The sequence below is a fragment of the Serratia sp. PF-27 genome (genome assembly GCF_030053255.1).
Lineage (GTDB): Bacteria > Pseudomonadota > Gammaproteobacteria > Enterobacterales > Enterobacteriaceae > Serratia > Serratia bockelmannii.
This window is the reverse complement of sequence record NZ_JASGBT010000021.1, coordinates 225,975-281,515: the sequence shown is the minus strand read 5'-3', so window position 1 is coordinate 281,515 and position 55,541 is coordinate 225,975. Positions and strand designations below refer to the sequence as shown.

Below are 55,541 nucleotides of genomic sequence, written 5' to 3'. Positions count from 1 at the left end.
TGAAATGGGATCCGAAAGCGCTGGTCAGCACGCTGCAAACCTATCTGGACGAAACCCGTCCCTACATGGGCAAGGCGCCGATCGTCATCTGGCCGGAATCCGCCATTCCGGATTATGAAGCCAATCAGAACGGCTTCCTGACGATGATGGACGACCTGATGCGGGCGAAGAACAGCAGCCTGATCACCGGCATCGTCGACGTGCGTGCCACGCCGCAGGGCCAGCAAATCTACAACAGTGCCATCGTGCTCGGTGAACCGACGCCGTACAGTTACCCGGCCAACGATCGCTACAACAAGCACCACCTGGTACCGTTCGGCGAGTTCGTGCCGCTCGAGACGCTGCTGCGGCCCCTGGCGCCGTTCTTCGACCTGCCGATGTCCTCCTTCAGCCGCGGCGATTACGTACAACCGCAGCTCAGCGTACGCGGCTACAACCTGACGGCGGCCATCTGCTACGAAATCGTGTTGGGCCAGCAGGTGCGCGATAACTTCCGCCCGGACACCAACTTCCTGCTGACCATCTCCAACGATGCCTGGTTCGGCCACTCCATCGGCCCGTGGCAGCACTTCCAGATGGCACGCATGCGGGCGCTGGAGCTCGGCCGACCGCTGCTGCGCAGCACCAATAACGGCGTCACCGCCGCGGTGGACGCGAATGGCGAGGTGATCGCCGAGATCCCGCAGTTCACCCGTCAGGTACTCGAAGTGAAAGTCACGCCGACCACCGGCCTCACGCCTTATGCGCGCTTCGGCGCCACGCCGCTGTGGGTGATGACCCTGTTGCTGGGCGGCTGGGCGCTGATGTTGGGCCTGCGCCGCAAATAGCCCTCTTCGTCGGGGCGCACCCGCTGCGCCCCGCTTTCCCGTCAAATCTTCCCTCAGTCAGAAAACGCCGTTAAATCAACGCGGCTGGCACACTCCTTGCTTTTATCTATGGCGACATCGCGCGCCGGTTTACTTTTGCTGACGTTTTGTCGCACCTGCGCACATTTTGGGTGCATTGAACGCACCGCACGGGTGCGCCGGCGTTTTGTTGCATTGATTTGGTGCGCGCGGCGTCTCAAAAAATGAAACATTTTAGTTTCAAGGTGTTCACAATCGGTTATTTTTTAACAGCGTTCAGTTCATAAGACTATCTTTATAACTTGAGCAATAAACAGTCGATTTAACCTGACGCTCTTTAGTCAGAGCCACAACAACAGTAAAGGAGTTGGACCATGCAAATGCGTAAATTGGCGTTATCGTTACTGCTGCTCGGTGCGGCAGGTAGCGTGGCGCACGCGGAAGACCTGACCGGTACGCTGAAGAAAATCAAAGACAATGGCGTGATCGTTGTCGGCCACCGCGAATCGTCAGTGCCGTTCTCCTACTACGACAACCAACAAAAAGTTGTGGGCTACTCTCAGGACTACTCCAACCAAATCGTTGAAGCCGTTAAGAAAAAGCTGAATGCACCGAATCTGCAGGTGAAAATGCTGCCGATTACCTCGCAGAACCGCATCCCGCTGCTGCAAAACGGCACCTATGATTTCGAGTGCGGCTCCACCACCAATAACCTCGAGCGCCAGAAACAGGCCGCCTTCTCCGACACCATTTTCGTGGTCGGCACCCGCTTGCTGGTGAAAAAAGGCTCCGACATCAAAGACTTTAAAGACCTGGCCGGCAAACCGGTGGTGGTCACCTCCGGCACCACCTCCGAAGTGCTGCTGAACAAGCTGAACGACAGCGGCAAGATGAACATGCGCATCATCAGCGCCAAAGACCACGGCGACTCCTTCCGCACTCTGGAAAGCGGCCGCGCGGTGGCCTTCATGATGGACGACGCCCTGCTGGCGGGCGAGCGCGCCAAGGCCAAGAAGCCGGATCAGTGGGAAATCATCGGCACACCGCAGTCGAAAGAAGCCTACGGCTGCATGCTGCGTAAAGACGATCCTGCGTTCAAGAAACTGGTCGATGACACCATCGCCCAGGCGCAAACCTCCGGCGAAGCGGCCAAGTGGTTTGATAAATGGTTCAAGCAGCCGATTCCACCGAAAAACCTCAACATGAACTTCGAACTGTCGGACGACATGAAGCAGCTGTTCAAAGAACCTAACGACAAGGCATTGAACTAAATAGAATGACAGCCGGGGCGGCCGCCAGGCCAAACCGGCCCAGTTGATGACTGGGACAGACAGGTATGAGGGGGGCCGTTCCCCTCCCTCATTTTCCCCAAGGCGCATCACCGACATCCGCACACAATAAGCCAGCCAGACTGGCCGCGCGGCGATCGGCGCTCATCAAGTCATCAATCTTCGGCGCTCTGCGCCCGTTTACCGGAGTTTGTTATGTCAATAGATTGGAACTGGGGTATCTTCCTGCAGCAGGCCCCGTTTGGGAACACCACTTACCTCGGCTGGATCTGGTCCGGCTTTCAGGTCACGGTGGCCCTCTCCGTCTGTGCATGGATTATCGCTTTCTTCGTCGGTTCGCTGTTCGGTATCTTGCGTACCGTACCCAACCGCTTTCTTTCCGCCCTCGGCACCTGTTACGTCGAACTGTTCCGCAACGTGCCGCTGATCGTGCAATTCTTTACCTGGTATCTGGTGATCCCCGAGCTGCTGCCGGCCAATATCGGCACCTGGTTTAAAAGCGAGCTGGATCCCAACGTGCAGTTCTTCGTCTCTTCCATGCTTTGCCTGGGGTTGTTTACCGCCGCCCGCGTTTGCGAACAGGTGCGCGCCGCCATCCAGTCCCTGCCGCGCGGCCAGAAAGCGGCCGGGCTGGCGATGGGCCTGACGCTGCCGCAAACCTACCGCTACGTGTTGCTGCCGAACGCCTACCGGGTGATCGTGCCGCCCATGACCTCGGAGATGCTCAACCTGGTCAAAAACTCCGCCATCGCCTCTACCATCGGGCTGGTGGACATGGCCGCGCAGGCCGGCAAGCTGTTGGATTACTCCGCACACGCCTATGAATCCTTTACCGCCATCACGCTGGCTTATATCGGCATCAACGCCGTTATCATGCTGTTTATGCGTCTGGTCGAAAAGAAAGTGCAGTTGCCTGGCAACCTGGGGAGTAAATAATGTACGAATTTGACTGGGCGTCGATCGTCCCAAGCTTCCCGTTTCTGCTGCAGGGCATGGTAATCACGCTGAAGATCACCGTGACCGCCATCGTGGTCGGCATTCTGTGGGGTACCGTGCTGGCGGTGATGCGCCTGTCGCCGTTCAAACCGATCAGCTGGTTCGCCACCCTGTACGTCAACCTGTTCCGCTCGGTGCCGCTGGTGATGGTGCTGCTGTGGTTCTACCTGGTGGTTCCAAGCTTATTACAACAGGTTCTAGGCTTATCGCCGAAAACCGATATTCGCCTGATCTCGGCTATGGTAGCCTTTTCCCTGTTTGAAGCGGCCTATTACTCGGAAATCATCCGCGCCGGCATCATCAGCATCTCGCGCGGCCAATCCTCCGCCGCGCTGGCGCTGGGCATGACCCATTGGCAATCCATGCGGCTGGTGATCCTGCCGCAGGCGTTCCGTGCCATGGTGCCGCTGCTGCTGACTCAGGGTATCGTCCTGTTCCAGGATACCTCGCTGGTTTACGTACTGAGCCTGGCCGACTTCTTCCGCACCGCGTCGACCATCGGCGAACGCGACGGCACCCAGGTTGAAATGATCCTGTTCGCCGGCTTTGTCTATTTTGTTATCAGTCTCGCCGCCTCGGCGCTGGTAAGCTATTTGAAGAAAAGGACTGTTTGATGATATCCCTGAAAAATGTTTCTAAGTGGTACGGTCACTTTCAGGTGTTGACCGATTGCACCACCGAAGTGAAAAAAGGCGAAGTGGTCGTCGTCTGCGGTCCTTCAGGTTCCGGCAAGTCCACCCTGATCAAAACCGTCAACGGCCTCGAGCCGATCCAGCAGGGCGATATCCTGGTGAACGGCACGCCGGTCAACGACAAGAAAACCAACCTGGCGCAGCTGCGTGCCAAGGTTGGCATGGTGTTCCAACACTTTGAGCTGTTCCCGCACCTGTCTATCATCGACAACCTGACGCTGGCGCAGGTGAAAGTGCTCAAGCGCGACAAGTCCGCTTCACGCGAGAAGGGCCTGAAGCTGCTGGAGCGCGTCGGCCTCTCCGCCCATGCCAACAAGTTCCCCGGTCAGCTGTCCGGCGGCCAGCAGCAGCGCGTCGCCATCGCCCGCGCGCTGTGCATGGATCCTATCGCCATGCTGTTCGATGAGCCGACCTCGGCGCTCGATCCGGAAATGATCAACGAAGTGCTGGACGTGATGGTCGAACTGGCGAACGAAGGCATGACCATGATGGTGGTAACCCACGAAATGGGCTTCGCCCGCAAGGTGGCGAATCGAGTGATCTTTATGGACGAAGGCAAAATCGTCGAAGACCGCAACAAAGACGATTTCTTCAACAACCCCGAGTCCGATCGCGCCAAGGATTTTCTGGCCAAGATCCTGCACTAAACGCTCTGCCTATGCGCCCCGCCAGGGGCGCATCTTTTCCCCCGGCACTAAAAGCGCTTGTTTCTCCCCGGTTTTGATCCGATGCTCGCTGGATAACAAACAGAGGAGAAAGAACATGCCCCGCCCTATTATCATCGATTGCGATCCCGGCCTCGACGACGCCATCGCGCTGGCTATGGCGCTGCGTTCGTCAGAACTGGACATCAAAGCCATCACCACCTCCGCCGGCAACCAGACGCCGGAGAAAACCCTGCATAACGCGCTGGGCCTGTTGACCCTGATGCAGCGCGAGGACATCCCGGTCGCCGCCGGCGCCAGCGGCCCGCTGATGCGCGAACTGGTGATCGCCGACTATGTCCACGGCAAAACCGGCATGGGCAACACCCACCTGCCGACGCCGACAATCAAACCCGATCCCCGCGGCGCCGTCGAGCTGATCGCCGACTTGCTGCGCGCCAGCCCGCAGCCGATAACCCTGGTGGTGACCGGCCCGATGACCAATATCGCCCTGCTGCTGGCCCAGCATGCCGAGCTGAAAAGCCATATCGAACGCATCGTATTCATGGGCGGCGGTATGAACGCCGGCAATACTACGCCTGTCGCGGAGTTCAACATCTTCGTCGATCCCGAAGCCGCCGAAATGGTGCTGAAATCCGGGGTGCCGCTGACCATGGCCGGGCTGAACGTCACCCATCAAGCGCTGGTGTTGCCGCAGGATATCGAGCGCATTCGCCAGATAGACAATCCGGTCGCGCAGGCGGTCGCGGAGATGCTCGATTTTTACCTGCCGCTGTACCTCAGCCATCCGCGCGGCCTGCCCGGCGCTGCGATGCACGATCCCTGCACCATCGCCTGGCTGCTGGCGCCGCAGCTGTTCACCGGCGTAGAACGCTGGGTCGGTGTGGAGACCAAAGGGGAATACACCGTCGGCATGACGGTGGTGGACTATTTCCAGCAAACCGGCAACGCGGCCAACGTGGAAGTGCTGACCAGCATCAACCGCGAGGGTTTTATCGATCTGCTGGCCGAGCGCCTGGCGCGTTATTGATCCCATCGGGGCGCGCTCGCGCCCCTCCTTCAACTTTTTTGATTTAACTCAGCGAATTTTTGCGCTATCACTGTTGATGGCTTGCCTCTACCATGCGTTTACACCGACTGACATCGTCACCGATTAAACTTCGCCTGGAGATAAGCCAATGAGCCGCGTACTGGTCCTGAAATCAAGTATTCTGGGTGAATATTCCCAGTCTGGAAAATTAGTCGATTTTTTTGTTGAACAATGGCGTGAAGCTCACCCAGAAGACACGTTCACCGTGCGCGACTTGGCTAACCCAACGCTGCCGGAGCTGGATGGCGAAGTGATGGCTGGCTTTACCGCCGGCGACAACCCGCTGACGCCGCATCAGCAGAGCACCCTGGCGCTTTCCGATGAGCTGATTGCCGAGCTGAAGTCGCACGACACGCTGATCATCAGCGCCCCGATGTACAACTTCAACATCCCGACGCAGCTGAAAATCTACTTCGATCTGATCGCCCGCGCCGGTCAGACGTTCCGCTACACCTCCGCCGGTGCCGAAGGGCTGGTGACAGGCAAGAAAGCGATCGTCATCTCCAGCCGCGGCGGCATCCACGCCGACACGCCGACGGATCTGATCACGCCGTACGTGAAGCTGTTCCTGGGCTTTATCGGCATCACCGACGTTGAATTCGTGCTGGCGGAGGGCTTCGCCTACGGCCCGGAAGCGGCGGAGAAAGCCGCCCAGGACAGCCGCATCGCGGTCGCGCAGAAAATCCCGGCCGGCGTCGCCGTACCGGCCAGCGCACCGGCGCAGGCGCAAGCCGCCCCGGCAGCCGTCAGCGGCGGTTTCCTGAGCAACTTGCTAAAGAAACTGTTCCGTTAAACGCCGGCCTTAGTGTTCCCCGCCCTGGCGGGGAACGTTATCAAGGCTCAAACGGCCGACGCTGGAACTGGTCGTGACCGCATTTCGGGCAAAGTGGCAGCACCTCCGGCGTGTAGAACGCCAGATGGTAGTGACACTGCTCGCACACCAGATTGCCCAACCCCACCACTTCACCGCTGTGGTAAACGCCGTGGTGGCTGACATCCTTGAACACCTCGCGCCACTCCAGCTGGGTTTTATCGGTGATATCCGCCAGTTCCTGCCACAGGCTCTCTTTGATCACCCGCATAAACACGCTGTCGGTAAACTCGTCCCGGCTTTCCTGATAGCTGCGAGCGAACTCTTCCAGATCGCGCCGCACCGCCTGCGTCACCTGCCGCACCTCGTCGCGGGTCAGATCTTCGGCCTCGTTCAACCGCCGCTCCGCGCTGGCCACCAGTTCGTCGATATCGCGTTCACCGTTTTTCAGGCGTTCGGTCAGTGATGCCACCAATTCGCGGTAATACTGAGCAACCTTGTTCATAGACTCTCCTCGATAAACGCTGCGCCGGGCTTGGCTGTAGGGATACCCCTAAGCTACTTGTTCTTATTTTAGCCGTAAATGACTGATGTCACTTGGCAAGACGCGGGATCCGCAGGTTGTGAGCCGCGTCATGGCGGCGTTTTTTTTAAATGCGCCGAGTCAGGCGCTTGGAGTTGTTGCCGAGAGGTCTTATCAGCTATGCTATGCGGATCTACGAATACTAAATGTTCATTGCGTTGCCTCTGACCGGGGCAACGGTTTACACCTACAGGACCACCGGCCGCCATGCAAGAGCAATACCGTCCAGAAGACATAGAATCGAACGTACAGCTTCACTGGCAAGAGAAGCAGACTTTCAAAGTTACCGAAGACGACAGCAAGGAAAAGTACTACTGCCTATCCATGCTGCCTTACCCGTCCGGCCGACTGCACATGGGCCACGTTCGTAACTACACTATCGGCGACGTGATCTCGCGCTATCAGCGCATGCTGGGTAAAAACGTACTGCAGCCGATCGGCTGGGATGCGTTCGGCCTGCCGGCGGAAGGTGCGGCGGTGAAAAACAACACCGCACCGGCCCCGTGGACCTACGACAACATCGAATACATGAAGAACCAGCTGAAACTGCTGGGCTTCGGATACGACTGGGATCGCGAAATCACTACCTGCCAGCCGGAATACTACCGCTGGGAACAGTGGTTCTTCACCAAGCTGTATGAAAAAGGCCTGGTCTACAAGAAGACCTCGGCGGTGAACTGGTGTCCGCACGATCTGACCGTGCTGGCCAACGAACAGGTTATCGACGGCTGCTGCTGGCGCTGCGACACCAAGGTCGAGCGTAAAGAGATCCCGCAGTGGTTCATCAAAATCACCGCTTACGCCGATCAGTTGCTGAACGATCTGGACACGCTGGAAAGCTGGCCGGAGCAGGTGAAAACCATGCAGCGCAACTGGATTGGCCGCTCCGAAGGCGTGGAAATCACCTTCGACGTGGCGGACAGCGAAGAGAAGCTGACGGTTTACACCACCCGTCCCGACACCTTCATGGGCGCCACCTACGTGGCGGTCGCCGCGGGCCACCCGCTGGCGCAACAGGGCGCGCGCAACAATCCGGCGCTGACCGACTTCATCGACGAATGCCGCAACACCAAAGTGGCCGAAGCCGAAATGGCGACGATGGAGAAGAAAGGCATGCCAACCGGCCTGTTCGTTGTCCACCCGCTGAGCGGCGAGAAGCTGCCGGTGTGGGTCGCCAACTTCGTGCTGATGGAATACGGCACCGGCGCCGTGATGGCGGTACCGGCGCACGACCAGCGCGACTGGGAATTCGCCACCAAATACGATTTGCCGATCAAACCGGTGATCCTGAACCTCGACGGCAGCCAACCTGACGTGAGCGCCGAAGCGATGACCGACAAAGGCGCGCTGTTCAACTCCGGCGAGTTTGACGGTCTGGACAACGAAGCCGGCTTTAACGCCATCGCCGACAAACTGGTCGCCAAGGGCGTGGGCCAGCGCAAGGTCAACTACCGTCTGCGCGACTGGGGCGTCTCCCGTCAGCGTTACTGGGGCGCGCCAATCCCGATGGTGACGCTGGAAGACGGCACCGTGATGCCGACGCCGGAAGATCAGCTGCCGGTGATCTTGCCGGAAGACGTGGTCATGGACGGCATCACCAGCCCGATCAAGGCCGACCCTGAGTGGGCGAAGACCACCGTTGACGGCCAGCCGGCGCTGCGTGAAACCGACACCTTCGACACCTTTATGGAGTCTTCCTGGTACTACGCGCGCTATACCTGCCCGCAGTACGACCAGGGCATGCTGGATCCGGCCGCCGCCAACTACTGGCTGCCGGTCGATCAATATATCGGCGGTATCGAACACGCCATCATGCACCTGATGTACTTCCGCTTCTTCCACAAGCTGATGCGCGATGCGGGCCTGGTGGATTCCGACGAGCCGGCCAAGCGCCTGCTGTGTCAGGGCATGGTGCTGGCCGACGCCTTCTACTACACCGGCAACAGCGGCGAGCGCGTCTGGGTATCTCCGGTTGACGCCACGGTCGAGCGCGACGACAAGGGCCGCATCATCAAGGCCACCGATCCGCAAGGCCGTGAACTGGTCTATGCTGGCATGAGCAAAATGTCGAAGTCGAAGAACAACGGCATCGACCCGCAGGAAATGGTGGAAAAATACGGCGCGGACACCGTGCGTCTGTTCATGATGTTCGCTTCACCGGCAGAAATGACGCTGGAGTGGCAGGAATCCGGCGTAGAAGGGGCTAACCGCTTCCTGAAACGCGTATGGAAACTGGCCTACGATCACGTGGCAAAAGGCGCGGTACAGCCGCTGGACGTGGCGGCGCTGAACGAAGATCAGAAAGCGCTGCGCCGCGATCTGCACAAAACCATCGCCAAGGTGACCGACGATATCGGCCGCCGTCAGACCTTCAACACCGCGATCGCCGCCGTGATGGAGCTGATGAACAAGCTGGCCCGCGCGCCGCAGGAGAGCGAGCAGGATCGCGCGCTGCTGCAGGAAGCGCTGCTGGCCGTGGTTCGCATGCTGTATCCGTTCACCCCGCACGTGTGCTTCACCCTGTGGCAGTCGCTGGGCGGCGAAGGCGACGTGGACACCGCGCCATGGCCGGTTGCCGACGAACAGGCGATGGTCGAGGACTCCAAGCTGGTGGTGGTGCAGGTGAACGGCAAGGTTCGCGCTAAAATCACCGTATCTGCCGATGCGACCGAAGAGCAAGTGCGCGCGCGCGCTGCCGAAGAGCATCTGGTGGCTAAATATCTGGACGGCGTCACGATTCGCAAAGTGATCTACGTTCCGGGCAAACTGCTTAACCTGGTTGTGGGTTAACACAAGGAGGAGTTGTGCGACAACGTATTCTGACGCTGTTGCTGGGGTTGGCGGTGCTGGTCACCGCCGGCTGCGGTTTTCACCTGCGTGGCACCACGCAGGTGCCTAATGAAATGAAAACGCTGATCCTGGACAGCGCCGACCCTTATGGTCCGTTGACGCGCGCGGTGCGTGAGCAGCTGCGTCTGAACGCCGTGACCATCGTCAGCGATCCGAAGCGTAAAGACGTGCCTTCCCTGCGCATCCTCGGCGCGACGGAAAGCCAGGATACCGCCTCGATCTTCCAGGACGGTAAAACCGCCGAGTACCAGCTGGTGCTGACCGTGCAGGCGCAGGTGCTGCTCCCGGGCCACGACCTGTATCCGCTGTCGGTGAAAGTGTTCCGTTCGTTCTTCGACAACCCGCTGACCGCGCTGGCCAAAGACTCCGAGCAGGAGATCATTCGCCAGGAAATGCGTGAGCAGGCGGCGCAACAGCTGGTGCGCAAACTGCTGACCGTGCACGCGGCGGAAGAAGAAAACCGGCAGAAAGCCGCTGCCGTCGGCGAACGAGCGGCAAGCCAAACCGCACAATGATCCGCATTTATCCGGAACAACTTGCCGCGCAGCTCCGAGAGGGGCTGCGCGCTTGTTATTTATTGAGCGGCAATGAACCGCTACTGCTGCAGGAAAGCCAGGATCTGCTCCGGCAGGCTGCGCAACAGCAGCAGTTCAGCGAGCACTACAGCATTTCCCTCGACGCCCATACCGGCTGGGACGCCATCTTCGGCATCTGCCAGGCGATGAGCCTGTTCGCCAGCCGCCAGACGCTGCTGCTGATCTTCCCGGAAAACGGCCCGACGGCGCCGATCGGCGAACAGCTGACCAAGCTTGCCACGCTGCTGCACGAGGATATTCTGCTGATCCTGCGCGGCCCGCGCCTCACCAAAGCGCAGGAAAACAGCGCCTGGTTCAAGGCGCTCAGCCCACACGGCGCCCTCGTCAGTTGCCAGACGCCGGAACAGGCACAGCTGCCGCGCTGGGTCGCCACGCGCGCCAAGGCGATGAAGCTGGAATTGGACGACGCGGCCAATCAGCTGTTGTGCTACTGCTACGAAGGCAACCTGCTGGCGCTGTCGCAGGCGCTGGAGCGGCTGTCGCTGCTGCACCCGGACGGCAAACTCACGCTGCCGCGCGTCGAACAGGCGGTGAACGACGCCGCCCACTTCACGCAGTTCCACTGGCTGGATGCCCTGCTGGCCGGCAAAAGCAAGCGCGCCTGGCATATCTTGCAGCAGCTGCAGCAAGAGGACGTGGAGCCGGTGATCCTGCTGCGCACCTTACAGCGCGAACTGCTGCTGTTGCTGACGCTGCAGCGCCGCATGGCGTCCGCGCCGCTGCGCACGCTGTTCGATCAGCACAAGGTTTGGCAGAACCGCCGCCCGCTGGTGACCCAGGCGCTGCAACGCCTGTCCGGTCCCCAGCTGCAGCAAGCGGTACAGCTGCTGACGCAAATCGAGCTGACCCTCAAGCAGGACTATGGCCAGTCGGTCTGGCCGGAACTGGAAACCCTGTCGATGCTGCTGTGCGGCAAACCCCTGGCCACGAGTTTTACCGATGCCCACTAATCCGGAACACCCCACCGTTTTGCACGCGCTGTTCGGCGGCACCTTTGATCCGATCCACTATGGCCACCTGCGGCCGGTGGAGGCGTTGGCCGCCGAAGTGGGCCTGAATCGCGTCACGCTGCTGCCTAACCACGTGCCGCCGCACCGCCCGCAGCCGGAGGCCAATGCGCAGCAACGCCTGAAGATGGTCGAGCTGGCGATCGCCGGCAACCCGCTGTTTGCGGTCGACGATCGCGAACTGCACCGCACCACCCCCTCCTACACCATCGAGACGTTGGAAACGATTCGTAAAGAGCGTGGCGCCGCCCAGCCACTGGCGTTTATTATTGGCCAGGACTCGCTGCTGACATTGCATAAATGGCATCGCTGGCAGGCGCTGTTGGACGTCTGCCACCTGCTGGTGCTGGCGCGCCCGGGCTATAACGATCGCATGGACACACCGGAACTGCAGCAGTGGCTGGAACGTCATCGCACCGCCGATCCGGCGCTGCTCAGCCGCCGCCCGCACGGCCATATCTATCTGGCCGATACGCCGGAGCTGGAAATTTCCGCCACCGAGATCCGCCAGCGCCGCCATCAGGGCCTCAACTGCGACGACCTGCTGCCGCGCCCGGTGCAGCGCTATATCGAGTTGCAGGGTTTATATCGCTAGCGAAAGGTGCGTGATATACTGCGCCGCTATTTTTCAGGTATCCGCTGAAAACCCCGGAAACCTTAGCTGGCCGGGCAGTCACCAGTTAGCTGGCTTTCAGCGGCAGCCTGCCGAAACCATTATCCGGTTACGCCGCAGCGTGCGCATGTTGCCCGCTGCAGTCGACTGAACAGAACACACCCGAGGGGGAACCTTTGCAAGGTAAAGCGCTCCAAGATTTCGTCATCGATAAAATCGATGACCTGAAAGGCCAAGACATTATCGCTCTGGACGTACAGGGCAAATCCAGCATCACCGATTGCATGATCATCTGCACCGGCACGTCGACTCGCCACGTGATGTCGATCGCCAACCACGTGGTACAGGAATCCCGCGCCGTGGGCATGGAGCTGTTTGGCATGAAAGGCCAGGAAGCCTCCGACTGGATCGTGGTCGATCTGGGCGAAGTGATCGTGCACGTGATGCAGGAAGAGAGCCGTCGCCTGTACGAGCTGGAAAAACTCTGGAGCTAAGCGGTGAAACTGCAATTGGTGGCGGTCGGCACCAAAATGCCAGACTGGGTGCAAACCGGCTTTATGGATTACCTGCACCGCTTTCCCAAAGATATGCCGTTTGAGCTGACCGAGATCCCGGCGGGCAAACGCGGCAAAAACGCCGACATCAAACGCATTCTGGACAAGGAAGGCGAACAGATGCTGGCGGCGGTGGGCAAAGGCAACCGCATCGTTACGCTGGATATCCCAGGCACGCCGTGGGAAACGCCGCAGCTGGCGCAGCAGCTTGAGCGCTGGAAGCAGGATGGCCGCAACGTCAGCTTGCTGATCGGCGGCCCGGAAGGGCTGGCGCCCGCCTGCAAAGCCGCTGCCGAGCAGAGCTGGTCGCTTTCTCCGTTGACGCTGCCGCATCCTTTGGTGCGCGTCCTGGTGGCCGAAAGCCTCTACCGCGCCTGGAGTATTACAACAAATCATCCTTACCACCGGGAATAGCCGGTGGTGACCGTGACAGAGTGAAATAAAGCAGCGGGATGAAAATAGAACGTAACCCTTTTCGCGACTATACGGCTGAATCCGCCCTGTTTGTACGCCGCGCCCTGGTGGCGTTCCTGGTCATCCTGGTGCTGTCCGGCATCCTGATCGCCAACCTGTATAATCTGCAAGTGGTCCGCGTCGAGGATTACCGCACCCGCTCCAACGAAAACCGCATCAAGCTGGTGCCCATCGCGCCCAGCCGCGGCATTATCTACGATCGCAACGGCACCCCGCTGGCACTCAACCGCACCATTTATCAGCTGGAGCTGATGCCGGAGAAGGTTGACGATCTCAAAGCCACGCTGCAGGCGCTGCGCACGGTGGTCGATCTGACCGACGACGACATCACCAATTTCGAAAAAGAGCGCAAGCGTTCACGTCGTTTCGTCTCCATTCCGGTGAAAACCGCGCTAACCGAGGTGCAGGTCGCCCGCTTTGCGGTCAATCAGTTCCGCTTCCCCGGCGTGGAAGTAAAAGGCTACCAGCGCCGCTACTACCCCTACGGTTCCGCCCTCACCCACGTCACCGGCTATGTGTCGAAGATCAACGACCGCGACGTCGAACGCCTGGATAAAGACGGCAAGCTGGCCAACTACGCCGCCACCCACGATATCGGCAAGCTGGGTATCGAACGCTATTACGAAGACACGCTGCACGGCAAAACCGGCTATGAAGAGGTCGAGGTCAACAACCGTGGCCGGGTGATCCGCCAATTGCACGAACAGCCGCCTTCCGCCGGTCAGGACGTTTACCTGACGCTCGATCTTGATTTGCAGCGCTATATCGAGCAGCTGCTGGTCGGCAGCCGCGCCGCGGTGGTGGTGAGCGATCCACGCACCGGCGCCATCCTGGCGATGGTGTCCAACCCGAGTTACGATCCAAACCTGTTCGTCGACGGCATTTCCAGCAAGGACTACCAGGGGCTGTTGAACGATCCGAATCGCCCGCTGATCAACCGCGCCACGCAAGGGGTCTATCCGCCTGCATCAACGGTGAAGCCTTACATCGCGGTGTCGGCGCTGAGCGCCGGAGTGATCACCAAAAACACCGTGGTGTTCGATCCCGGTTGGTGGCAACTGCCCGGCTCGGAAAAACGCTTCCGCGACTGGAAAAAATGGGGCCACGGCCGCCTGAACGTCACCAAGGCGCTGGAAGAGTCCGCAGATACCTATTTCTATCAGGTCGCCTATGACATGGGGATCGATCGGCTGTCGACCTGGCTGACCAAATTCGGTTACGGCCAGTACACCGGCATCGATCTGTCCGAAGAACGATCCGGCCTAATGCCGACGCGCGAGTGGAAGCTGAAACGCTATAAAAAGCCGTGGTATCAGGGCGACACCATTCCGGTGGGTATCGGCCAGGGTTACTGGACCGCCACGCCGATCCAGATGGCCAAAGCGCTGAACACCCTGATCAACGACGGCACCGTCAAAACGCCGCACCTGCTGCAGAGTACCCGCGTCAACGGCGCGCTGGTGCCGTTCAAACAGGAAGAGAGCACGCAGATCGGCGATATTCACTCCGGCTTCTGGGAAATCGCCAAAGACGGCATGTATGGTGTGGCCAACCGTCCGAACGGGACGGCGCGCAAATACTTTGCGGACGCACCTTATAAAGCCGCGGCGAAATCGGGTACCGCACAGGTATTCGGCTATGAAACCTACAACGCCCACAAACTGGCGGAGCACCTGCGCGATCACAAACTGATGACCGCCTTCGCACCGTTCAACAATCCGACGGTGTCGGTCGCCATCATTCTGGAAAACGGCGGCTCCGGTCCGGCGGTGGGAACCATCACCCGCCAGATCCTCGACCACATTCTGCTGGGCGACAACAATACGCAATTGCCAAGCGAGGCCCCGCTGCCGCCTGGCGTAGAAGGTGACTAAGGTAGAACATGACTGAAAGCCAACAAAAAGGCTCGATCTGGACCAAAATCCACATCGACCCGACGTTCCTGCTGCTGATCCTGGCCCTGTTGGTCTACAGCGCCTTCGTGATGTGGAGCGCCAGCGGCCAGGACATCGGCATGATGGAGCGCAAGATCGGGCAGATCGTCATGGGGCTGATCGTGATGGCCGTCATGGCGCAAATCCCGCCGCGCGTGTACGAAAGCTGGGCGCCCTATCTGTATATTTTCTGCGTAATTTTGCTGATCCTGGTGGACGCCTTCGGCCAGATAAGTAAAGGCGCGCAGCGCTGGCTGGATCTCGGCGTAGTGCGCTTCCAGCCGTCGGAAATCGCCAAGATCGCCGTGCCACTGATGGTGGCGCGCTTTATGAACCGCGATGTCTGCCCGCCTTCGCTGAAAAACACCGCCATCGCGCTGGTGCTGATCTTCCTGCCAACGCTGCTGGTGGCCGCGCAGCCAGATCTGGGCACCTCGATCCTGATCGCCGCCTCCGGCCTGTTCGTGCTGTTCCTGTCGGGCATGAGCTGGAAATTGATCGCCGTCGCCGCCGTCGCACTGGCGGCCTTTATCCCGGTGCTGTGGTTCTTCCTGATGCACGGCTATCAGCGCGACCGCGTCATGATGCTGCTCGATCCGGAGAGCGACCCACTCGGCGCCGGCTATCACATCATTCAATCCAAGATAGCCATCGGCTCCGGCGGCCTGTCCGGCAAGGGCTGGCTGCACGGCACCCAGTCGCAGCTGGAGTTTCTGCCGGAGCGCCATACCGACTTTATCTTCGCCGTCCTGGCCGAAGAGCTGGGGCTGATCGGGGTATTGGTGCTGCTGGCGCTCTACCTGCTGGTGATCATTCGCGGGCTGATGATCGCCGCCAAGGCGCAAACCACCTTCGGCCGCGTCATGGTCGGCGGCTTGATGCTGATTTTGTTCGTTTATGTCTTTGTTAACATCGGTATGGTCAGTGGCATTTTGCCGGTAGTTGGCGTACCTTTGCCTCTGGTCAGTTACGGGGGTTCGGCGCTGATAGTATTGATGGCCGGTTTCGGCATCATCATGTCGATCCACACGCATCGGAAAATGCTGTCTAAAAGTTTATAAGAGGTGAGTAATGCGTAAGGAATGGCTTTGGATCGGCGTCGCGGCGGTGTTGCTCTCCGCCTGTACCGCCCCGACCACGGAACAGCAGGCACCACAGCAGCCGTACAACGGCCCGGTGGTGGAAATCGGCGGCGTCGAGCCTCAATATGAACCCTATAACCCTAATAACATGCAGGATTATAAGGTTAATGGCGATACTTACCGCATCGTAAAAGATCCGCAGAACTTCTCGCAGACCGGCCTGGCGGCCTGGTATGGCGAAGAAGCCAACGGCAACACCACGGCGCTGGGCGAGCAGTTCGACCCCAACGGTCTGACTGCGGCGCACCCGACCTTACCGATCCCAAGCTATGTGCGCGTCACCAACCTGGCCAACGGCCGTCAGCTGGTGGTGCGCGTCAACGATCGCGGGCCATACACCAAGGGCCGCATCATCGATCTGTCGAAAGCCGCCGCCGATCGCCTCAACCTGTCCAACAACACCAAGGTCAAAGTCGATTTCATCAATGTGGCGCCGGACGGCACGCTGAGCGGCCCAGGCACCATCGGTACCATCGTGGCGAAGCAGAGCTACGCCCTGCCGTCGCGCCCGGATCTCGGCGCCAGCGGCATGGGCACCCCCATCCAACAGGACGTGCCGGTCGCCAGCGGCGCGGCGGTGCGCCCGATCGATAACAGCACCCTGCGCACCGACGACGACAACACCCCAGCAACCGGCGGCAACGCCGGTAGCGGCCGCAGCGGTTTCCTCGGCGCGCCAAGCGCATTGCCGGCCGGCGTGCTGGAAGGTTCGGAGCCTGAAGCCGCCGCCGTGGCTGCACCGGTCGCGGCCAGCGCCGCAGCTGCCGGCATGGCTGCCGCTTCGTCCTCCGGCGGTTACGTGGTGCAGGTCGGTGCGCTGAGCAGCGCCGAGCGTGCCCAGAGCTGGCAGCAAAGCCTGAGCCAACAGTTTGGCGTCCCGGGCAAAGTGGCGGCCAACGGCAACGTTTATCGCGTCCAGCTCGGCCCGTTCAGCAGCCGTCAGCAGGCGGCCCAGCTGCAGCAACGCCTGGCGAGCGAAGCGCAACAACAGTCTTTCGTTACTGCTGCACCCTGAGCATTAAGCCCGGTGGGCATTCACGGCCGATAAGCGGTTATTTAGCTGAAACATTTTCTTGCAGCTAAAAGGGCACTAACCGCAATTAGTCAGATGAATGGGTAATGCCTGCCGGGATCGCATCTGCTATAGTGTGGCTCGTTTTTTAACTTTACTTTCACGGATGTTGTAGTCCCGATCATGAAACAAGTAACTTCTTTTCGCTTAATCAAAAGCATCGCCCTCGGCACCGTTATCGCAATGAGCGCAGCCTCCGTTGCGCACGCCGATGACGTTAACATCAAAACCATGATCCCAGGTGTCCCGCAGATCGATGCGGAAGCGTACATCCTGATTGATTACAACTCCGGCAAGGTGCTGGCCGAGATGAACGCCGATGCGCGTCGCGATCCGGCCAGCCTGACCAAAATGATGACCAGCTACGTCATCGGCCAGGCGCTGAAAGCGGGTAAAATCGGCCAGGACGATCTGGTGACCGTCGGCCAGGACGCCTGGGCGACCGGCAACCCGGTGTTCAAAGGCTCCTCGCTGATGTTCCTGAAGCCGGGCGATCGCGTGCCGGTCTCCAAACTGACCCGCGGCATCAACCTGCAGTCCGGTAACGACGCCTGCGTGGCGATGGCCGACTACGTCGCCGGCAGCCAGGACGCGTTCGTTAACCTGATGAACACCTACGTCAGCAAGCTGGGCCTGCAGAACACTCACTTCCAGACGGTACACGGCCTGGATGCCCAGGGCCAGTACAGTTCGGCGCGCGACATGGCGCTGATCGGCCAGGCGCTGATCCGCGACGTGCCGGAAGAGTACGCGATCTACAAAGAAAAAGAGTTCACCTTCAACAATATCCGCCAGATGAACCGCAACGGTCTGCTGTGGGATAACAGCCTGAACGTCGACGGCATCAAAACCGGCCATACCGACGCGGCGGGTTACAACCTGGTGGCTTCGGCGACCGAAGGCCAAATGCGCCTGATCTCCGCCGTGATGGGCGGCCGCACCTACAAAGGCCGTGAAGCCGAAAGCAAGAAACTGCTGACCTGGGGCTTCCGCTTCTTCGAAACCGTGGCGCCGCTGAAAGTCGGTAAAGAGTTCGCCTCCGAGCCTGTCTGGTTCGGCGATGCCGACCGCGTTGAGCTCGGCGTGGACAAAGACGTCTACCTGACCATTCCGCGCGGCCGCATGAAAGATCTGAAGGCCAGCTACGTGCTGAACACGCCGGAAATTCACGCGCCGCTGGCGAAAAACCAGGTGGTGGGCAGCATCAACTTCCAGCTGGACGGCAAAACCATCGATCAGCGCCCGCTGGTGGTGATGAACGAAGTGAAAGAAGGCGGTTTCTTCAGCCGCATCGTGGACTACATCAAACTGATGTTCCACCACTGGTTCGGTTAACGGTTGAAACGGGCGAAATTGCCCCCATATACTGAATAACATTAACTCCCGCCCCGGCGGGAGTTATAATTTATAGATTAGCTAGCACTCTGGAGCGCACGCACATGCAAAAAACTAAACTGAACGAACTGCTCGAATTCCCTTGCTCGTTTACCTACAAGGTGATGGGCCTGGCGCAGCCTGAGCTGGTTGACCAGGTAGTTGAAGTGGTGCAGCGCCATGCACCGGGCGATTACAACCCGCAGGTTAAGCCGAGCAGCAAAGGCAACTACCACTCCGTTTCCATCACCATCAACGCCACTCATATCGAGCAGGTCGAAACCCTGTACGAAGAGTTGGGCAACATTGAAATTGTTCGCATGGTGCTGTAATTCCAGCATAAAACCCTGCTTATCAACCCGGGATGGCGCAGCGTCTTCCCGGGTTGCGCATTTTTGGTCAGCGAAAGGCTGGCCGCAAGCCGGAGCGCCCGGTATAATGGCTTTACCACTTCTGTAACCTGACGATGACTCTTTTGCAACCAGACAAGATCATTTTGCGTCAGCTGGGGTTGCAGCCCTACGCGCCTGTATCCCAAGCCATGCATAACTTCACCGACAGTCGTACCGAGACTACGCCGGACGAACTGTGGCTGGTACAGCATCACCCGGTGTTCACCCAAGGCCAGGCCGGCAAAGCCGAGCATGTGCTGATGCCCGGTGATATCCCGGTGGTCCAGAGCGATCGCGGCGGCCAGGTGACCTACCACGGCCCGGGTCAGCAGGTGATGTACGTGATGGTCGATCTGAAACGCAACAAGGTCGGCGTGCGTCAATTGGTCACGGCGATAGAAGATACGGTTATCAACACCCTCGCCCACTTTCGCCTCGCATCGCGCGCCCGTCCGGATGCGCCTGGCGTGTATGTGGGGGAGCAGAAAATCTGTTCGTTGGGTTTGCGGATCCGCAAAGGCAGCTCATTCCACGGCCTGGCCCTGAATGTGGCGATGGATCTCAGCCCCTTCCAACGCATCAACCCTTGCGGTTACGCCGGCATGCAGATGACGCAGGTCAGCGCGCTGGCGCCCGGCGTTGGCATTGAAGACATACACCCAATCCTGGTACAGGAATTTGTTCATTTACTCGGCTACCAGACGGTCGAGCTTCGTAACTGGAACCTGCACGATTATGAGTAAACCAATTCAGATGGAACGCGGCGTCAAATACCGCGATGCTGACAAAATGGCGCTGATCCCGGTCAAAACGGTGGTCACCGAACGGCAGGAGCTGTTGCGTAAACCCGAGTGGATGAAGATCAAACTGCCTGCCGACTCAACGCGCATTCAGGGCATCAAAGCCGCGATGCGTAAAAACGGCCTGCACTCCGTCTGTGAGGAAGCCTCGTGCCCTAACCTGTCCGAGTGTTTCAACCACGGTACCGCCACCTTTATGATCCTCGGCGCTATCTGCACCCGCCGCTGCCCGTTCTGCGACGTGGCCCACGGCCGCCCGATCGCGCCGGACGCCAACGAGCCGGAAAAGCTGGCGCAAACCATCGCCGACATGGCGCTGCGTTACGTGGTGATCACCTCGGTTGACCGCGACGACCTGCGCGACGGCGGTGCTCAGCACTTTGCCGACTGCATCTCGGCCATCCGCGCCAAGAGTCCGAACATCAAAATTGAAACGCTGGTGCCGGACTTCCGCGGCCGTATGGATCGCGCGCTGGAGATCCTCACCGCCACGCCGCCGGACGTGTTTAACCACAACCTGGAAAACGTGCCACGCGTCTACCGCCAGGTGCGCCCGGGCGCCAACTATGAGTGGTCGCTGAAGCTGCTGGAGCGCTTTAAAGAAGCTCACCCGGATATCCCGACCAAATCCGGCCTGATGGTCGGCCTGGGCGAAACCAACGCGGAAATCGTTGAAGTGATGCGCGATCTGCGTCGCCACGGCGTGACCATGCTGACGCTGGGCCAGTACCTGCAGCCGAGCCGTCACCACCTGCCGGTGCAGCGCTACGTCAGCCCGGCCGAGTTTGACGAGATGAAAGAAGAAGCGATGGCGATGGGCTTCACCCACGCCGCCTGCGGCCCGTTCGTGCGTTCGTCTTACCACGCCGATCTGCAGGCCAAAGGGATGGAAGTGAAATAACGCGTAATAGTTTGTTACGCTAAAGACGGCGGAGACGCCAAAAAACGGATGTCCGCAAGGCATCCGTTTTTTATTGCGCGCAGTCAGACGGAATTAAACGTCTTTCTTTTCGACGCTCTGCTGAGCGGACTGGCTCTCGGCGGTGCTGTTGCCGGCGGCCGGCGGCGTGCTGTCGTCGCCCACCGCTTTTTTAAAGCCTTTCAGCGCCGCGCCAAGATCGGCGCCGAGCGTGCGCAGTTTGCTGGTGCCGAACAGTAAAATCACCAACACCGCAATCACCAGAAGTTTGGTAATGCTGATACCTTCCATACTCACCTTCTTATCATAGAGCGCTGTGTGAACAGCGAGAAAAACTGACCTTGCCTGCGAATATTTAGCGACTTTCCCCCAGTTCGCACAACCGCAACATGTAACAGAGTGAGATCCGTCGCAGGAATGCCACGCGGCCTCACGGCGTGAATCCCAGACTATTCTTAGTTTATCATCCGCATGATACGCTGCCGTGATACTTATCAGGGAGATGCCGGATGTATATTGCTCCACCCATTTTCGATGCCCGAAAATCCGGCCTCAGCTTCGCCAAACGCACCTATCTGCCCCGCGTCGCCGGTCTGGGGCTCGGCTTTATCTGCGTCTGCGCCGCGCTCTACCCGCTGGCTCCGCCCACGGCGGTCTGGCTCTTGCTGGCCTTTCACGGCTTTGTCTGGCCGCATCTCGCCTACCATCGGGCCTGCCGCGCCAAAGATCCGTTCAAAGCCGAGATCCGCAACCTGCTGATCGACTCCGCCTTCGGCGGCTTCTGGGCGGCGATGATGGCATTCAACGCGCTGCCGGCGATCGTCATCCTGTCGATGATGAGCATGAACAACATCGCTTCGGCCGGTAAGGCACTGTTTGTCAAAGGCTTGGCGATTCAGTTGGCCACGGCGATGCTCACCGGCGCGCTGCTCGGCTTCCCGTTCCACCCGCACAGCACGCCGCTGCAAATCTATCTGTGCCTGCCGATGATCTACCTTTATCCGACGTTGCTGGGGCTGGTGACCTACCGCACCGCCAAGCGGCTGGCGGAAAAGAAACAGGAGCTGCAGCGCATCAGCACCCGCGATGGACTAACCGGCCTGTATAATCGCCGCCACTGGGAGCACCTGCTGCATCGCCAGTTCGACAGCTGCCGCCGCTACCAGGACAACGCCACGCTGATCCTGATGGATATCGATCGCTTCAAAACCATCAACGACACCTTCGGCCACGCGCTGGGGGATGAAGCCCTGGCGGCATTGGCGGAAGAGCTGTTGATCGGCTTGCGCAACGTGGATATCGTCGGGCGTTACGGCGGCGACGAATTTGGCGCGGTGCTGCCGAACACCAGTGCCGAACAGGCGGAAATCGTTCTGCGCCGTATCCAGCAGCGGCTGGACGCGGTCATTTTCAAGGAGGCGCCGCAGCTGCGGCTGCAGATCAGCGCCGGCATCGCCAACTACCACCCCGCGCTAGGCGGTTATCTGGACTGGCTCAAAGCCGCCGACGGCGCGCTCTACCGGGCGAAGCATAATGGCCGCAACCGGCTGGAAACGGCGACGCCGACGAGTGACTAGCTTACTGACTTAATAACTTGGCAAAATACTTTGGCGCTTCGACAAAACCTTCGCGCCGATAAAACGCATGGGCCCGCTCGCGGCGGCTGTGGCAATGAACTTCCAACCGATCGCAGTCGCGACGGTGCGCCAGCGCCTCGCCCTCCGCCAACAGCAACCGCCCTACGCCCGCGCCGCGCGCCCGATCGTCGACGCAAAAATAGCTGATGCGGGCAATATCGCCGGCCAACGCCAGCTGAGGCAGAAAATGCAGCGACAACACGCCCAGCACTTGCTCCTCCTCAATCGCCACCAGCAGCGCCTCATCCGGATGCGCCAACAATTGCTGCATTCGCTGCGTCAGAAACGCCTCGGTGCCGGGATAATCCAGCGCCGTCATTAATTCGGCGATAGCGTGCCGGTCGCTCAGACGCGCCGTTCTGATTTCCATCCGTTTTACCTCGCAGAGTGTCGATACTACAAAATAGGCGGCGTTAGGTGTAACATCCATCGGGTACGGCAAAAAAGGCCGTGCGGCACGCTGGAGATGACATTCCTCCCTAACCGCCTTCACAGGCTGATGATGTCTACGTAACCTCTCGGAGAGAGGCGCGTAGCGTTACGTCTGTCCCTTTCCGAGTCCCGTGAATTTCTCTGATTGAAAGGTAGTTGCCCCATGTTGAGTTCTTTACTGGCCGTATTTATCGGCGGCGGCGTCGGCAGCGTTTTACGCTGGGCGGTAAGCATGAAAATGAATCCGCTGAACGCCCACATCCCGCTCGGTACGCTGATGGTCAATCTGATCGGCGGTTTTATCATCGGTCTGGCGATGGCGATTTTCACCCGCATGACGCATCTGGATCCCACCTGGAAATTACTGATCACCACCGGATTCTGCGGCGGCCTGACTACCTTCTCCACCTTTTCGCTGGAGGTGGTGTACCTGATGCAGGATGGCCGCTTCGGTTGGGCACTGGCCAACATGCTGCTCAACCTGGCCGGTTCGCTGGCGATGACGCTGCTGGCCTTTATGCTGGTGATGTGGGTCAACGGACGCTAAGCCCTTAATGTTTCCTTAATCTTGCATGCGCATAATCTCATCCAGTACTCCTGACTGGATGAGAAACCGCTATGTTTAGCCTGCCGAAAACCGCCGCCGAAGCGATTGCCGTTGCGCTGTGCGTGCTGATCGTCGCCGCCTTTATCAAATCCTACCTGTTCGCATAAGCGCCTTTTTCCCCGCAGCACGCATTCATCTTGCGCCTTTCCGGCCGATTACACTACAATTGAGAATGAACGTTCACACCCAAAATGTGAACCCGGCTCACGCGTAGCAAAGGATCGGGCAGATGCTCTCCCCCAACGACAGTAAACAGGCTAAGGTGCAGGCCCGCCGCGATCAGATCGTCGAAGCGGCGAAAATCAGCTTCCGCCGCCACGGCTTCCACGCCGCCAGCATGGCGGAAATCGCCCAGGGCTCACAGCTCAGCGTCGGCCAAATCTATCGCTATTTCGCCAATAAAGACGCGATTATCGAGGAGATCGTCAACCGCATCATCGCCAGCAAGATGCAGCGGCTGGAAAACCTTGGCGATCACATCAACCTGATCGCCGGCACGTTGGCGGCGCGCACGCTGTTTCAGCAGCCGGGCGAGAGCGAAACCGATCACATGCTGATGCTGGAAGTGACCGCCGAGGCCACGCGCAACCCGGTGGTGGCCAAACTGCTCAGCGATGCGGAAGCGCGGCTGTTTCGCCACGTGTGCCACAATCTGCAGCGGCTGTATCCCCATTTCAGCGCGGAAGAGATCGCCGCGCGGGTGGAATTTATCGCCGTCATGAGCGAAGGCACCGGTTACCGTATCCTTACCACGCAAAAAGCCGATGCGTCCCTGCTGCGCGATCTGTATCAGCAGGCCATTTCTCACCTGTTCAGGAAACTCTAATCTCCCATGACCAAACACTTAGCCAGACAGCGTCTGGTGTACGCCGTCGTGCTTGGCCTGCTGGCCGCGCTGGGGCCGCTGTGCACCGATCTCTACCTGCCCGCCCTGCCGGAAATGGCGGGTGAGCTGAATACCTCCACCGCCGCCGCGCAGCTCAGCCTGACCACCGGGCTGCTCGGTCTGGGCGTCGGCCAGCTGATTTTCGGCCCTTACAGCGACAAATTGGGCCGTATGCGCCCGCTGCTGCTGTCGCTGATCCTGCTGCTGGGCGCTTCGCTGTGGTGTGCGCTGGCGCCCACCATCGACCAACTGCTGATCGCCCGCCTGCTGCAAGGCATCGCCGGTGCCGGCGGCGCGGTGATTTCCCGCGCCATCGCCCGCGATCTGTATGCCGGCCATGAGCTGACCCGCTTCTTCGCCCTGCTGATGCTGGTCAACGGCCTGGCGCCGATCGTCGCACCGGTGCTGGGCGGCGTGATGCTGCAGGTAATGAATTGGCGCGGCATCTTCGGCGTGCTGGCGGCCATCGCCGTGCTGCTGTTCAGCCTGTCGGCGCTGAAGCTGCGCGAATCCCTGCCGGTCGAGCGCCGCAGCCAGGGCGGTATCCTGGCGATGCTGATGTCGCTCGGCGGGTTGCTGACCCAGCGCTATTTCATGGGCCTGTGCCTGACACAGGGCTTCGTGATGGCCGGCATGTTCGCCTATATCGGCGCCTCGCCTTTCGTCTTGCAGCAGATCTACGGCCTCAGCCCGCAGATGTTCAGCCTATGCTTCGCCATTAACGGCGTCGGCTTGATCATTGCGGCACAGCTGGCCAGCCGTCTCAGTTCGCGTTGGGGGGAACGCCGGGTATTGAGGGGCGGGTTAACGCTGGCGGCCGTCGCGTCGCTGTTGCTGCTGTTGGCCGCCGCGCTGCATGCGCCGCTGGTCGTGTTGCTGGTGCCGCTGTTCTTCTCGGTAGCGGTGATCGGCATCGTCGGCCCGACCGCCTCTTCGCTGGCGATGCAAAGCCAGGGAGACAAAGCGGGCAGCGCCTCGGCCTTGATCGGCGTGTGCATGTTCGCCCTCGGCGCCTGCGCCGTGCCGCTCACCGGGCTGGGCGGCACCTCGGGCCTGTCGATGGCGCTGACCATCGTCGGCTGTTACGCCATCGCCATCCTGCTGTTCGGCCTGTTGGCCCGCCGCAACGACGCATAACGCGCCCAATAAAAAACCCGCTCAATGAGCGGGTTTTAAGAAATTCAGCTACGCAGCTTAGATAGCAGTAACGTTAGCGGCAGATGGGCCCTTGGCACCGTTCGTGATTTCAAATTCTACACGCTGGCCTTCAGCAAGCGTTTTGAAACCGTTGCTAACGATGGCAGAGAAGTGGACGAAAACGTCCTTGCTACCATCTTCCGGAGTAATGAAACCGAAGCCTTTGGATTCATTAAACCACTTAACGCTACCTTTAATCTTAGACATCAAACTTACCTTTAACGTGAATGAAAGACACAAAACCTGTGTCGATTACAGTACAGCAAGCAGGCAGGATTTTGTCCACCACCGCGATCACAGAAATCCGATAAAGAGTGAAAAAATCCGTGTTGTCCGGTGTAAATGGATTGCACCGGTTGCGATACGTTACCGTTCCAGGCCAAACCTCTCCCTGCGCCGGCGAACAACGAGCGAACGCCCAAACTCGCCCGCTTCCCCCAGCGTTGACGCCCCCATGCAGACGCAATCGCTATGAAATATAACCAGATGGTCTTTTTGCTTCGGCGGTCCCTGCACTAGGGTTAGGGTTTATTTCCCACTGTGAGCCAAGCCTATGACCAGCCAATTGGCAGACAAAATCATCGCCTATCGGCGTGAGCTGCACCAAAACCCGGAACTTTCCAATCACGAATTCGCCACCACCGCCCGGCTGACCCGCTGGCTGGAAGAGGCAGGCATCCGTCTGCTGCCGCTGGCGCTGAAAACCGGCGCCGTGGCGGAGATCGGCAGCGGCAAGGGGCCGATTATCGCGCTGCGCGGCGACATTGATGCCCTGCCGATCGACGAAATCGCCGACGTGCCCTTCAGCTCGCAAAACAGCGGCGTAATGCACGCCTGCGGCCACGACTTTCACACCTCGGTGATGCTCGGCGCCGCGCACCTGCTCAAAGCGCGTGAGGCCGAGCTGCCCGGCACGGTGCGCATCTTCTTCCAGCCGGCGGAAGAGACCTTCAACGGCGCCCGGCACCTGATCGACGCCGGCGCGCTGGATAACGTTGCGGCGGTATTTGGCCTGCATAACGCGCCGGAGCTGCCCACCGGCACCTTCGCCACCCGCGCCGGGCCGTTCTACGCCAACGTCGATCGTTTCCAGATCCTCATCACCGGCAAAGGCGCCCACGCCGCCAAACCGGAACAGGGCGTCGATACCATCGTCACCGCCAGCCAGATCGTCGGCGCGCTGCAGACGCTGCCCAGCCGCAGCTTCAGCTCGCTGGAATCGCTGGTGGTGAGCGTGACGCGCATCGAAGGCGGCAATACCTGGAACGTGCTGCCGCAAACCGTGGAGCTGGAAGGCACGGTGCGTACCCACAGCGACGCGGTGCGCCGCCAGGTGCCTGATAAAATTCGCCAGGTGATCGACGGCGTTGCCGCCGCGCTCGGCGCGCAGGCCGAACTCCACTGGCAGCCGGGGCCGCCGGCGGTGATCAACGACGCCCATTGGGCGGCGTTCAGCAAAACCGTCGCCGCCGAGGCCGGCTACCGGGTCGAAGAGGCGGAGCTGCAAATGGGGGGTGAAGATTTCGCGCTGTATCTGCATCACGTGCCGGGCGTCTTCGTCAGCATCGGCTCCGCCAGCGAGTTCGGCCTGCATCATCCGCGTTTCAATCCCGATGAACGCGCCCTGTTCCCCGCGGCACAATATTTTACGCTGCTGGCGGAACGCACGCTGCAACAATTAACTACCGCGCCAGAAAAAGCCCTCAGCAACGCCTGAATAACGTGAAATAGTATTTCCCCGACGCCGCAGATACCGCGCCGGGGATTATTATTTTCGCTCGCCGTGATATTTGCAGTTTTCAACATTTGAATATGCTGTTTTGTTGTTTTACATCCCGTTGCCGCTCATCAATAGTGGACACATCAGACACCGCGCGCCTTTGCGGCGCATGACAGGATAATCACGATGAGCGACAACGCGAATAATCAACGGCAATTACGGCTGGGCGCCATTCTGCACGGCGCATCGGGAAATATGTCCGCCTGGCGCCACCCGGATGCCACCGCCGACGCCAGCATCAACCTCGAATTTAATATCGCCTCGGCGAAAAAAGCCGAACAGGGGAAATTCGATTTCGTGTTTGTCGCCGATGGGTTATATATCAACGAAAAATCCATTCCGCATTTTCTTAATCGTTTCGAACCGCTCACCCTGCTGGCCGCGCTGGCCGCCGCCACCGATAAAATCGGCCTGGTAGGCACCCTTTCCACCTCTTACAGCGATCCGTTCACCGTCGCCCGCCAGTTCGCCAGCCTCGACCACCTGAGCAACGGCCGCGCCGGCTGGAACGTGGTGACGTCGCCGCTGGAAGGCTCGGCCAAAAACTTCTCGCGCGCCGAACACCCGGAACACAGCCTGCGTTACCGCATCGCCGGCGAATTTCTCGACGTCGCCAAAGGGCTGTGGGACTCCTGGGAAGACGATGCCTTTGTGCGCAACAAGGCTAGCGGCGAATTCTTCCGCACCGGCAAGCTACACACCCTCAATCACCAGGGAGAGTTCTTCTCGGTGCAGGGGCCGCTGAACATCGGCCGCACGCCGCAGGGCCGCCCGATCTTGTTCCAGGCCGGCGCCTCCGAAGACGGCAAACGGCTGGCGGCCCAACACGCCGATGCGATCTTCACCCATCACGACACGCTGGAGCAGGCGCAGGATTTCTATCAGGACGTGAAGCGGCAGCTGGTGGAACAGGGGCGCGAACCGGACGACCTGCGCATCTTCCAGGGCGTCAGCGTGATCGTCGGCGACGACGACGCGGACGTCGAGCGCCAGTACCAGGAGACCGCCCGCCTGGTCAGCATCGAGAACGCCCTCAACTATCTTGGCCGCTACTTCGAGCATTACGACTTCGCCCGTCATCCGCTGGACGCGCCCTTCCCGGACATCGGCGATCTAGGGCAAAACAGCTTCCGCAGCACCACCGACGCCATCAAGCACAGCGCCCGCGAGCGTAACCTTACGTTGCGCCAGGTCGCGCTGGAAGCCGCCTCGCCGCGACCGGTGTTCAGCGGCACGCCGGAAGCGGTGGCGGATGGCCTGCAACGCTGGTTCGACGGCGAAGCCGCCGACGGCTTCATCATCAGCGGCGGTACGCCCAACGCCTTCGGCCACTTCGTCGATCGGGTGGTGCCCATCCTGCAACAACGCGGCCTGTTCCGCCAGGCGTACCACGGCGACACGCTGCGCGAGCACCTGGGTCTGAAGCGCCCGTTGAACAGATTCACCCAATAATAAGATCGTTTTCAGGGATACCCGCTATGCAGAAAACCGTTACCGCCGCCCTCGTGGCGGCCTTGCTGAGCCTGACCGGCGCCGCGCAGGCGGGCACCGGCATCGATTTGCAGGCCAATGAAACCCCGATCCACGCGCCGAAAAACCCGCAGGCGATCGCCAAACTGCCGGCCGATTTCCACTTCGTGAAGCCGGGCCAATTCACCGTCGCGATCGCCGCGCTCAATACGCCGCCGCTGGCGCTGTTCGCCGCCGACAACCGGCGGCTGATCGGCAGCGAAGTGGATATCGCACAGCTGGTGGCCGACAGCCTGAGCCTAACGCTTAACGTGGTGCAAACCTCGTGGGAAGACTGGCCGTTGGGGGTGGTCTCCGGCAAGTATGACGCGGCCATCACCAACGTCACCGTGACCAAAGAGCGCAAAACCCGCTTCGACTTCGCCACCTACCGCATCGATTCGCTCGGCTTTTATGTCAAAACCGGCGGCAAGATCGCGACGATCAAACAACCTGCCGATATCGCCGGATTAAAAATTATCGTCGGCTCCGGCACCAATCAGGAAGCCATCCTGCTGGCGTGGGACAAGCAGAATCGGCAGCAGGGGCTCAAACCTTTCCAGCCGATCTACGTGACCGACGATGCGGCCGCCACGCTGGCTATCCAGTCCGGCCGGGCCGACGCCTACTTCGGGCCGAACGTGCTGGGCGCCTATAAAGCGGCGCTGAACGGCCGCACCCGGCTGGCGGGCACGGTGGAAGGCGGTTGGCCCAAGGCGGCACACATCGCCGTCACCACCCGTAAAGGCAACGGCCTGGTGCAGGCGGTGAACGAAGCGCTGAACGGCGCGATCCGCGGCGGGCAGTACGATCGGGTGCTCAACCGCTGGGGCGAGAGCGTCGAACGCCTTGCGCAGTCGGAAATCAACCCGCCCGGCCTGGGCGATTAGGAGCGCGCGATGACGCAAGACACTTTCATTCAGACGCTGCCGACCGACCCGCTGATCGCCCCGGTGATCGAGGGGCTGTTCGGCGAATATCGCCAGCGTTACGGCGACTATTTTGGTGACCAGGAACCGGAAGCGCTGGATCTGTACGCGCCGCCGCAAGGGGCCTTCATCGTGCTGCTGCGCGCCGGTGCGCCGATCGCCATGGGCGCCTTCAAACGCTATGACGCACAGACCGCCGAGCTGAAGCGCATCTGGACGCGGGGCGACCTGCGCCGCCAGGGCCTGGCGCAGCGGGTGTTGCAACAGTTGGAAACGCTGGCGCTGGCGCAGGGATATCGCCGGCTCTATCTGACCACCGGCTTTCGCCAGCCCGAAGCGGTGGGCCTGTATCTGAACAACGGGTATCAGCCGCAGTTCGATCCCACCGTCGACAGCGAGGTTTACAGCCGCCCGCCCTACGATGGCCGCCTGCCGTTCCGCAAAAGCCTGATTGCAGAGGACGCGTGTTGTTGCGCGTCGGAAAGGAAAATCGCCTAAGGCCCCCTTATCTGTATCAGGAGACATGACATGTCCAAACAAGAAGTCTTGAAAGTCGTGCCCGCCCGCTATCCGCTGCGGCTGATCGGCGCGCTGTTTTCGCTGTTTATTCTGGCCGCCATCGTGCAATCGGTGGCGGGCAACGCGCGCTGGGAATGGGGCGTGTTCGCCGAGTGGTTCTTCGCGCCGGCGGTGCTGGCGGGGCTGGGGCAAACCCTGCTGCTGACGCTGCTCGGCACGCTGTTCAGCATCCTGTTCGGCACCCTGCTGGCGCTGGCGCGGCTGTCGCGCTCCTACCTGCTGGCGTCGCTGGCCTGGGGCTATATCTGGCTGTTTCGCTCGCTGCCGCTGATCCTGGTGCTGATCATCCTGTACAACTTTTCCTACCTGTACGACGCCATCTCGCTGGGCATTCCTTTCACCTCCGTGGTGTTCGCCAGCTTTCCCACCATCGACATTCTCGGCCAGTTCGCCGTGGCGGTGATGGGCCTGACGCTGGTGCAGTCTGCCTACACCGCCGAGATCATCCGCGGCGGCATTTTGGGCGTGGATTACGGCCAGCACGAAGCGGCGGCGGCGCTGGGCCTGCCGGGCTATCGCCGCACCTTCCGCATCATTCTGCCGCAGGCGCTGCGCTCCATTATTCCGACCGGCTTCAACGAGATCATCAGCCTGGCGAAAGGCACCTCAATCGTTTATGTGCTGGCGCTGCCGGAGCTGTTTTACACCATTCAGGTTATCTATAACCGCACCCAGCAGGTGATACCGCTGCTGATGGTCGCCACCCTCTGGTATCTGTTCATCACCACCGCGCTGTCGGTGATCCAATACTACATCGAGCGCTATTTCGCCCGGGGCGCGGTACGCGAACTGCCGCCGACGCCCTGGCAGAAACTGGCCGGCTGGCTAAAACGTTAGGAGACCCGCATGTCTGAAGCCATTGATTATTACGCCTTGCCCGAGCAGCCGGTACGCAATCTCACCCCGGTGCCGGCACGCGGTCTGATCGAAATCAGCAACGTCAGCAAATTCTTCGGCAAACACAAGGCGCTGGACGACGTCAGCCTGACGCTGCAGCCGGGCACCGTCACCGTGATCCTCGGCCCTTCCGGCTCCGGAAAATCGACGCTGCTGCGGGCGATCAACCACCTGGAGCGCGTGGACGAAGGCTTTATCCGCATCGACGGCGACTACGTCGGCTACCGCCGCAAGGGCAACCGGCTGTATGAGCTGAAGGAAAAGGCCATCCTCCGGCAACGCATCAACGTCGGCTATGTGTTCCAAAATTTCAACCTGTTCCCGCACCTGACGGTGCTGGAAAACATCATCGAAGCGCCGGTGGTGCACAAAATTCACTCCCGCGAGCGGGCGAAGACGGTAGCCTATGAGCTGCTGGATACCGTCGGGCTGCGCCACAAGGCGGACGCCTACCCGCGCCACCTCTCCGGCGGCCAACAGCAACGCATCGCCATCGCGCGCGCGCTGGCGCTGAACCCGAAGGTGATCCTGTTCGATGAACCGACCTCCGCGCTCGATCCCGAGCTGGTCGGCGAAGTGCTGGACGTGATTAAGGGGTTGGCGGATCTGGGCGTCACGCTGGTGGTGGTCACGCATGAAATCGGCTTTGCGCGCGAAGCGGCGGATCGGGTGGTGTTTATGGTCGACGGGCAGATCGTCGAACAGGGCGACGCCAGGCAAGTGTTGGCTCAGCCGCAGCACCCGCGCACCGTCAATTTCCTCAACAAAGTGCTGTGATCGTCGGGGCGCTGCGGCGCCCCGTACCCGAGCCGCTTACCGGCCGGCGAAACGCCGTTTTTCGGCGGCAAAATCCAGCGGGCGGATCCCCTGCTGGTTTTTGTCCTCGTCGGTCAACAGCGCCGGGGGAATAAACCAGGTCACCTCGAACAGCAGCCCGTCCGGATCGTGGCCGTAAATACTTTTGTGCACGCCATGATCCTCTTCCAGCCCGAGAATGCCGCGTTCGGCCAGCTGGTGACGAATACGCTCCAGCTCTTCCAGGCTGTCGACTTCCCAGGCCAGATGGTACAGCCCGGCCGGTGGCTCATGCTCCGCCGGCGGCTCGTTGTTGGCGCGAAAGACCCCCGCGCGCTGCTGACCCAGGTTCTTGCTGAACAGCGCCAAATCGTGATCGTTGTCCGAATCGGCGGCCTGGGTAAACACCGCCCGATCGGGGCTGTCGGACGGCTTGAGCTTGAACCCCAACACCTGATGATAAAAGTCGGCGCTCTGCCGCACGTCGCTGACATACAGCACGGCGTGATTGAGACGTTTAATGCCCATCGATATTCCTTTTTCGCATTGAATGAAGTCAGCATGAACATAGCATGTGGTGGGAAAGCCGCTAAATGCCGTTATCGCATGACTAAATGCCGCCCGCGCAATCTGTCGCTGCAAGGCATTCCGCGCTATCATAAGCGCTGTATTGAACCCTTTTGTGAGAATAGCGATGAACGGCAAGATAACGACTTTTTTTGAAGACAAAGGCTTCGGCTTTATTACCGACGAGAACGGAGAAAATCGTTATTTTCACGTGATTAAAGTGCAGAACCCGGAGCTGATTAAGAAAAACGCGGCGGTCACCTTCGAGCCAACCAACAACACCAAAGGCCCGTCGGCTTATGCGGTAAAAGTGTTGGCGCCCAGCAAATACATCATCATCGCCAATGAAAGAATCAAGATCACCAGCATCAAGTCTTTTAATACCTTCACCAAGGAAGTGCCGGTCAAAGCCGACGTGGATAAAGAGAACACCGTGCTGTCGGTCGGCCTGCTGATGAACCGCATTCGCCCACAGTCCGAAGATCAGGCGCAGACCATGCAAACGCTGCGCATGCTGACTATTACCACCTTCCAGAACACCACCCATACCTTCTCCGAGCACGAGATCGATATGGATGAAACCATCAAGGCGCTGAAAAGCCTGTAAGTATCTGCGTACGGAAAATAACCAACGAAATGTGTCGTTGCCTGTGTTAGCGTGAGTTTTCACCTGACACAGGCCATTGATATGTCCGATTCCAGTAGCGTCAAAGGTTTTATCAACCGCTCCACCCAAATCGTCTGCCCTAAATGCGGCTATGTTACCCGGCAAAAATGCGCAGCAATGCTGCAAGATGTGATACTGATTTGCCCTAATTGCGAAACCCGCTTCGAGCCCAGGCAAGGCTGAAAACGGTTAACGGAACAGGATATGCTCGACGCTGTTGCCGTTGATCACGTTGAACGACTCCACCCGATTACGCCCCTGCGATTTGGCGCGATACAGCGCGATATCCGCCATATTCATCAGCTGTTCCAACGATTTCACCTCATTCATCGCCAGGCTGGCAACGCCGACGCTGATGGTGATTTTCAACGTCTGCTTGCCTTCCGCCTGCAGCTCCGTCTGCTCCACCAGCCGGCGCAAATGTTCCCCCAGCGCCACGCCCTGCGCCGCCAGCGCGCGCGGCAGCATGATAGCAAACTCTTCCCCGCCCAAGCGGCCGAACAGCTGATCGTGACGCAGCTCGCGCCGCACGATGTGCGCGAACGACGCCAAAACCTGATCGCCGGCGCTGTGGCCGTGCGTATCGTTGATCTGCTTGAAATGATCAATGTCGATCAGCAGCAACGACACCGCCTCTTTGGAACGGTGTTTATGCTCCAGCAACTCGCCCGCTTTGCGGGTCATCGCGCTGCGCGCCAGCACCCCGGTCAGAAAATCGTGGTTGGCACTGTGCTCCAGACGTCGCATCAGCTTGCGGTTGGCGGCGATGGAGCTGGCGAGGATCAGCGGCCCCATCACCAGCATGGCGATGCCCAATCGGGCGGACATCAGGGTATCGAGGAAGGCGTTGTGGTTGTTCGGCGTTTCATAAAGCACCAGGTTGGCAGAAATGCTGCTGATCTCGGTCATGCCGGTCAACAGCGTCAGCAACGTCACGGGGAACAGCGGGTAGCGTACCGCGCACCACAGCAGCGCCGGGATCGGGAAGGCGATGGCTCCCGGCCCGCCGATATAGACGCTGAACGCCAGCGACAGCAGCAACGCCAGCAACGGCAGGCAGCCTTTCAGGCGCCAACGTACCTGCATGCGCAGCAGTTGCTTCAGCCGCGGCGCCGCCATCAGCACCGGCAACAGCAGCAAGGTCGTCGAGAATTGCTCACTGAACCAAGCCAGCCAGGCGATCACCACCGTGTTGTTATAGAGGCTATCATTACGCAGCACCGACAGCGTCGACGCCACCGCCGCGCCGGCCAAACTGGCGCTGAACATATAGAGTATCGCCTGGGGCTTGCCCATGCGCCGTTGAGATTGTGGCAGCATCAGCATGATGCCGTAACCGACGGCGATCAGCGACATGTTGCAGGCGTTCAGCCACAGCGCCAGAGACCAACCTTCGCCGGTGCTGAGATCGGCGGCGACCATGCCCAGATAGGTGGTAAGCCAGCCGAGCGGCGTGCCGTAAATGGGTTTGCGCAGCAGCAAACCGAGCAGAATCGCATTCACTGGCCAAAATAAGGAAAGCGAGCCAATCGGCCGGCTAAGAATACCCACCAGGGAAAGCAAAAAAGCCAGCATGAAAAGATTGATCAGCTGAACCGTTAGCGGCAGGCCATGCCTGGCGTTTATTCTGGCGTTCATCGCCTTGCCCATATTTTGCTAATAACCAGAATAATAATGTGCATACTCTCTCGCCCGGCCAGTGAGGGATAGTCAACCCGGATTTCAACCAAAAAAGCCAGACAAATCAATAATAAAAAACGTTAACATTTAATTAACAGACTTTTCTTAGCCCCGTTCGGCTGCGGCGGGCACACCCGCGTAGCGTCAGCAAATAATGGCTACTCTGCTGTCAGCATAGCGCATAGCGTAATAGGTCGCCGACGGCGTCAATTACATTAATAAGCTTGTGGTTATTGGTCGTTGAATGATGTTTGAATAACTGCGCGATTATTTTCCTGCAACTGGGCCGCCCGTGCAATAACAACTCAAAAAAAGCCCGCATGAAGCGGGCTTGCTTGAACAACAGCAAATCGACAGTTACAACACGGCCATGCCTTGCATGCCCGTGTTGCCACGCAGTATAGCGGTGAAAGCTTAAGCAGACCTTAGCAACAAAAAACCCGGCCTAGGAACCGGGAATATTTGTACGAAATGCAGTGTTAGCCCAAGCAGGCTAATAACATTTCGCAGCCTACACGCCAATTGTGCAGAGAAAATGAACGCGGCATCCGTTCAACCGCACCGCCACCCCATCTACACGGTAAGGCCTTACGCCAGTTTGGCGGCAAAGCCCGCTACGCGCTGGCCATAGAGCTTGGCGGTCGCCAGATCGCCCGACAACATCTCATCCACGCCGGCATCCGCCGGGGTCTGCACCAGCAGCCCCACCGAACCGCCCAGGTTATTGACGTCGGTACGCTGCGCCGATTTGGTGTTGGCCGGCAGCAGCCCCAGACTGACCCACAGGCCGCCATGTTGCGAAGCCAGCGTCTGCAGTGCGATCAACGTGACCTGCTTATCGCCGTTCAGGCTGGCGCTGTTGGTAAAGCCGCCGAACACTTTGTCCTGCCACTTGCGGCCGAACCAGGCTTTGGAGCTCGCGTCGGCGAATTTCTTGAACTGCCAGGATGGGCCGCCCATATAGGTCGGCGAGCCAAAGATGATGGCGTCCGCCTCATCCAACGTCTGCCAGGCTTCGTCGCTGATGTCACCGTTCTGATCGATGGCGATCAGTTCCGCCCCCGCACCTTCCGCCACGACTTTCGCCAAACGCTCGGTATGGCCGTAGCCGGAATGAAACACCACTACTGTCTTCGCCATAGAAATTCTCCACTCATTGCACAAAGGCACCGACGGCGCCCCCTCTCGCGTTCAATCTAATCAAGCGCGCAGCGGCTGAATACCGAATAAAACTGACGGTGATATTCAAAAAAATCGCGTTACGCACCGCCGGGTATGCGCAGATAAAAAAAATCCCGCACAAGGCGGGATAAACTTAACAGGGATGGGGTAATACACTACAGGGAATGGATAACACACAACATCATCGGGTAGAGCTACAGTACCAATCCCAATGTATAGAACTGTCATCCCCGCGTAAGTTTGCTCGGCCAGATGTAACGCCGAATGGGAAATATGACATTTTGCTCAACGCACCACGAACAGGCGCGACTCAAAGCCGCCGCTCTTGAAGGTGCCGGTATTGACCCACCCGGGCGGCGAACGGCCGAAGTCCTGATTGAAATCGCCGCCGCTGACCAGCCAGACCCGGCGATGGCCTTTCGCTAACGCGCTGAGATTATCGACGTAAGTCTGCGCCGCCCGATCGTGGAAAAAGGTGCCGAAACCATAGGCATTGGGCTTGCCCGAAATGCCGTTGGGCCTGGCCGGGGTATACAACAGGGCGCGATAGCCCTGCTTGTTGTAATACACATAGCTCAGGTAGTTGAACATGTTGCTGACCACCACTGCATCGTTAGGCTGATAGAGACTGTTGATGTAGTGCACCATCACTTTGAACTCATCTTTCTCGACCGGGTAATCGTTACGCACGCCGCAGCCGAACAGCAAACTGAAGAACAGCAGCAAAGAAATCGCGCACCCGGCTTTTCGTGCCGGCGATCAGCACGCCCAACACCAGCGGAATGCCCAGCGCGGCCGAATAGAGGTAGCGATCGACAAACAGCGGCGAGCGCCAGGAAATGGCGAATACCAACGTCACCGGGATCAGAATGCCGCCGAGCAGCAGCAGCGAGAATGTTCTCGGCGTCTCCCGCCGCCACAGTAGCAATGAACATAAGGCGATAAACATCGCCGGCAGCAGCCAGAGAATGACCGTCGGATAATTGCTGCCATCATGCCCAGTGAGAAAACGCCAATACATCGCCGGCAGATCGCCCCAGGAAACCTGAGGGATCCAACCGACGTCGCCGCCGACCCGCAGCTCGGCGATATGCGCCAGCAGATTGAACAGCACCAGCAGCCAGGGAATGTAGGCCACCCCGATCGCCACATTGGCCAGCCACCACGCCGGCTGCTTGATGTAACGTACGCCTTCGCGGCGGCACGACAGCGCCAGCAGCACCAGCCAGTGAGCGATCAGCGTAAAAATCGTGAAGTAGTGGGTATAAAAGCTCAGCGTCATCAATAACGCATACAGCGCCAGGTAACGGTGGTTATCCGGCGTTTTCAGCCACTTCGCCAACGCCATGGCGGCGGCGATCGCCAGCATCCCCATCAGCGCGTACATGCGCGCCTCCTGGCTGTAACGCACCGCCATCGGCATGATTGCCATCAGCCACCCCGCTATCAGCGCCGCCCGCTCATTGGTCAACCAACGGGTAAAACGCATCGCCAACGCCACCGTCATCACGCCGAACACCAGGCTCAGCGAGCGGGCCGCCACGATGCCGTCGCCAAACAGCGCCATCCAGCCATGCAGCAACAGGTAATAAAGCGGCGGGTGAACATCGAAAGAAGCGTGGTACAGCAAAGCGCCCACGTCATAGCGGCTGGTCAGTACGCTGGAGGCTTCATCGCACCAAAAATACCGATCTGATAAGGAAATAAATCGCACGATCGCCGAAAACGCCACGATCGCCAACGCGTAATGTTTGTAACCGATGCCCTTTAAGCCGTTGTTGCTCAAAGAAACATTCGATACCTGCTGCAGTGACATAACGGCATTCCGCCCAAGAGAACCACACCGTGTGGAGACGCAGCGTCATCATTGCCGACGGCGGGTAAATAGCGGGTAAATCAGTGCGAAAAAGTCGACGCAATCACCGCGGCGCCGCGTGGCTCTCAGCGGATTTCAACGGTGATATCCGGGTAGGCTTTCTCGCCATCGCTGAGGTAATGCCCCAGCGCCCGGTAAGCCATGACGTACAGCACGGCGGCGGCGCACAGGCACAGCAAGGTCACGAGCAGGAATCTGGATTTGCGCACGATAGGCTCCATGGGGAAATTTTCGCCTATTGTAGCGCGGCAAAATAAACGAAAGTTCAATTGCCGGCGGGTCAAGCGCCTCGCACTCACTCGGCGAGGCGGCTTCATCTCATTTCTTCAACATGTAGATAAACGAATCGACGGTTTCGCCGCCGGCGGTGGAGACGCTGACCGCCACCCGTTCATACCCCTCACCTTCGAACGCATCGAGAGTCGGCCAGTGGTTGACGAGATTAGCTGAACGGAACAGAAAACCGTTCACCCGATTGCCGCTGTTATCCAACACGATGCCTGGGTAGCCCATCTCGGCGCCCCAGCCTTCGTTAAGCAGCGATCCGCCGACGCTGCCTTCTTCCCAGCTGCCGCCGATGGCTTCCATAATGTGCGCGTTGGGTCTGCCCGGCCCCAGGGTGCCGTAAACGAATAAGCTTTGCATGTTGCTCTCTGCCACTGACTAAAAGTTAGCGAACGAACATAGCATGGCGCTCAATGGCGAGCCAACGAGAGTATGGATTACACAGTCGAATTTTTGAGGGAACAAGTCGGGGGGAAGAAAATCAAGGAAGTAATGGCACGCCCTATAGGATTCGAACCTATGACCTACGGCTTAGAAGGCCGTTGCTCTATCCAACTGAGCTAAGGGCGCATTGAGATGCGGCAACCTGTGGTTGCGGGTTGCGATTATACGGTCAGAGGTTAGCGAGTCAATGCCTTTTCATGACGTTACGGCGGCGACGGCGCTTTATGGCGTTTTTTCCGCCAGCGCCCGCGCTATGTTACGGTGCGCCAGGCCGACCGCGGTATCGCCTGGTGTGCGCTCAGCCTCTTGCCGCCCACCGCCCCGCCGCAGACAAAGGCGCGTAGACTGTACCACTGCGGCAATATCCCCCCAATCGGCATGCTCAACCACCTGCATATTGCAGGTCGCTTCCCCCCTTTCCCCCAATGCGGAGTCAGGGCGTGCGCTGTTTAAGGATGCCTGGCTCCACGGCGCCCAAGCCAGCAATAGCGCGCAACCTCCCCATGCGCTGCCGTTCATGCGCACAGCTTCCGCCACAGCGCGCTCAGGCGCGCCCGCCACGACGGCGCTGCCTGGTGCTGGCCGAGCTGATGCAGCGCGGTGAGTTGCGCACTGCCCGCCGGATGCCGTGAAGAATCGAACACCGTCTCCCCTACGTGTTTAGGCTCCGCCGGTTGCTGATCAGGTTGATGATGCAACGGATAAAGCCGGGTTATCGCTCTCATGATCCTGCCCTCTTTCGCCCTGTGTATGGCCCCAGCGTATGCAAATGCAGGTAAAAATGGCGTAGGGGATCCTGAGGCCGATATAAAAAAAGCGTAAATCGCCGTCGGCAACGGCGGCGAGGGTGATTCTGCGCCTGACAGCGCGCTCAGCTTCTGCCAGAATAGCGGCATCCCCGCTTTTCTTAATTGATGGATTTCCACACTGATGTCAGCAAAGATTATTGATGGTAAAACGATTGCGCAGCAGGTTAGAAACGAAGTGGCTGAGCAAGTGAAACAACGTCTGGCGGCCGGCAAGCGCGCCCCAGGGCTGGCGGTTGTGTTGGTCGGCGAGAATCCGGCTTCGCAAATTTACGTCGCCAGCAAGCGCCGCGCCTGCGATGAAGTCGGCTTCCTTTCCCGCTCCTACGACCTGCCCGCTGCCACCAGTGAAGCCGAGCTGCTGGCGTTGATCGACCAGCTGAACGCCGACGCAGAAATCGACGGCATTCTGGTGCAGCTGCCGCTGCCGGCCGGTATCGATAACGTCAAGGTGCTGGAACGCATCCACCCGGACAAAGACGTCGACGGCTTCCACCCGTACAACGTCGGCCGCCTGTGCCAGCGCGCGCCTAAGCTGCGCCCGTGCACGCCGCGCGGCATCGTTACCCTGCTGGAGCGTTATAACATCGATACCTACGGCCTGAATGCCGTGGTGGTCGGCGCGTCCAACATCGTCGGCCGCCCGATGAGCATGGAGCTGCTGCTGGCCGGCTGCACCACCACCGTCACCCACCGCTTCACCAAGAATCTGCGTCATCACGTCGAAAACGCCGATCTGCTGGTGGTGGCGGTCGGCAAACCGGGCTTCATTCCGGGCGACTGGATCAAACCGGGCGCCATCGTGGTGGACGTCGGCATCAACCGCTTGGAAAGCGGTAAAGTGGTGGGCGACGTCGATTTCGACGCCGCCAGCGAGCGCGCCGCCTACATCACCCCGGTGCCGGGTGGCGTTGGCCCGATGACCGTTGCTACACTGATCCAAAATACCTTGCAGGCCTGCGAGGAATATCACGACGTTCAACCTAAATAAGTAAGGCAGTATGGAAATTTTCAATCTGGACAATCATCCCCACGTCGAACTGTGCGATCTGCTGAAGTTCCAGGGCTGGTGTGAAAGCGGCGGCGCCGCCAAAGAAGTGATCGCTGAAGGGCAGGTGAAAGTCGACGGCAAGGTCGAAACCCGCAAGCGCTGCAAGATCGTCGCCGATCAGGTGGTGGAGTTCAACGGCGGCAAGGTCATGGTTAAACCCTAACCCGCTGCCATAGAAAAAGGCGCTGAATTCAGCGCCTTTTTTGTTTTTCCCTGCGGCCGGATTACTTACGGCGCCAGGTGGTGCCCTGCGGGCCGTCTTCCAGCACGATGTTCATCTCGTTTAACCGATCGCGAGCGGCATCCGCCAGCGCCCAGTCTTTGGCGGCACGCGCTTCGTTACGCTGTTTGATCAGCGCTTCAATCTCCGCTACTTCGCCGTCATCAACCTGAGCGCCCCCTTGCAGGAACTGCTCCGGCTCCTGCTGCAGCAGGCCGAGCACTTTCGCCAGCTTGCGCAGTTCCGCCGCCATGCCGTTGGCCGCCGCCATGTCTTCACCCTTGAGGCGGTTAACCTCGCGCGCCAGATCGAACAGCGCCGAGTAGGCTTCCGGGGTATTGAAGTCGTCGTCCATCGCTTCGCGGAAGCGGGCTTCGAACGCTTCGCCGCCGGCCGGTGCGGCGTCGGCATCGGTGCCGCGCAGCGCGGTATAGAGGCGCTCCAGCGCGGTGCGCGCCTGCTTGAGGTTCTCTTCGCTGTAGTTCAGCTGGCTGCGATAGTGGCCGGACATCAGGAAGTAACGCACCGTTTCCGCATCGTAATGGCCGAGCACGTCGCGGATGGTGAAGAAGTTATCCAGCGATTTGGACATCTTCTCTTTGTCGATCATCACCATGCCGGAGTGCATCCAGTAATTGACGTACGGGCCGTCGTGGGCGCAGCTCGACTGCGCGATCTCGTTCTCGTGGTGCGGGAACATCAGATCGGAACCGCCGCCGTGGATGTCGAAGTGGGTGCCCAGCTGTTTGCAGTTCATGGCGGAGCATTCGATATGCCAGCCCGGACGGCCCGGCCCCCACGGTGACTGCCAGCTCGGCTCGCCTGGCTTGGACATTTTCCACAGCACGAAGTCCATCGGGTTGCGCTTCACGTCGTCGATTTCCACGCGCGCGCCGGCCTGCAGCTGATCCAGATCCTGGCGCGACAGCAGCCCGTACTGCGGATCGCTGTCGATGGAGAACATCACGTCGCCGTTGCTGGCCACATAGGCGTGATCGCGATCGATCAAGCGCTGCGTGATCTCGATGATCTCGGCGATATGCTGGGTCGCGCGCGGCTCTTGATCCGGACGATCGATCAGCAGCGCGTCGAAGTCGGCGTGCATTTCCGCCAGCATGCGTTCGGTCAGCTGGTCGCAGGTCTCATGATTTTCCGCCGCGCGGCGGATGATTTTGTCGTCTACGTCGGTGACGTTGCGCACGTAGTTCAGCGAATAGCCGATATAGCGCAGGTAACGCGCCACCACGTCGAAAGCGACAAAAGTACGACCGTGGCCGATGTGACACAGGTCATAAATGGTTACCCCGCACACGTACATGCCCACTTTCCCGGCATGAATGGGTTTGAATTCCTCTTTTTGACGACTCAGGGTATTAAAAATCTTTAGCATCGGGAGATTCCGTGGTGTGCGTGATAACAAAAAAGATAACCGGGCTTCAGGTTTCCGCCCGGTAGCGTATTGAAACCTGAAGCCTGATCTATTGCAAGGTTAAGGCCATGCTTTGCTGGCTTCACGCGAAGAAAACGCGCAAAATTCGGCGGTCAGCGCAATTGTTATAATATAACATAAACACAATTACCACAGACAGTGCGCGGTTGAGCCGCTGCTGACTCGCTAGGGCGGATATGTTATAAGGGCGGTCTGAATGTTCACTCGCTTTACGTGACGTCTCACTTCACCTTGTTAGGATTAAAACTATGGTTACTTTCCACACCAATCACGGCGATATCGTTATCAAGACCTTTGCTGACAAAGCGCCGGTTACCGTTGAAAACTTCCTGAACTACTGCCGCGCCGGTTTCTACGACAACACCATCTTCCACCGTGTGATCAACGGCTTCATGATCCAGGGCGGCGGTTTCGAGCCGGGCATGAACCAGAAAGCGACCAACGCGACTATCAAGAACGAAGCCAACAACGGTCTGAAAAACACCATCGGCACCCTGGCAATGGCACGTACCAACGATCCGCACTCCGCCACCGCACAGTTCTTCATCAACGTGGCTGACAACGACTTCCTGAACTTCCGCGGCGAAAACGCGCAAGGTTGGGGCTACTGCGTGTTTGCAGAAGTGGTTGAAGGCATGGACGTGGTCAACAAGATCAAAGGCGTGAAAACAGGCCGCAGCGGCATGCACCAGGACGTACCGGTAGAAGACGTCGTGATCAATAGCGTGACCGTCAGCGAGTAATCGCGGCTGCATGAGTACGCTGTTCATCGCAGATCTGCACTTGTGCGCACAGGAACCGGCAATCACTGCCGGTTTTCTGCGTTTTTTACGGCGCGAAGCGGTGCATGCCGACGCGCTGTACATCCTCGGCGACCTGTTTGAAGCCTGGATCGGCGACGACGATCCCGAGCCGCTGCATGCGGAGATCGCCGCGGCGCTGAAAACGTTGCAACAGGCCGGCGTGCCCTGCTATTTCATCCACGGCAACCGCGATTTTCTGCTCGGCAAACGCTTCGCCCGCGCCAGCGGCATGCAGCTGCTGCCGGAAGAAAAAGTGCTGGAGCTGTACGGCCGCAGGATCCTGATCCTGCACGGCGACACCCTGTGCACTGACGATCAAGCCTATCAGCAATTCCGCCGTAAAGTGCACAACCCGCTGATTCAAAAACTGTTCCTCGCGATGCCGCTGCGCTGGCGACTGAAGATCGCCGCCAAGATGCGCGCCCGCAGCCAGCAATCCAACCAGTACAAGTCGGACGCCATCATGGACGTCAACCCGCAGGCGGTCGAGCAAACCATGCTGCGCCACGACGTGCACTGGATGATCCACGGCCATACCCATCGCCCGGCGGTGCACCGGCTGGCATTGAGCAACGGCGAAGCCCATCGCGCGGTGCTGGGTGCCTGGCACGTCGAAGGATCGATGATCAAAGTCAGCGCCGACGCCGTCGAGCTGATCTCATTCCCATTCTGAATTCCGCACTGGCGCGCGAGTAAAAATTCGCGCTTTCGACGGTGAAAACCGGCGACGCAACCGTTTTCCTCGCCGTGCGCTCATGGTATGCTCTACGCCCTCATTCGGCCCTCAGCCGACGCCAGAAAAATCACAGGAGCCTTACACCCATGGGAGCCAACGCCGCTTCAGCCGCCAATACCGGGGCGAAAATCGCAATTGTAATGGGATCGAAAAGTGACTGGGCCACCATGCAGTTCGCCGCCGAAGTCCTGACCCAGCTCGATGTCCCCTTCCATGTCGAAGTCGTTTCCGCTCACCGCACGCCGGACAAGCTGTTCAGCTTCGCCGAGCAGGCTGCCGCCAACGGCTTTGACGTGATCATCGCCGGCGCCGGCGGTGCGGCGCACCTGCCGGGCATGCTGGCGGCGAAAACCCTGGTGCCGGTGCTGGGTGTGCCGGTGCAAAGCGCCGCGCTGAGCGGCGTAGACAGCCTGTACTCCATCGTACAGATGCCGCGCGGCATTCCGGTGGGCACGCTGGCGATCGGCAAAGCCGGCGCCGCCAACGCCGGGCTGCTGGCGATGCAGATCCTGGCGCTGCACGACGCCGCGCTGGCGCAGCGTTTGGCGGACTGGCGTCAGGCGCAGACCGAAGATGTCTTGAACCACCCCGATCCGCGGGAGGACGCATGAAGCCGGTTTGCGTACTGGGCAACGGCCAACTGGGGCGCATGCTGCGCCAGGCCGGCGAACCGCTGGGCATCGCCGTCTACCCTGTCGGCATCGATGCCGAACCTGAAGCGGTGCCGTATCAGAACAGCGTCATTACCGCCGAGATCGAACGCTGGCCAGAAACCGCGCTGACGCGCGAGCTGGCGACCCACAGCGCCTTCGTCAACCGTGACATCTTCCCGCGTCTGGCGGATCGCCTGACGCAAAAACAGCTGCTCGACCAGCTCGGCCTGGCGACCGCGCCGTGGCAGCTGCTGGCGAGCGCCGCCGAATGGCCGCAGGTGTTCGCTGCGCTGGGCGAGCTGGCGATCGTCAAACGCCGGGTCGGCGGCTATGACGGCCGCGGCCAATGGCGCTTGCGCCCGGGCCAGGAAGCCGAACTGCCGGCCGACGCCTATGGCGAGTGCATCGTCGAGCAAGGCATCAATTTCTCCGGCGAAGTGTCGCTGGTGGGCGCGCGCGGCCACGACGGCCGTTCGGTATTCTACCCGCTGACCCACAACCTGCATGAAGACGGCATCCTGCGCACCAGCGTGGCGCTGCCGCAGCCCAACCCGGCACTGCAGCAACAGGCCGAGCAGATGCTGGCGGCGATCCTGAACGAGCTGAATTACGTCGGCGTGATGGCGATGGAGTGCTTTATCGTCGGCGATCGGCTGCTGATCAACGAACTGGCGCCGCGCGTGCACAACAGCGGCCACTGGACGCAAAACGGCGCGTCCATCAGCCAGTTCGAATTGCACCTGCGCGCGATTCTCGGCCTGCCGCTGCCGCAGCCGGTGGTGAGCACGCCGTCGGTGATGGTCAACCTGATCGGCACCGCCGTCAACGAACAGTGGCTGTCGCTGCCGCTGGTGCATCTGCACTGGTATGAGAAAGAGGTGCGCCCGGGCCGCAAGGTCGGCCACCTCAATCTGAACGACCCGAGCGCCGCCGATCTGCGCCAGGCGCTGCAGGCGCTGGCACCGCTACTGCCGGGTGAATACCAAAGCGGGCTGGCCTGGGCACAGCAGAAGCTGGCTTAACGGTTTATACCGCCGAAAAGAAGAAGGTTCAGCCCAGGCTGAACCTTTTTTTTGCCGCAAAGATCAACGCGAGCCGATGTTACGCAACGGTTTGCCGGCCATCAGATTGCGTTCAATCTGTTCCAGAGAAATATTTTTCGTTTCCGGGATCAGCGCCAGCGTGATGAAAACAAACAGCACGTTAAGCCCCGCATAGACCCAAAAGGTGTGAGCGCTACCCAACGAATTCAGCATGGTCAGGAATGTCGCCCCCACGATCATATTGGCGATCCAGTTAGTGGCGGTGGAACAGGTGATGCCGAAATCGCGGCCTTTCAATGGCTGGATCTCTGAGCACAGCACCCAAATCAGCGGGCCGGCGCTCATGGCAAAGCCGACGATAAACATCAGCAGCATGACGATGGCGAAATATTGCTCCGCCGCCGAGTTCATGCCGATGTTCATCATGGTTCCCAGCGCCCCCATGCCGACGGCCATCACGATAAACCCAAGGATCAAAGTGGGCTTGCGGCCCCAGCGGTCTACCAGCCCAATAGCGATAAAGGTGGCCAGCACGTTGACCAGACCGACGATCACCGTGCCCCACATCTGCTGTTCCGTACTGGCGAAGCCCGCCAGACCGAAAATCTTCGGCGCGTAATACATGGTGACGTTCATCCCGGTGAACTGCTGCATCACCTGAAGAAGAATGCCAAGGAAAACCGCGCGGCGGAAATTTTTATTGCCTTTGAACAACGCCCAACCGCTTTGCTTCAGTTTGAGGCTTTCACGAATTTCATTCAGTTCATACTGCGCCTGGGCACTGCTGTCGCGCAGCTTCTCCAACACCTGACGCGCCTGCTCATGACGATTGCGCGAGGCCAACCACCGCGGGCTGTCAGGTAAAAAGAACACGCCGACCAACAACAGCCCGGCCGGGATGGTGATGACGCCCAACATCCAGCGCCAGGCACCGGTATAGCTGAATGCCGTATCAGACAGGTAAGCGGCCAGAATGCCGATGGTGATCATCAATTGATACATCGAGATCATGCTGCCACGGATTTTCTCCGGCGCGATTTCAGAAAGATAAATCGGCGCGGTATAAGAAGCGATCCCCACCGCCAATCCCAGCAGAATACGTGAAACGATCAACACCTCCACGTTGGGGGCGAACGCAGAACACAGCGATCCCGCCACGAAGAGGATAGCGCCGATCATCAAACTGTATTTGCGCCCCAGCCGGAAGTTCATCCAGCCGCTGCCGATGGCGCCGACGGCGGCGCCAAACATCATTGAGCTGACCACCCACTCCTGCTGAGAGCTGGTGATCTGAAAAGTCTCGGTAATAAACGGCAGGGCGCCGGCGATCACGCCGATATCAAGACCGAACAGCAGGCCGGCCAAGGCGGCTAAAAAACAGACGAAAAAAGTCATGCCGACATGAGTCGGGCTTTTCTCCGCCGGTGTCACTTTGACGGTATCGCTCATACAGCCTCCAAGAGAAAACGGTCATCAGTGTGCGACATGATAGGAGGCAATGCGTCGAAGATAAGTGAGTGCGATCACATTAGTGAAAACGGTTACATTCCATTAAAAATGGATATGCTGTTTTTTAAGGTGGATAAAGTCGCTTAATTTATGCATAACCCTATAAATTAATGCATAAAATAGGCGAAACCGACCTGATATCCGTTGCACCGATTATCAAAAGCAGTCGTATTGACACAACATAAATGTAATCGATTTCACTCAAGGTAGGCATGAAGAGGAATAGCACCAGTAACGCGCCCAAGAAAAACGGCAGGCCCGGCCACGCTTGGCGGCAACGGACCTGCGACAGCAAGATCAGCCCTCATAACTGCGGAACAGCGCCCGGCCGCGCAGCAGGCGCACGCCCAGCCAGCCGCCGCACAGCGACAGCAGCAGCGCGCTGGCCAGCGGCAGCGCCCACCACAGCACCGGCGTCGGCGTCCACGGGAAGTCAAACACCCGGCTCTGCAGCAGCCACAGCGCCGCCTCGGCGCCTACCGCCGCCGCGATGCCCGCCACCAGCCCCAGCAGGGCGAACTCGCACCACAGCGTGCGGCGCAGCAGCCGTTTGCCGGCCCCCAGCGTGCGGTACACCACCAGCTCCTGGCGGCGCTGACGCATGCCGACCTGCACCTGTGCCAGCAGCAGTAGGCCGCCGCACAGCACCACCAGCACCACCATCACCTCCAGCGCGCGGCTGACCTGTTGCAGCACGCCGCCGACCTGTTTCAGGATCGCGCCGATGTCCAGCAGGCTGAGCGTTGGGAACTGGCGGTTGAGCTGGGTCAGCATCTGGCCGTCGCCGTCGTAGCGGAAGCTAGTGAGCCAGGTCTGCGGCTGGCCGTCCAGCGCGCCCGGCGGGAAGATAAAGTAAAAGTTCGGCTTCAGGCTTTCCCAATCCACCTGGCGCAGGCTGGTGACTTTGGCGCTGAACGCCTGGGTATCGCCGCTGAAGGTCAGCGTGTCGCCCAGCGTGATCTTCAGCCGCCCGGCGATACCTTCATCCATCGAGACTTCGCCGCTTTTCGGCGGCCAATTGCCCGCCACCAACGGATTGTGATCCGGCAGTTCGGCCAGCCAGGTCAGGTTCAGCTCACGGTTCACCGCCTCGCCGCCCGGATCGTCTTCATGCACCCGTTCGGTCGCCACCTGCTGGTTTATCTCGGTCAGGCGCACCCGGACGATCGGGTAATAGGTTTCCGGTTTGATCTGGTGCTGCTGCAGGAAGGTTTTCACCTGCGGCACCTGCGCCTCGGTCATGTTGAGCAGGAAATAGTTCGGGCTGTCCGGCGGCAGCTGTTGCTGCCAGCGTTCGAGCAGATCGCCGCGCAGCACCAACAGCAGCGCCAGCAGCATGAACGACAGCGAGAACGCCGCCAGCTGGCTGATGGTCACCCACGGCTGATGCAGCAGGCGGTTGACCGCCAGCCGCAGCGCCAGGCTCTTGAGCGTGATGCGGCGCAGCAGCAGCAGGCTGCCCCAGCCGATGCCGCCCAGCAGCAGCGCCAGTACCGCCATACCCGCCAGGATCGCCCACAGCAGCGTGCTGGCCCCCATCAGCGTCACCAACAGCGCCACCACGATCGCCACCGTCACCGGCAGGAAGTAGCGCAGCGGCCAGACGTTGGCCACCACATCGCGGCGCAGCACCCGCAGCGGCTGGGTAGCCAGCAGCTGGCGATACGGCCGCAACCCGACCAGCAGCGAAATCAGCACCAGCGCGCCGAGCGCCCACAGCCACGGCCAGGCGCCGGCGGCGGGCAATGCAGCCGGCAACACCGGTTTCAGCAGGCGAATCAGCAGCGCTTCGAACGCCAGCCCGATCGCCCCGCCGCACACCGCCGCCAGCGCCATCACCGCCAGCCACTGGCCGACGATCAATTTACGCAGCGCGCCGCGCCCGGCACCAAGAGTTTTCAGCACCGCAATCAGATCGTAGCGGCTGCGGCAATAGTGGCTCATCGCCACCGCCACGGCAGCGATCGACAACAGCAGCGTCAGCAGAGCCGACAGCAGCAGGAACTGTTGGGAGCGCTGCAGCGACTTGCCGAGCGCGCTGCCGGACTCCTGTAGCCCGAACCAGCGCTGATCCGGCGTCAACTGCGGCGTCAACCGCGCTTCGTAACGCTGAATATCCGGCTCGGCGCCGGCGAACATGTAGCGGTAGGTCAGCCGGCTACCCGGCTGCACTGCGCCGGTCTTATCGACGTCCGCCAGGTTGATCATGATGCGCGGCGCGGTCTGGAACGGATTGAAACCGGCGTCCGGCTCCTGAATTATTTCACCGGCGATGCGCAGCGTGGTGTCGCCCACCTCGAGCGAATCCCCCACTTTCACGTTCAGCAGCGCCAGCAAACGCGGCGCCACCAGCACGCTGCCCGGTTCGGGCTGGATGTTGGCCGGGCGCGTTTCCAGCTTGCCGTACAGCGGATAGGCCAGATCGGTGGCTTTCACGTCCGCCAGCTGCGGCCGATCGCCGGCATAGGTCATGGTGGTGAACGACAGCTGACGACTCACCTTCAGCCCCTGTTGCTGCGCGTCCAGCAGCCAGCCTTCCGGCACCGGATGCGCGCTGCGCAACACCCGATCGCCGGCGATAAAGTCACGGCTCTGCTGGCTGAGCCCTTTGTCCATGCGATCGCTGATGCTGCCCAGCGCCAGCACGCAGGCCACGGAGAGCGTCAACGCCAACCAAACGATCAGCAGCGACGGCGAGCGCCATTCGCGCCAGAACCAGCGCCAGATCATGCTTCCTCCCACAGCTTGCCTTCACGCAGCCGCAGCCGCCGCTGGCAGCGCGCCGCCAGGGTTTCGTCATGGGTCACCAGGATCAGGGTAGTGTCAAAATCGCGGTTGAGGGAAAACAGCAGGTCGGCGATGCGATCGCCGGTCTGACGATCGAGGTTGCCGGTCGGTTCATCGGCGAACAGCACCCGCGGTCGGCCGCTGAAGGCGCGCGCCAGCGCCACGCGCTGCTGCTCGCCGCCGGACAGCTGCGCCGGCAGGTGATCGAGCCGTTTCCCCAGCCCCAACTGATCGAGCAGTTGCACCGCCTGCTCGCGGCTCTGTCTGTCGCTCTCGCCGCGCAACAGCGCCGGCAGCTGCACGTTCTCCAGCGCGTTCAGCGTCGGCACCAGCATGAACGACTGAAACACGAAGCCGACATTCCTGGCGCGCAGCGCGGCGCGCCCCTCTTCGTCCAGCGCGGTCAGCGACTCGCCGAGCAAGCGCACCTCGCCTTCGCTGCCGTCATCCAGCCCGGCCAAAATGCCCAGCAAGGTCGATTTCCCCGATCCGGATTCGCCGATCAGAGCGATCGTCTGCGCGGGTTTGACAAGCAGCTCGACTCCGGTAAGGATGGTGAGCTGATGCTCACCCTGACCAACGTGTTTACTAAGATGATGAACTTCAAGAACGTTTTCCGCTGGCATCTTCCCTTCCTTTTGCTGTTGGGATTATTCAGTTTACGCGCTGCCGCCGCCGATACCTTGTTGATTTTGGGCGACAGTTTAAGCGCCGGCTACCGCCTGCCGATCGAGCGGGCGTGGCCGACGCTGTTGGCCGAACAGTGGCAGAAAAAGTCGGGCGCGCCGCAGCTGGTCAACGCCAGCATCAGCGGCGACACCGCCGCGCAGGGGCTGGCGCGTCTGCCCGCGCTGCTGAAACAGCATCAGCCGCGCTGGGTGCTGATCGAGCTGGGCGCCAACGACGGCCTGCGCGGCTTCCCGGCGCAGGACGTACAGCGCGATCTCGGCCAAATCATCACGTTGGTGCAGCAAGCCGGCGCGCAGCCGCTGCTGATGCAGATCCGCATCCCGCCGAACTACGGCCGCCGCTATACTGAAGCGTTCAGCGCCGTCTACCCGGCGCTGGCCAAACAGTTCAACATTCCGCTGCTGCCGTTCTATATGGAACAGGTGGTGGTGAAGCCGGAATGGATGCAGGATGACGGATTGCACCCCAATGGGGATGCCCAGCCGTTTATCGCCACCTGGATGGCGGAGCGCCTGGAGCCTCTAGTAAAGCATGAGTCTCACTAAATTAGGGTCGTACACTAGGTAAAGTTATGCAAAAAGCGGTATTGATAACCGGCTGTTCCAGCGGGATAGGCTTGATTGCGGCGCAGGATCTGCGCAACCGCGGCTACCGGGTGCTGGCTGCCTGCCGCAAACCGCAGGACGTGGAAAACATGCGCCAGCTCGGGCTGGAAGGCATCGAGCTGGATCTGGACGACAGCGCCAGCGTCGAGCGCGCCGCCGCCGAGGTGATCGCGCTGACCGACGGCCGCCTGTACGGCCTGTTCAATAACGGCGGTTTCGGCGTTTACGGCCCGCTCAGCCGCATTTCGCGCAGCCAGCTGGAGCGGCAGTTCGCCACCAACCTGTTCGGCACCCACCAACTGACCCAACTGTTGTTGCCCGCGATGTTGCCGCACGGCGAAGGGCGCATTATTCAGACCAGTTCGGTGATGGGCCTGGTTTCCAGCGCCGGGCGCGGCGCCTACGCCGCCAGCAAGTTCGCGCTGGAAGCCTGGTCGGACGCGCTGCGCATGGAGCTGCACGGCAGCGGCATTCAGGTCAGCCTGATCGAACCGGGGCCGATCTCCACCCACTTTAGCCAGAACGTCAACCAGGCGCAGAGCGACAAGCCGGTGCACAATCCCGGCATCGCCAAGCGCCTGACGCTGCCGCCGGAGGCCATTCTGCCCAAACTGCGCCACGCGCTGGAAAGCCCGCGCGCCAAATTGCGCTACCCGGTGACCCTGCTGGCGCACGCCATGAGCGTGCTGCGCCGCATTTTGCCGGGCCGCTGTCTGGATTGGCTGCTGCGCAGCAACGCTTAATTCGCCCGCCGGGGTTGAAGAATGGCGGCGCGCCCCCATCTACACCCCATGGCTCCGCACGATCAGAGAGAAAAAAGATGCTAGCTCAAGCTGTTGTTGATATTAACGAAACTAACCTGCACCAGACGCTGGAACAGTCGATGTCCATTCCGGTGCTGTTCTACTTCTGGTCCGAGCGCAGCCAACACTGCCTGCAGCTCACGCCGGTGCTGGACAAGCTGGCGGCGGAATACGCCGGTCAGTTCATTCTGGCCAAGGTGGACTGCGACGCCGAACAGATGATCGCCTCCCAATTCGGGTTGCGTTCGATTCCGACGGTCTACCTGTTTAAAGACGGTCAGCCGGTCGATGGCTTCCAGGGCCCGCAGCCGGAAGAAGCGATCCGCGACTTGCTGCAGCGTTTCCTGCCGAAGGAAGAAGATCTGAAACTGGCGCAGGCGCAAGAATTGCTGGCCGCCGGCAACGCCGCCGAAGCGCTGCCGCTGCTGAAAGACGCCTGGCAGAGCAGCCAGCAGCGCAGCGACATCGGTCTGACGTTGGCCGAAACCCAGATCGCCCTCAGCCGCAGCGAAGATGCCGAAGCGGTGCTGGCGACCATCCCGCTGCAGGATCGCGATACCCGCTATCAGGGGCTGGTGGCGCAGATTGAACTGTTGAAGCAGGCGGCGGACACGCCGGAAATCCAGCAGCTGCAACAACAGGTGCAGCAGCAGCCGGACAACGTCGAACTGGCGGTGCAGCTGGCGCTGCAGCTGCATCAGGTCGGGCGTAACGAAGAAGCGCTGGAACTGCTGATGGGGCATCTGAAGAAAGATCTGGCCGCCGCCAACGGCAGCGCGCGCAAAACTCTGATGGACATTCTGGCCGCGCTCGGCACCGGCGACGCGCTGGCCGCTAAATATCGCCGCCAGCTGTACTCTCTGCTGTACTGATATCCGTCACACTTGAAGCTGCATCCAGGCGGCAAACGTGAGAAGCCCTGGGAACTTAGATAACTAAGTGACCAGGGCTCGAACATGCAGCCAGCTTGAAATATGACGGGGATTAGCGATAGACCCGCACCCCGCCCTCCACGCCCGCCGGGCTGAACAACACCTGCCACAGCTGAATGTTGCGCGAACGGAATGCGCCGGCGCAGGCGTTCAGGTAATAGGTGAACATGCGTTCGAAGCGCTCGGAATAACCGCCCATCAGATCCGGCCACGCCCGTTTGAAGTTCTCCAGCCAGGCCATCAGCGTGCGATCGTAATCGGCGCCAAAGTTGTGCCAATCCTCCATCACGAAACGCCCTTCGCTGGCCTCGGCAATATGCCGCACCGAAGGCAGGCAACCGTTGGGGAAGATGTATTTGTCTATCCAGGCGTCGACGTTAAGGTCGGTCTGATTGGAACCGATGGTGTGCAGCAAAAACAGGCCGTCAGGCTTCAGGTTGCGCGCCGCGACGCTGAAATAGGTGTCGTAGTTTTTCGGCCCGACGTGCTCGAACATGCCGACCGACACAATGCGATCGAACTGACGATCCAGATCGCGGTAGTCCTGCAGCAAGATCTCGACGTCCAGCCCGGCGCAGCGTGCCTGCGCCAGCTTCTGCTGCTCGGCCGAAATGGTCACGCCGTGCACCGTGACGCCGTAGTTTTGCGCTGCAAACTGCGCCAGCCCGCCCCAGCCGCAGCCGATATCCAGCAGCGTCATGCCCGGTTTCAACTGCAGTTTTTCGCAGATCATCCTGAGCTTGGCCTGCTGCGCCTGCTCCAGCGTCTGCGCCTCTTTCCAGTAGCCGCAGGAGTATTGCAAGTAAGGGTCGAGCATCGCCCGGAACAGGTCGTTGCCGATGTCGTAGTGTTCTTTGCCCACCTGCCAGGCACGCTTGCGCGATTGGCGGTTGAACAGCCGGGCATAGGCGATGCGCGCGATGTCGCTCAGGCTTTTCGGCAGCCGCTCATCGACGCCGGCCTGCAAAATGCGGGTGAACAGCATATCCAGCCGTTCGCACTCCCACCAGCCGTCCATATAACCTTCGCCGAAGCCGAGCGAGCCTTCCTGCAAAATGCGTTTGAACAGCGCCGGGTTATGCACCCGGATATCCCAGGCGCGCGGGCCGTTGATGGCGACGCCGGCTTCCGCCAACATCTCCTCCACAATGCGATACCAACGATCCTTCTTCTGGGCGAGTTCATCAACACTGAGCGAATCCATAACAATCCTTGGCCGAAATGTCATTTCAAAAAGCATAGTCGCAAATAAAAATGACAACTTTTTGACGGTAAATACAGGGGGTGTTTTTACTCTAGCCAAGGCGAGCAACAGCATGAAATGAATAAAAATTATTGAAATCATGCCATTTAGGCATACTTATTTTTCAGCTGTGCCACACTTGTCGTGACAACACTCTGTTCCAGACGCGGGATCCACCGCTCGCGGGTTGCGTCAGCGCCCTGGATTAAGTCGCGGTATCAGTAGGCATTTTTCCGGCGCTGACGTAATATCTGTTTACATATGTCTGACAGGAGGTTTGCATGCTTACTTTTATTCCCATCGTGATCGTCGTCGCGCTGATTGTGGTGTTCGCCGGCGTCAAAATTGTGCCGCAGGGGTTCCAATGGACGGTAGAACGCTTCGGCCGCTACACCAAAACGCTGATGCCGGGGCTGAACCTGGTGGTGCCGTTCATGGACCGCATCGGCCGCAAAATCAACATGATGGAGCAGGTGCTAGATATCCCTTCCCAAGAGGTGATTTCCCGCGATAACGCCAACGTCGCCATCGATGCGGTCTGCTTCATCCAGGTGGTCGATCCGGCGCGCGCCGCCTACGAGGTCAGCAACCTCGAACAGGCGATCGTCAACCTGACCATGACCAACTTCCGCACCGTGCTCGGCTCAATGGAGCTCGACGAAATGCTGTCGCAGCGCGACAGCATCAACAGCCGCCTGCTGCACATCGTCGATGAAGCGACCAATCCTTGGGGGGTGAAAATCACCCGTATCGAGATCCGCGACGTGCGGCCGCCGGCGGAACTGATCGCCTCGATGAACGCCCAGATGAAGGCCGAGCGCACCAAGCGTGCCGACATCCTGGAGGCAGAGGGGGTGCGTCAGGCGGCCATTCTGCGCGCCGAGGGGGAGAAACAATCGCAGATCCTGAAGGCCGAGGGAGAACGCCAGTCGGCATTCCTGCAGGCGGAAGCGCGTGAACGCGCCGCCGAGGCCGAGGCGCGCGCCACCCAGCTGGTATCCGACGCCATCGCCAGCGGCAACATTCAGGCGGTGAACTACTTCGTGGCGCAGAAATACACCGACGCGCTGCAGAAGATCGGTTCCTCCAACAACAGCAAAGTGGTGATGATGCCGCTGGACGCCAGCAGCCTGCTCGGCTCGATCGGCGGCATTACCGAACTGCTGAAAGAAAGCAAAGGCAAATAATCATGCTCGAACTGATCGCGGCGAATCCGCTGTGGTTCTGGCTCTCTCTCGGGGGCGTGTTGCTGGCGGCGGAAATGCTCGGCGCCGGCGGCTACCTGCTGTGGAGCGGTGTGGCGGCGCTGTTGGTCGGCGCCCTGATCTGGCTACTGCCGCCGCTTTCCTGGGCATGGCAAGGCATGATCTTCGCCGTCCTGACCGTCGTCGTCGCTTACCTGTGGTGGTACTGGCTGCGTCGGCGCCCGGCAGCCGCATCCGGCGGGTCGCCGGTGCTCAACCAGCGCAACCGCCAGCTGATCGGCACCCGCGCCACGCTGACGGAGCCGATGCACAACGGTATGGGGCGCATTAATATCGGCGACAGCAGCTGGCGCGCGCA

At 60.0% G+C, this 55,541-nt stretch carries 59 protein-coding genes, 1 tRNA gene, 1 pseudogene and 1 riboswitch (2 of these 62 cut by a window edge); of the genes and pseudogenes, 43 read left to right on the top strand and 18 right to left on the bottom strand.

Annotation, left to right across the window (positions count from 1 at the left end):
* From lnt to QMZ29_RS16395, 7 genes are all read left to right on the top strand, one after another.
* Positions 1-827, top strand: the 3' portion of a protein-coding gene (gene lnt, locus QMZ29_RS16425) for an apolipoprotein N-acyltransferase (protein WP_049295164.1). It extends 703 nt beyond the left edge of the window; 827 of the gene's 1,530 nt are visible here — the last part of the coding sequence; its start codon lies off the left edge, out of view; its stop codon occupies positions 825-827.
* Between the two features lie 392 nt (positions 828-1,219).
* Entirely contained in the window at positions 1,220-2,116 is an 897-nt protein-coding gene (locus tag QMZ29_RS16420) for an amino acid ABC transporter substrate-binding protein (protein WP_025301849.1), read from the top strand.
* A gap of 213 nt (positions 2,117-2,329) precedes the next feature.
* Complete coding sequence (locus QMZ29_RS16415; RefSeq protein ID WP_019454074.1) at positions 2,330-3,070, top strand: amino acid ABC transporter permease; 741 nt, start codon at positions 2,330-2,332, stop codon at positions 3,068-3,070.
* The gene (gene gltK / locus QMZ29_RS16410; RefSeq protein ID WP_025301848.1) at positions 3,070-3,744 is read left to right on the top strand and encodes a glutamate/aspartate ABC transporter permease GltK; all 675 of its coding nucleotides are present in this window, start codon (positions 3,070-3,072) and stop codon (positions 3,742-3,744) included. The genes QMZ29_RS16415 and gltK overlap by 1 nt, the downstream gene beginning before the upstream one ends.
* The gene (locus tag QMZ29_RS16405; RefSeq protein WP_219229678.1) at positions 3,744-4,469 is read left to right on the top strand and encodes an amino acid ABC transporter ATP-binding protein; all 726 of its coding nucleotides are present in this window, start codon (positions 3,744-3,746) and stop codon (positions 4,467-4,469) included. The genes gltK and QMZ29_RS16405 overlap by 1 nt, the downstream gene beginning before the upstream one ends.
* Positions 4,470-4,584: 115 nt before the next feature.
* A complete protein-coding gene (gene rihA / locus QMZ29_RS16400; RefSeq protein ID WP_043135761.1) occupies positions 4,585-5,517 on the top strand; it encodes a pyrimidine-specific ribonucleoside hydrolase RihA in 933 nt (310 codons plus the stop codon).
* Between the two features lie 148 nt (positions 5,518-5,665).
* The gene (locus QMZ29_RS16395; protein WP_089180619.1) at positions 5,666-6,370 is read left to right on the top strand and encodes an FMN-dependent NADH-azoreductase; all 705 of its coding nucleotides are present in this window, start codon (positions 5,666-5,668) and stop codon (positions 6,368-6,370) included.
* 40 nt (positions 6,371-6,410) lie between these two features.
* Here the strand turns inward: QMZ29_RS16395 and QMZ29_RS16390 are convergent, their stop codons facing one another.
* Positions 6,411-6,893 (bottom strand): zinc ribbon-containing protein, encoded by a 483-nt coding sequence (locus tag QMZ29_RS16390; RefSeq protein ID WP_025301844.1) that lies wholly within the window; start codon positions 6,891-6,893, stop codon positions 6,411-6,413.
* 285 nt (positions 6,894-7,178) lie between these two features.
* Here QMZ29_RS16390 and leuS point away from each other — a divergent pair, with 285 nt between their 5' ends.
* From leuS to lipA, 13 genes are all read left to right on the top strand, one after another.
* Positions 7,179-9,761 (top strand): leucine--tRNA ligase, encoded by a 2,583-nt coding sequence (leuS, locus tag QMZ29_RS16385; protein WP_261425453.1) that lies wholly within the window; start codon positions 7,179-7,181, stop codon positions 9,759-9,761.
* A 14-nt stretch (positions 9,762-9,775) separates the two neighbouring features.
* Positions 9,776-10,336: an LPS assembly lipoprotein LptE gene (gene lptE, locus QMZ29_RS16380; protein ID WP_025301842.1), complete on the top strand. Its 561-nt coding sequence runs from the start codon at positions 9,776-9,778 to the stop codon at positions 10,334-10,336.
* Entirely contained in the window at positions 10,333-11,367 is a 1,035-nt protein-coding gene (holA, locus tag QMZ29_RS16375) for a DNA polymerase III subunit delta (protein ID WP_261425454.1), read from the top strand. Before lptE ends, holA begins: the two co-directional genes overlap by 4 nt.
* Complete coding sequence (gene nadD, locus QMZ29_RS16370) at positions 11,357-12,019, top strand: nicotinate-nucleotide adenylyltransferase (RefSeq protein ID WP_015376938.1); 663 nt, start codon at positions 11,357-11,359, stop codon at positions 12,017-12,019. Before holA ends, nadD begins: the two co-directional genes overlap by 11 nt.
* A 194-nt stretch (positions 12,020-12,213) precedes the next feature.
* Complete coding sequence (gene rsfS, locus QMZ29_RS16365; protein WP_025301839.1) at positions 12,214-12,531, top strand: ribosome silencing factor; 318 nt, start codon at positions 12,214-12,216, stop codon at positions 12,529-12,531.
* A gap of 3 nt (positions 12,532-12,534) precedes the next feature.
* Entirely contained in the window at positions 12,535-13,005 is a 471-nt protein-coding gene (gene rlmH / locus QMZ29_RS16360) for a 23S rRNA (pseudouridine(1915)-N(3))-methyltransferase RlmH (RefSeq protein WP_004940002.1), read from the top strand.
* Between the two features lie 38 nt (positions 13,006-13,043).
* The gene (mrdA, locus tag QMZ29_RS16355; protein WP_025301838.1) at positions 13,044-14,939 is read left to right on the top strand and encodes a peptidoglycan DD-transpeptidase MrdA; all 1,896 of its coding nucleotides are present in this window, start codon (positions 13,044-13,046) and stop codon (positions 14,937-14,939) included.
* An 8-nt stretch (positions 14,940-14,947) separates the two neighbouring features.
* Positions 14,948-16,060: a peptidoglycan glycosyltransferase MrdB gene (gene mrdB, locus QMZ29_RS16350; RefSeq protein WP_004940006.1), complete on the top strand. Its 1,113-nt coding sequence runs from the start codon at positions 14,948-14,950 to the stop codon at positions 16,058-16,060.
* 10 nt (positions 16,061-16,070) lie between these two features.
* Positions 16,071-17,156, top strand: a complete 1,086-nt coding sequence (gene rlpA / locus QMZ29_RS16345) for an endolytic peptidoglycan transglycosylase RlpA (protein WP_197835336.1) — start codon at positions 16,071-16,073, stop codon at positions 17,154-17,156.
* A gap of 180 nt (positions 17,157-17,336) precedes the next feature.
* Complete coding sequence (dacA, locus tag QMZ29_RS16340) at positions 17,337-18,548, top strand: D-alanyl-D-alanine carboxypeptidase DacA (protein WP_004940010.1); 1,212 nt, start codon at positions 17,337-17,339, stop codon at positions 18,546-18,548.
* Between the two features lie 104 nt (positions 18,549-18,652).
* Positions 18,653-18,919: a DUF493 family protein YbeD gene (gene ybeD / locus QMZ29_RS16335; RefSeq protein ID WP_004940012.1), complete on the top strand. Its 267-nt coding sequence runs from the start codon at positions 18,653-18,655 to the stop codon at positions 18,917-18,919.
* A 134-nt stretch (positions 18,920-19,053) separates the two neighbouring features.
* Positions 19,054-19,722: a lipoyl(octanoyl) transferase LipB gene (gene lipB / locus QMZ29_RS16330; protein WP_015376934.1), complete on the top strand. Its 669-nt coding sequence runs from the start codon at positions 19,054-19,056 to the stop codon at positions 19,720-19,722.
* A complete protein-coding gene (gene lipA, locus QMZ29_RS16325; protein ID WP_025301835.1) occupies positions 19,715-20,680 on the top strand; it encodes a lipoyl synthase in 966 nt (321 codons plus the stop codon). The genes lipB and lipA overlap by 8 nt, the downstream gene beginning before the upstream one ends.
* A 93-nt stretch (positions 20,681-20,773) precedes the next feature.
* Here lipA and tatA read toward each other — a convergent pair whose 3' ends face one another.
* Positions 20,774-20,989, bottom strand: a complete 216-nt coding sequence (tatA, locus tag QMZ29_RS16320) for a Sec-independent protein translocase subunit TatA (RefSeq protein WP_025301834.1) — start codon at positions 20,987-20,989, stop codon at positions 20,774-20,776.
* Positions 20,990-21,207: 218 nt separating this feature from the next.
* Here tatA and QMZ29_RS16315 point away from each other — a divergent pair, with 218 nt between their 5' ends.
* Entirely contained in the window at positions 21,208-22,275 is a 1,068-nt protein-coding gene (locus QMZ29_RS16315) for a diguanylate cyclase (protein WP_261425457.1), read from the top strand.
* A 1-nt stretch (position 22,276) separates the two neighbouring features.
* Here QMZ29_RS16315 and QMZ29_RS16310 read toward each other — a convergent pair whose 3' ends face one another.
* Positions 22,277-22,705, bottom strand: coding sequence for a GNAT family N-acetyltransferase (locus tag QMZ29_RS16310; RefSeq protein ID WP_173889337.1), 429 nt, complete (start codon positions 22,703-22,705; stop codon positions 22,277-22,279).
* Positions 22,706-22,788: 83 nt separating this feature from the next.
* Positions 22,789-22,851: riboswitch (Fluoride riboswitch) on the top strand.
* A gap of 79 nt (positions 22,852-22,930) precedes the next feature.
* On the opposite strand from QMZ29_RS16310, the gene crcB reads away from it, so the two are divergent.
* The 3 genes from crcB to QMZ29_RS16295 all read left to right on the top strand — a co-directional run bounded on the left by crcB (position 22,931) and on the right by QMZ29_RS16295 (position 25,397).
* Positions 22,931-23,314, top strand: a complete 384-nt coding sequence (gene crcB / locus QMZ29_RS16305) for a fluoride efflux transporter CrcB (protein ID WP_004940022.1) — start codon at positions 22,931-22,933, stop codon at positions 23,312-23,314.
* A 289-nt stretch (positions 23,315-23,603) separates the two neighbouring features.
* On the top strand, positions 23,604-24,200 hold the full coding sequence (locus QMZ29_RS16300) for a TetR/AcrR family transcriptional regulator (RefSeq protein WP_173889336.1): 597 nt from the start codon (positions 23,604-23,606) through the stop codon (positions 24,198-24,200).
* Positions 24,201-24,206: 6 nt separating this feature from the next.
* Positions 24,207-25,397, top strand: coding sequence for a multidrug effflux MFS transporter (locus QMZ29_RS16295; RefSeq protein WP_025301830.1), 1,191 nt, complete (start codon positions 24,207-24,209; stop codon positions 25,395-25,397).
* Positions 25,398-25,454: 57 nt separating this feature from the next.
* Here the strand turns inward: QMZ29_RS16295 and cspE are convergent, their stop codons facing one another.
* Positions 25,455-25,664 carry a transcription antiterminator/RNA stability regulator CspE gene (cspE, locus tag QMZ29_RS16290; RefSeq protein WP_004940030.1) on the bottom strand — a complete coding sequence of 70 codons (210 nt, stop codon included), beginning with the start codon at positions 25,662-25,664 and terminating at the stop codon, positions 25,455-25,457.
* Between the two features lie 346 nt (positions 25,665-26,010).
* Between cspE and QMZ29_RS16285 the strand changes: the two genes are divergently transcribed.
* From QMZ29_RS16285 to QMZ29_RS16260, 6 genes are all read left to right on the top strand, one after another.
* Positions 26,011-27,174: a M20 peptidase aminoacylase family protein gene (locus tag QMZ29_RS16285; RefSeq protein ID WP_261425458.1), complete on the top strand. Its 1,164-nt coding sequence runs from the start codon at positions 26,011-26,013 to the stop codon at positions 27,172-27,174.
* A 189-nt stretch (positions 27,175-27,363) separates the two neighbouring features.
* Positions 27,364-28,689 carry an LLM class flavin-dependent oxidoreductase gene (locus tag QMZ29_RS16280; RefSeq protein ID WP_261425459.1) on the top strand — a complete coding sequence of 442 codons (1,326 nt, stop codon included), beginning with the start codon at positions 27,364-27,366 and terminating at the stop codon, positions 28,687-28,689.
* A gap of 26 nt (positions 28,690-28,715) precedes the next feature.
* Positions 28,716-29,636: an ABC transporter substrate-binding protein gene (locus QMZ29_RS16275; RefSeq protein WP_261425460.1), complete on the top strand. Its 921-nt coding sequence runs from the start codon at positions 28,716-28,718 to the stop codon at positions 29,634-29,636.
* A 9-nt stretch (positions 29,637-29,645) separates the two neighbouring features.
* Entirely contained in the window at positions 29,646-30,173 is a 528-nt protein-coding gene (locus QMZ29_RS16270; RefSeq protein ID WP_043135734.1) for a GNAT family N-acetyltransferase, read from the top strand.
* A 30-nt stretch (positions 30,174-30,203) separates the two neighbouring features.
* Positions 30,204-31,091: an amino acid ABC transporter permease gene (locus QMZ29_RS16265; protein WP_261425461.1), complete on the top strand. Its 888-nt coding sequence runs from the start codon at positions 30,204-30,206 to the stop codon at positions 31,089-31,091.
* A gap of 9 nt (positions 31,092-31,100) precedes the next feature.
* A complete protein-coding gene (locus QMZ29_RS16260; protein WP_261425462.1) occupies positions 31,101-31,928 on the top strand; it encodes an amino acid ABC transporter ATP-binding protein in 828 nt (275 codons plus the stop codon).
* 36 nt (positions 31,929-31,964) lie between these two features.
* On the opposite strand, the gene QMZ29_RS16255 is transcribed toward QMZ29_RS16260, so the two are convergent.
* Entirely contained in the window at positions 31,965-32,474 is a 510-nt protein-coding gene (locus QMZ29_RS16255; RefSeq protein WP_038877409.1) for a VOC family protein, read from the bottom strand.
* Positions 32,475-32,640: 166 nt separating this feature from the next.
* Between QMZ29_RS16255 and QMZ29_RS16250 the strand changes: the two genes are divergently transcribed.
* A complete protein-coding gene (locus QMZ29_RS16250) occupies positions 32,641-33,120 on the top strand; it encodes a cold-shock protein (protein WP_025301823.1) in 480 nt (159 codons plus the stop codon).
* Between the two features lie 81 nt (positions 33,121-33,201).
* Positions 33,202-33,363: a YnfU family zinc-binding protein gene (locus QMZ29_RS16245; protein WP_015376921.1), complete on the top strand. Its 162-nt coding sequence runs from the start codon at positions 33,202-33,204 to the stop codon at positions 33,361-33,363.
* A gap of 6 nt (positions 33,364-33,369) precedes the next feature.
* On the opposite strand, the gene QMZ29_RS16240 is transcribed toward QMZ29_RS16245, so the two are convergent.
* The 8 genes and pseudogenes from QMZ29_RS16240 to QMZ29_RS16200 all read right to left on the bottom strand — a co-directional run bounded on the left by QMZ29_RS16240 (position 33,370) and on the right by QMZ29_RS16200 (position 39,372).
* Positions 33,370-34,818 (bottom strand): GGDEF domain-containing protein, encoded by a 1,449-nt coding sequence (locus QMZ29_RS16240; RefSeq protein ID WP_038628979.1) that lies wholly within the window; start codon positions 34,816-34,818, stop codon positions 33,370-33,372.
* Between the two features lie 630 nt (positions 34,819-35,448).
* On the bottom strand, positions 35,449-36,000 hold the full coding sequence (locus QMZ29_RS16235) for a flavodoxin family protein (protein WP_004940045.1): 552 nt from the start codon (positions 35,998-36,000) through the stop codon (positions 35,449-35,451).
* A gap of 327 nt (positions 36,001-36,327) precedes the next feature.
* Positions 36,328-37,858 (bottom strand): annotated as a pseudogene (locus QMZ29_RS16225) (glycosyltransferase family 39 protein).
* A 125-nt stretch (positions 37,859-37,983) separates the two neighbouring features.
* Positions 37,984-38,127, bottom strand: coding sequence for a hypothetical protein (locus tag QMZ29_RS16220; protein ID WP_162846218.1), 144 nt, complete (start codon positions 38,125-38,127; stop codon positions 37,984-37,986).
* Between the two features lie 109 nt (positions 38,128-38,236).
* Positions 38,237-38,563 (bottom strand): gamma-glutamylcyclotransferase family protein, encoded by a 327-nt coding sequence (locus QMZ29_RS16215; RefSeq protein WP_049206185.1) that lies wholly within the window; start codon positions 38,561-38,563, stop codon positions 38,237-38,239.
* Positions 38,564-38,696: 133 nt separating this feature from the next.
* A tRNA-Arg gene (locus tag QMZ29_RS16210) sits at positions 38,697-38,773 on the bottom strand.
* A 96-nt stretch (positions 38,774-38,869) separates the two neighbouring features.
* Positions 38,870-39,166, bottom strand: a complete 297-nt coding sequence (locus QMZ29_RS16205) for a hypothetical protein (RefSeq protein WP_043135724.1) — start codon at positions 39,164-39,166, stop codon at positions 38,870-38,872.
* Positions 39,163-39,372, bottom strand: a complete 210-nt coding sequence (locus QMZ29_RS16200) for a hypothetical protein (RefSeq protein ID WP_025301819.1) — start codon at positions 39,370-39,372, stop codon at positions 39,163-39,165. Before QMZ29_RS16200 ends, QMZ29_RS16205 begins: the two co-directional genes overlap by 4 nt.
* A gap of 205 nt (positions 39,373-39,577) precedes the next feature.
* On the opposite strand from QMZ29_RS16200, the gene folD reads away from it, so the two are divergent.
* Both folD and ybcJ read left to right on the top strand, forming a co-directional pair.
* Positions 39,578-40,444, top strand: a complete 867-nt coding sequence (gene folD, locus QMZ29_RS16195; protein WP_016928798.1) for a bifunctional methylenetetrahydrofolate dehydrogenase/methenyltetrahydrofolate cyclohydrolase FolD — start codon at positions 39,578-39,580, stop codon at positions 40,442-40,444.
* Positions 40,445-40,454: 10 nt separating this feature from the next.
* The gene (gene ybcJ / locus QMZ29_RS16190) at positions 40,455-40,667 is read left to right on the top strand and encodes a ribosome-associated protein YbcJ (protein WP_033637394.1); all 213 of its coding nucleotides are present in this window, start codon (positions 40,455-40,457) and stop codon (positions 40,665-40,667) included.
* A 61-nt stretch (positions 40,668-40,728) separates the two neighbouring features.
* Here ybcJ and cysS read toward each other — a convergent pair whose 3' ends face one another.
* On the bottom strand, positions 40,729-42,114 hold the full coding sequence (gene cysS, locus QMZ29_RS16185; RefSeq protein ID WP_261425472.1) for a cysteine--tRNA ligase: 1,386 nt from the start codon (positions 42,112-42,114) through the stop codon (positions 40,729-40,731).
* A 308-nt stretch (positions 42,115-42,422) separates the two neighbouring features.
* Here cysS and ppiB point away from each other — a divergent pair, with 308 nt between their 5' ends.
* The 4 genes from ppiB (at position 42,423) to purK (ending at position 45,388) form a co-directional block, all read left to right on the top strand.
* Complete coding sequence (ppiB, locus tag QMZ29_RS16180) at positions 42,423-42,917, top strand: peptidylprolyl isomerase B (protein WP_025301816.1); 495 nt, start codon at positions 42,423-42,425, stop codon at positions 42,915-42,917.
* Positions 42,918-42,927: 10 nt separating this feature from the next.
* Positions 42,928-43,650, top strand: a complete 723-nt coding sequence (locus QMZ29_RS16175) for a UDP-2,3-diacylglucosamine diphosphatase (protein ID WP_043135719.1) — start codon at positions 42,928-42,930, stop codon at positions 43,648-43,650.
* A gap of 149 nt (positions 43,651-43,799) precedes the next feature.
* Complete coding sequence (gene purE, locus QMZ29_RS16170) at positions 43,800-44,324, top strand: 5-(carboxyamino)imidazole ribonucleotide mutase (RefSeq protein WP_016928802.1); 525 nt, start codon at positions 43,800-43,802, stop codon at positions 44,322-44,324.
* Complete coding sequence (gene purK / locus QMZ29_RS16165; protein WP_004940189.1) at positions 44,321-45,388, top strand: 5-(carboxyamino)imidazole ribonucleotide synthase; 1,068 nt, start codon at positions 44,321-44,323, stop codon at positions 45,386-45,388. The genes purE and purK overlap by 4 nt, the downstream gene beginning before the upstream one ends.
* Positions 45,389-45,451: 63 nt before the next feature.
* Here purK and QMZ29_RS16160 read toward each other — a convergent pair whose 3' ends face one another.
* The 3 genes from QMZ29_RS16160 to ybbA form a co-directional block, all read right to left on the bottom strand.
* Positions 45,452-46,858 (bottom strand): sugar porter family MFS transporter, encoded by a 1,407-nt coding sequence (locus tag QMZ29_RS16160; RefSeq protein WP_261425473.1) that lies wholly within the window; start codon positions 46,856-46,858, stop codon positions 45,452-45,454.
* Between the two features lie 357 nt (positions 46,859-47,215).
* Entirely contained in the window at positions 47,216-49,648 is a 2,433-nt protein-coding gene (gene ybbP / locus QMZ29_RS16155) for a putative ABC transporter permease subunit YbbP (protein WP_025301813.1), read from the bottom strand.
* Positions 49,645-50,331, bottom strand: a complete 687-nt coding sequence (ybbA, locus tag QMZ29_RS16150) for a putative ABC transporter ATP-binding protein YbbA (protein ID WP_025301812.1) — start codon at positions 50,329-50,331, stop codon at positions 49,645-49,647. Before ybbA ends, ybbP begins: the two co-directional genes overlap by 4 nt.
* On the opposite strand from ybbA, the gene tesA reads away from it, so the two are divergent.
* From tesA to QMZ29_RS16135, 3 genes are all read left to right on the top strand, one after another.
* Entirely contained in the window at positions 50,302-50,940 is a 639-nt protein-coding gene (gene tesA, locus QMZ29_RS16145; protein WP_161800806.1) for a multifunctional acyl-CoA thioesterase I/protease I/lysophospholipase L1, read from the top strand. The genes ybbA and tesA overlap by 30 nt on opposite strands.
* 26 nt (positions 50,941-50,966) lie before the next feature.
* Complete coding sequence (locus QMZ29_RS16140) at positions 50,967-51,743, top strand: SDR family oxidoreductase (protein WP_004940195.1); 777 nt, start codon at positions 50,967-50,969, stop codon at positions 51,741-51,743.
* 77 nt (positions 51,744-51,820) lie between these two features.
* Positions 51,821-52,675, top strand: coding sequence for a co-chaperone YbbN (locus tag QMZ29_RS16135; protein ID WP_025301810.1), 855 nt, complete (start codon positions 51,821-51,823; stop codon positions 52,673-52,675).
* A gap of 112 nt (positions 52,676-52,787) precedes the next feature.
* Here QMZ29_RS16135 and cfa read toward each other — a convergent pair whose 3' ends face one another.
* Positions 52,788-53,939: a cyclopropane fatty acyl phospholipid synthase gene (gene cfa / locus QMZ29_RS16130; RefSeq protein ID WP_197780808.1), complete on the bottom strand. Its 1,152-nt coding sequence runs from the start codon at positions 53,937-53,939 to the stop codon at positions 52,788-52,790.
* 320 nt (positions 53,940-54,259) lie between these two features.
* Between cfa and QMZ29_RS16125 the strand changes: the two genes are divergently transcribed.
* Together QMZ29_RS16125 and QMZ29_RS16120 are read left to right on the top strand one after the other, a co-directional pair.
* The gene (locus tag QMZ29_RS16125) at positions 54,260-55,165 is read left to right on the top strand and encodes an SPFH domain-containing protein (RefSeq protein ID WP_004940203.1); all 906 of its coding nucleotides are present in this window, start codon (positions 54,260-54,262) and stop codon (positions 55,163-55,165) included.
* Between the two features lie 2 nt (positions 55,166-55,167).
* Positions 55,168-55,541: the 5' portion of an NfeD family protein gene (locus tag QMZ29_RS16120; protein ID WP_025301808.1), read on the top strand. 88 nt of this gene lie beyond the right edge of the window; the window shows 374 of its 462 coding nt (coding positions 1-374); the start codon lies at positions 55,168-55,170; its stop codon lies beyond the right edge, outside the window.

Bases quoted from the DNA above. Each gene is read 5' to 3' on its own strand.
- folD (WP_016928798.1), top strand. From the start codon at position 39,578: ATGTCAGCAAAGATTATTGATGGTAAAACGATTGCGCAGCAGGTTAGA.
- rihA (WP_043135761.1), top strand. From the start codon at position 4,585: ATGCCCCGCCCTATTATCATCGATTGCGATCCCGGCCTCGACGACGCC.
- QMZ29_RS16255 (WP_038877409.1), bottom strand. From the start codon at position 32,474: ATGGGCATTAAACGTCTCAATCACGCCGTGCTGTATGTCAGCGACGTG.
- QMZ29_RS16395 (WP_089180619.1), top strand. From the start codon at position 5,666: ATGAGCCGCGTACTGGTCCTGAAATCAAGTATTCTGGGTGAATATTCC.
- QMZ29_RS16205 (WP_043135724.1), bottom strand. From the start codon at position 39,166: ATGAACGGCAGCGCATGGGGAGGTTGCGCGCTATTGCTGGCTTGGGCG.
- purK (WP_004940189.1), top strand. From the start codon at position 44,321: ATGAAGCCGGTTTGCGTACTGGGCAACGGCCAACTGGGGCGCATGCTG.
- ybbP (WP_025301813.1), bottom strand. From the start codon at position 49,648: ATGATCTGGCGCTGGTTCTGGCGCGAATGGCGCTCGCCGTCGCTGCTG.
- QMZ29_RS16275 (WP_261425460.1), top strand. From the start codon at position 28,716: ATGCAGAAAACCGTTACCGCCGCCCTCGTGGCGGCCTTGCTGAGCCTG.
- lipB (WP_015376934.1), top strand. From the start codon at position 19,054: ATGACTCTTTTGCAACCAGACAAGATCATTTTGCGTCAGCTGGGGTTG.
- QMZ29_RS16420 (WP_025301849.1), top strand. From the start codon at position 1,220: ATGCAAATGCGTAAATTGGCGTTATCGTTACTGCTGCTCGGTGCGGCA.
- ybbA (WP_025301812.1), bottom strand. From the start codon at position 50,331: ATGCCAGCGGAAAACGTTCTTGAAGTTCATCATCTTAGTAAACACGTT.
- nadD (WP_015376938.1), top strand. From the start codon at position 11,357: ATGCCCACTAATCCGGAACACCCCACCGTTTTGCACGCGCTGTTCGGC.
- QMZ29_RS16125 (WP_004940203.1), top strand. From the start codon at position 54,260: ATGCTTACTTTTATTCCCATCGTGATCGTCGTCGCGCTGATTGTGGTG.
- QMZ29_RS16260 (WP_261425462.1), top strand. From the start codon at position 31,101: ATGTCTGAAGCCATTGATTATTACGCCTTGCCCGAGCAGCCGGTACGC.
- leuS (WP_261425453.1), top strand. From the start codon at position 7,179: ATGCAAGAGCAATACCGTCCAGAAGACATAGAATCGAACGTACAGCTT.
- cysS (WP_261425472.1), bottom strand. From the start codon at position 42,114: ATGCTAAAGATTTTTAATACCCTGAGTCGTCAAAAAGAGGAATTCAAA.
- ybcJ (WP_033637394.1), top strand. From the start codon at position 40,455: ATGGAAATTTTCAATCTGGACAATCATCCCCACGTCGAACTGTGCGAT.
- QMZ29_RS16310 (WP_173889337.1), bottom strand. From the start codon at position 22,705: ATGGAAATCAGAACGGCGCGTCTGAGCGACCGGCACGCTATCGCCGAA.
- QMZ29_RS16250 (WP_025301823.1), top strand. From the start codon at position 32,641: ATGAACGGCAAGATAACGACTTTTTTTGAAGACAAAGGCTTCGGCTTT.
- QMZ29_RS16200 (WP_025301819.1), bottom strand. From the start codon at position 39,372: ATGAGAGCGATAACCCGGCTTTATCCGTTGCATCATCAACCTGATCAG.
- crcB (WP_004940022.1), top strand. From the start codon at position 22,931: ATGTTGAGTTCTTTACTGGCCGTATTTATCGGCGGCGGCGTCGGCAGC.
- dacA (WP_004940010.1), top strand. From the start codon at position 17,337: ATGAAACAAGTAACTTCTTTTCGCTTAATCAAAAGCATCGCCCTCGGC.
- lipA (WP_025301835.1), top strand. From the start codon at position 19,715: ATGAGTAAACCAATTCAGATGGAACGCGGCGTCAAATACCGCGATGCT.
- QMZ29_RS16315 (WP_261425457.1), top strand. From the start codon at position 21,208: ATGTATATTGCTCCACCCATTTTCGATGCCCGAAAATCCGGCCTCAGC.
- QMZ29_RS16270 (WP_043135734.1), top strand. From the start codon at position 29,646: ATGACGCAAGACACTTTCATTCAGACGCTGCCGACCGACCCGCTGATC.
- QMZ29_RS16235 (WP_004940045.1), bottom strand. From the start codon at position 36,000: ATGGCGAAGACAGTAGTGGTGTTTCATTCCGGCTACGGCCATACCGAG.
- ppiB (WP_025301816.1), top strand. From the start codon at position 42,423: ATGGTTACTTTCCACACCAATCACGGCGATATCGTTATCAAGACCTTT.
- QMZ29_RS16140 (WP_004940195.1), top strand. From the start codon at position 50,967: ATGCAAAAAGCGGTATTGATAACCGGCTGTTCCAGCGGGATAGGCTTG.
- tatA (WP_025301834.1), bottom strand. From the start codon at position 20,989: ATGGAAGGTATCAGCATTACCAAACTTCTGGTGATTGCGGTGTTGGTG.
- QMZ29_RS16415 (WP_019454074.1), top strand. From the start codon at position 2,330: ATGTCAATAGATTGGAACTGGGGTATCTTCCTGCAGCAGGCCCCGTTT.
- QMZ29_RS16300 (WP_173889336.1), top strand. From the start codon at position 23,604: ATGCTCTCCCCCAACGACAGTAAACAGGCTAAGGTGCAGGCCCGCCGC.
- purE (WP_016928802.1), top strand. From the start codon at position 43,800: ATGGGAGCCAACGCCGCTTCAGCCGCCAATACCGGGGCGAAAATCGCA.
- tesA (WP_161800806.1), top strand. From the start codon at position 50,302: ATGAACTTCAAGAACGTTTTCCGCTGGCATCTTCCCTTCCTTTTGCTG.
- QMZ29_RS16390 (WP_025301844.1), bottom strand. From the start codon at position 6,893: ATGAACAAGGTTGCTCAGTATTACCGCGAATTGGTGGCATCACTGACC.
- rlpA (WP_197835336.1), top strand. From the start codon at position 16,071: ATGCGTAAGGAATGGCTTTGGATCGGCGTCGCGGCGGTGTTGCTCTCC.
- mrdB (WP_004940006.1), top strand. From the start codon at position 14,948: ATGACTGAAAGCCAACAAAAAGGCTCGATCTGGACCAAAATCCACATC.
- QMZ29_RS16265 (WP_261425461.1), top strand. From the start codon at position 30,204: ATGTCCAAACAAGAAGTCTTGAAAGTCGTGCCCGCCCGCTATCCGCTG.
- QMZ29_RS16135 (WP_025301810.1), top strand. From the start codon at position 51,821: ATGCTAGCTCAAGCTGTTGTTGATATTAACGAAACTAACCTGCACCAG.
- cfa (WP_197780808.1), bottom strand. From the start codon at position 53,939: ATGGATTCGCTCAGTGTTGATGAACTCGCCCAGAAGAAGGATCGTTGG.
- QMZ29_RS16240 (WP_038628979.1), bottom strand. From the start codon at position 34,818: ATGAACGCCAGAATAAACGCCAGGCATGGCCTGCCGCTAACGGTTCAG.
- QMZ29_RS16285 (WP_261425458.1), top strand. From the start codon at position 26,011: ATGACCAGCCAATTGGCAGACAAAATCATCGCCTATCGGCGTGAGCTG.
- cspE (WP_004940030.1), bottom strand. From the start codon at position 25,664: ATGTCTAAGATTAAAGGTAGCGTTAAGTGGTTTAATGAATCCAAAGGC.
- QMZ29_RS16160 (WP_261425473.1), bottom strand. From the start codon at position 46,858: ATGAGCGATACCGTCAAAGTGACACCGGCGGAGAAAAGCCCGACTCAT.
- QMZ29_RS16280 (WP_261425459.1), top strand. From the start codon at position 27,364: ATGAGCGACAACGCGAATAATCAACGGCAATTACGGCTGGGCGCCATT.
- ybeD (WP_004940012.1), top strand. From the start codon at position 18,653: ATGCAAAAAACTAAACTGAACGAACTGCTCGAATTCCCTTGCTCGTTT.
- mrdA (WP_025301838.1), top strand. From the start codon at position 13,044: ATGAAAATAGAACGTAACCCTTTTCGCGACTATACGGCTGAATCCGCC.
- QMZ29_RS16245 (WP_015376921.1), top strand. From the start codon at position 33,202: ATGTCCGATTCCAGTAGCGTCAAAGGTTTTATCAACCGCTCCACCCAA.
- QMZ29_RS16295 (WP_025301830.1), top strand. From the start codon at position 24,207: ATGACCAAACACTTAGCCAGACAGCGTCTGGTGTACGCCGTCGTGCTT.
- QMZ29_RS16405 (WP_219229678.1), top strand. From the start codon at position 3,744: ATGATATCCCTGAAAAATGTTTCTAAGTGGTACGGTCACTTTCAGGTG.
- QMZ29_RS16175 (WP_043135719.1), top strand. From the start codon at position 42,928: ATGAGTACGCTGTTCATCGCAGATCTGCACTTGTGCGCACAGGAACCG.
- QMZ29_RS16215 (WP_049206185.1), bottom strand. From the start codon at position 38,563: ATGCAAAGCTTATTCGTTTACGGCACCCTGGGGCCGGGCAGACCCAAC.
- gltK (WP_025301848.1), top strand. From the start codon at position 3,070: ATGTACGAATTTGACTGGGCGTCGATCGTCCCAAGCTTCCCGTTTCTG.
- holA (WP_261425454.1), top strand. From the start codon at position 10,333: ATGATCCGCATTTATCCGGAACAACTTGCCGCGCAGCTCCGAGAGGGG.